Raw genomic sequence first — 57,671 nt, forward strand, 5'->3', positions numbered from 1 at the left:
AAAAACTCCAAAAAAAGAGTTTTTCTTAAAATAAATTTGCAATTGTGGTAAACCTAGAATACGACCGAAGCAACGCGGAGCGGAGAGATCTTTAAACTACTGATTTATGTAATAAATTAAAACTCAGGATGACAATGCTTTTTATTATAAGTAAAGCAGGGCTTAGTGTGCTTCGGTTCCTTTAGCCCCGCCATTCGCTACAATCATTTTGTGCTGTCTTCCTGAGTTTATCGAAGGAGCAACAAAAAGGATTTTCGCTACTGTCGGGTTTATTTCAATATAGCAACAGCATTTTGCCACGGAAACACGGATTGACACGGAAGATGTTGTAACACAAAGTTATATCATCCTACTTTGCAACGAGGACGGAGGAGAAACGCGATTTTATCGCCATTTTTTTTCTTATCCGCATTACAAATGCAGATCTCGATAATCCTCGTTACAAACGAGGACTATTTAAGGCAGACGGCACGAAAAGTCTAATCCTCAATCTTGGAGTGATGCTTCGTATCTTTCATAGTAGTATATAAAATCAGCGAGATTAAAATACATCCGGTTACATACCAGTAGAAATAATTTTCGTGACCGATATTCTTAAACCATAATGCAAAATATTCTGCCGTTCCACCGAAAATGGCAACGGTTAAAGCATAAGGTAAACCCACACCCAAAGCCCTGATTTCGGCAGGGAACAGTTCTGCCTTAACTACGGCATTAATGCTCGTATAACCGCTAACAATAATTAAGGCGCCAATCATCAGCAAGAATATGATAGTCGTATTGGTTTCTCCAGCCAAACCAGTTAAAATGGGATAGGTACATAAAGTACCAAGCACACCAAAACCAATTAATAAAGGTTTACGCCCAATTTTATCAGATAATAGGCCGAACAGCGGCTGCATAACGGCAAAAACCAACAATGAAACGAATGATAAGGTTGTAGAGGTTTCTTTACTCAGGTGAACCGTATTAACCAAAAATTTCTGCATATAAGTGCTAAACGTATAAAAGGCAATCGTTCCGCCTAAAGTTAAGCCTACTACAGTAAAAACTTCCTTTGGATATTTCATCAGTACGGCAATGCCACCTTTTTTATCAGCTGAATTTTTGCTTTTAAAAGCGTTGGTTTCATCGATATGTCTCCTTAAATACAAAGCGATGAAAGAAAGTATTGCCCCGATAAAAAATGGAATCCGCCAGCCCCATTCGTGCAGTTCGGCAGGCGTAAGCATCCAGTTTTGTAAAATTAATTGAATGCCCAGAGCCAATAGCTGTCCGCCGATTAAGGTTACATACTGAAAGCTTGAATAAAATCCACGGTGTTTTTTGGTAGCCATTTCGCTGAGGTAAGTAGCAGAAGTTCCATATTCGCCGCCAGTACTCAGGCCCTGGATCAGCCTTGCAAAGATCAGTAATAAGGGAGCTGCTATGCCGATCTGTTTATAACCTGGCGTTAATCCGATAATTAACGACCCTATCGCCATAATGAGTACAGAAAGTGTCATCGACCTTTTTCGTCCTAGCTTATCGGCAATGCTACCAAACAGCCAGCCACCGATAGGCCGCATTAAAAAGCCTACTGCAAAAATCCCTGCGGTATCTAATAACTGTGCAGTTGGATTACTATTGGGGAAAAAAGCAGGAGAAAAATAAAGTGCAAAAGCAGAGTAAGTATACCAATCGTACCACTCCACAAGATTACCCACCGAACCACCAAATATAGATTTTAACCGATATTCTACATCTTTAATTTCGTTCTGGCGGATAGTATCAGCGCTTTTATCCATGTTATTAAATTATTGATTGAATGAGAGAATTTTGGATGATTGAATTAAACTTAAATCAACCCCACTTGTTAATCAAAAATATGATAATTTTATAAAGAAAGCGCGGAGTTGTTTTCATTCTGACAGCATTCGCTCCTGCTCTCATTCAACACTCAACCATTAATAAAATGAAAGATAATTTTTCTACCCAATCTGCCGATTACGCTATTTATCGGCCAACTTATCCGCAGGAACTGTACGATTATCTGTTTAGCCTAATAAAAAACAAAGAAATCGCCTGGGATTGCGCCACGGGGAATGGTCAGGTTGCGCGTGTATTGGCCCAGCATTTCGATGCCGTTTATGCAACGGATATCAGCGAGAATCAATTAAAAAATGCATTGCAGCTGCCTAATATTACTTACAAAGTGGAACCAGCGGAGCAAACATCGGTGGGTAATGCCAGTTTCGATTTAATTACCGTAGCCCAGGCCATCCATTGGTTTAATTTCGAGGCATTTTATGCCGAGGTAAAAAGAACACTAAAACCCGATGGACTTTTCGCGGTGATTGGTTATGGCTTAATGTTTATCGATAAAAAAGTAGATAAAGCTGTACATAAACTTTACGAAGATATTTTGGGTAAATATTGGGACAGTGAACGCCGTTACATTGAAGAAGGTTATAAAACCATCCCCTTTCCTTTTGAAGAAATCATTGCTCCTCATTTTCAGATTAAAACCACCTGGAATTTTAACCAACTGATTGGCTATTTAAATACCTGGTCTTCTTTGCAGCATTATAAAAAGGCGAATGAACGCAACCCATTAGAGTATATGTTTACCGAGCTAAAAGAAGCCTGGGGAGATGATGCTGAGAAAGCTGTTCATTTCCCGGTTTTATTGCGGACTGGGAGATTAGCTTAACCGCAAAGGTAAAGAAGGCAAGCGCAAAGTACACAAAGCCAGTTACCTAACCGAACCTCTGCATTTCTTTGCGAAAACCTTTGTGTACTTTGCGGCGAAAACCGACGTTATTTCAGTAATTCCAGAATACCTAAAACAGTCAGTTTTTTCTGCTCACCGCTTTGCATATCTTTTAATGTAAGTTCTCCGCTAGCAATTTCATCCCCACCGATTAAAATGACGTAAGGGATGTTCTTGGCATCAGCATAGGCCATTTGTTTTTTAAGTTTCGCCGAACTTGGATATAACTCTGCGGAAATACCTGCATTTCTGAATTGCTGAACAATTGGCAAAGCATATTTTTCAGCTTCTGCATCAAAATTGCTGATCAACACTTTTGTACCAACTTCTGCTGAGGCAGGGAAAAGGTTCAGCTCTTCCAATACGTCGTAAATGCGATCGGCACCAAAAGAAACACCAACTCCGGTTAAATCTTTTAAACCGAACATGCCAGTTAAGTCGTCGTAACGCCCCCCGCCACCAATGCTCCCCATGGCCACTTCGTTGGTTTTAACTTCGAAAATACAGCCGGTATAATAATTTAATCCACGGGCTAAAGTAATATCCAACTCTAATTTGGCCGTTAATGGTAAACCATAAGCAACCAGGCTTTCTACATATTCAAAAACCTGTTCAATTTCTGTAATACCTTTTAAACCTGTTTCTGACTGCGCTAAAACATCTTTCAAGCTAGCCAGTTTTTCCTCGTTGGTGCCTTCCAACAAAATTACCGGGCGAAGTTTTTCTAAATCAGCTTCGGTAAAACCACGTTCTAACAATTCTTTACTTACACCATCTAATCCGATTTTGTCCAATTTATCGATGGCTACGGTCATATCTATAATTAAATCTGGTTTACCGATAATCTCGGCAATACCCGATAAAATTTTTCTGTTGTTGATTTTTACGCTGAAATCTTTCAAACCCAGTTTGCTCAACGCTTCATTGTAGATTAAAATAAATTCAGCTTCGTTCAATAAACTTTCAGATCCCACCACATCCACATCACACTGATAAAACTCACGGTACCTGCCTTTTTGTGGCTTGTCTGCACGCCAAACGGGTTGAACCTGAAAACGTTTAAAAGGCAAGGTGATCTCGTGCTGGTGCATCACTACATAACGCGCAAATGGCACTGTTAAATCGTAACGCAAGGCTTTTTCAGAGATTAGCGGAATTAGTTTATTGCTATTATCTTCATCTGCAAAATCGAAAGATTTCTTTTTTGGATCTTTAAGAAATTCACCACTGTTTAAGATTTTAAAAATCAGTTTATCGCCTTCATCGCCATACTTTCCGGTTAAAGTAGAAAGATTTTCGAAACTTGGTGTCTGGATTTCGGCATAACCATATTTCCTAAAAACGGTTTTAATGGTATCGTAAATAAAGTTGCGTTTTACCATTTCAACCGGCGAAAAATCGCGGGTACCTTTTGCTAATGAGGGTTTAATAACTGACATAGCCGCAAAAGTACAAAAATGTAAGGTTTAAAAATAAAATTTCGTCATTGCGAGAAGGAACGACGAAGCAATCTTACGATCGTTATTTTCGTGTGCATTAGGATTGCTTCGTACCTCAGCATTGACGATCATCGCACCCATTACTTCCCCAACACCTCTTTCACCAATTCCCGATTTGGTTTACTCACCGGAATTTTATCGCCACTATCCATCAAAAGTGTTCCACCATCTTCCTTGAGCCAGCTTTTTACAAATTTCGGGTTAACCAGATGGCTTTGGTGTGCCCGCACAAAACCGTGGGGTTTGAGCAGATCGGAATATTCCTTTAATGATTTCGAAATCAGCAGCTGATCGCCGTCGCTAAAAAAGAAGTTGGTATAATTGTTATCCGCTTCGCATCTGATGATTTCTTCGGTATTTACATACCTGATTTCATTCTGCTGTGGCAGCGCTATCCTGATATTTCCTTTAACCACTTCCTTTTTGTCGATTCTTTCCTCAATTGTAGCGTTTTGGTAAGCTAGTGGAGGGGCAAAGTTTATGGCGACTGTATTCGGAGCAGCGTTTGATGAAGTACTTCGGTTTTTTTTAATCAAAAAGTAGACCAGCATAAAAATGCCACCAAAAAACCCGAAAAAGATAAGGCCTGCTACCAAGAGCATAATTATTTCTGCACTACCCATATTTAGAAAATCGGCATAGGCAATATGAATACCATAAGCGAGGATAAAAACCAACCCAAAGATTATCTTATTTTTCATTTTTAGCTGGCTTAATACTTCTAATTAAGTATAAACATAAAAAAATAAAACCTATAACGAAGGTCACAGCAAAAAAGCCCACGACCAAAAGTATTATTATCTCTGCCGCACCAAGATTTAAAAATTCTGCATGCGCCACTCGTAAGCCAAAAGCGATGATAAAAAAGAGTAAAAATAATAACTGTTTCATGTTGATTGATTTAAATGTTCAACGAAGGTAGTCTCGCGTTATCCATTTAAAAATCAACATTGAGTATACACTGGTATACAATTAGTATTAGTGGGTAGAATTTTAGTATTTTACGAGAGTCTAGCCCCCGGCCTTTTTTACTTTATAGCCATCTTTCTGCAGGATACCCATTACTTTATCGCGCACATCGCCCTGGATCATGATTTCGCCATCTTTAACAGAGCCGCCTACACCACATTTGGTTTTAAGCATTTTGCCTAGTACATCTAAATCTTCAGAGCGGCCTCTAAAGCCTGTAATTAACGTTACCGCTTTGCCACCACGATTCTTTTTATCGAGCATTACCCTTAAATCCTGCTGGTTATTTGGCGAAGTAACGGTATCATCAACTTCTTCTTCGTATTCGAATTCTGGATTGGTAGAATACATAATTCCGCCAAGATCACTTAAACTATTTTTCTTTGGTTTCATGTTTTATAAAAGTTCATTGGCCATTGGTTCATTAGTCAATAGTCCATGGTCGATAGTTTGATGGTTCATGGTCTAATCACCTTCAACAGTCAACGCTTAGCGCCACACTCAAGGAACAATTACTTTGAGCGAGAGCGGATTTACTATTGCGTGGATTTCTGTTCCCATTTGTAAAGGCTCGCCATCTACATGCACGGCACCCGCTTTTTCTCTGGCAATTTTAATGTTTTTGCCTTTAATAATTTCAATCATGTCTGATGTTTCGGCCTTCCCTCTTAACATTATATAACCCAATAATGGCAATTTTATTATCGGAAAAGGTTTAATAATGCAAACATCAAGCAAGCCGTCTTTTACCGATGCATTAGGTGCGATATAAACATCGTTGCCATACTGCGATGAATTGGCTATGCTAATGGCAAAAGCTTTTCTGGTATATGCGACGCCATCAATGTTTAGCAAATAAGTTTGTGCTTTATAGTTAAAAACTTCTTTAAAGCCAAGTTTTACATAGCCTGATAGGCCCCGCTTTTTATCTTTCGAAAAAACAGCGCTCAAATGGGCATCGAACCCCATACCGGCCAGATTAAAAAAACATTTGTTATTAAACTCGGCCGTATCAATCTCATCAACATTAAAGTTATTGATCAGGGAAAGTGCATACCTCAAATTTTTCGATATTCTTAAAAATCTGGCGAGCCCGTTTCCTGATCCAAGCGGTAAAATCCCCAAAATCTTTTTGTGTTTTAACACCTTACTGGCCACCTCGTTAATAGTGCCATCGCCCCCTGCCGCAACAATGACATCGAAATTTTTAGTCGCGGCTTCGTCTGCTAATTCGCCGGCATGACCAACATATTCGCTAAAAACAAAGTTCGGGCTAAACTTTTCCTTATCCAGATATTGGTCAATAAAATCAGGGATGCGTAACTTCCCTCGCCCACCGGAGATAGGGTTTATAATAAAGAGGATATTGATCTTTGTGTGCAAAGTGTAAGAATGAATGCACAAAATAATCTATAATTTTTGAAATAAAGAAAATATGCTAATTTTGCACCAGTAAAAAAGTGGATTGATTTGCTATCCCGACACCTCGGGACCGGATTGCAACCACTTAAAAAAATTGCTAATGCCTCCTTTCAATCATTTAAACACCTGTTTCCAAGGGGTTTGGCAAGTATTAATTTGTTTATTTACCATTAATTTATTTAATAAATGTCATATTTATTTACATCAGAATCTGTTTCTGAAGGCCACCCAGATAAAATCGCCGATCAAATTTCGGATGCATTAATTGATAACTTCTTAGCGTTCGATCCAGAATCAAAGGTTGCTTGCGAAACTTTGGTTACTACTGGTCAGGTTATTTTAGCTGGTGAGGTAAAATCTAAAACATATTTAGATGTACAACAGATTGCCCGTGATGTAATCAAGAAAATTGGTTACACCAAAAGCGAGTATATGTTTGAGGCCAACTCTTGCGGAATTTTATCAGCAATACATGAGCAATCTCAAGACATTAATCAAGGTGTAGATAGAAGCAACAAAGAAGAACAAGGTGCCGGCGATCAGGGTATGATGTTTGGTTACGCAACAAACGAAACCGAAGATTATATGCCTTTGGCATTAAACCTTTCTCATAAATTATTACAGGAACTTGCTGTTCTGCGCCGCGAAAATAACGAAATCACTTATTTACGTCCAGATGCAAAAAGCCAGGTTACTTTAGAGTACGACGATAACAATAAACCAGTACGTATTGATGCGATTGTAATTTCTACACAACATGACGATTTTGATGAAGAGGCCACCATGTTGGCTAAAATCAAAACGGATTTAGTGAATATCCTAATCCCAAGAATTATCAAAAGTAATCCTGCTTACGCACATTTATTTAATGATAAAATTGAATACCACATTAACCCAACCGGTAAATTTGTAATTGGTGGCCCTCATGGTGATACTGGTTTAACCGGAAGAAAAATTATTGTTGATACTTACGGGGGTAAAGGTGCGCATGGTGGTGGTGCTTTCTCTGGTAAAGATCCAAGTAAAGTAGATAGAAGTGCGGCTTATGCAACACGCCATATCGCTAAAAATTTAGTAGCCGCCGGTGTGGCAGACGAAATTTTGGTTCAGGTATCATATGCTATCGGTGTTGCAAAACCAATGGGTATTTACATCAATACTTATGGCACTGGTAAAGTAGGAAAAACCGATGGCGAGATTGCTAAAATTGTAGAATCGATTTTCGATATGCGTCCTTACTTTATTGAGCAACGTTTGAAATTAAGAAACCCAATTTATAGCGAAACGGCTGCCTATGGGCACATGGGCCGCACGCCAGAAACAGTTACCAAAACTTTCAGAACACCGAACGGTGAAGAAAAAACAGTTACGGTTGATCTGTTTACCTGGGAGAAATTAGATTACGTAGACCAGGTTAAAGCTGCTTTCGGCATTTAATTCTTCAAATAAATTTATAGAAAAGGCGTTTTGCAGATATGCAGAACGCCTTTTTTGTTGTCGTGCAGTCAGATGTTACCATCTGACTGAATAGATTTGTGTCAGGTGGTAACACCTGACACCACCAAAAAAAATCATTGATCACTTTTTAGGAAAGCAGGGTTCTGAGTGCATCGGTTTCGAAAGCCCTGCCATACGCTTTACCGCTCTGCGTTCGGTGCTCGCTCCTGTCAGGTTTAGTTAACCTGGGCTGGTGGTTCTTGGGAAAGGTAATGCGCTTAAAAATAAATATTTTGGAACTGTGCAGGATTCGTTAATAGTAGCAAATGCCTAACCTATCCAAACCTGATTGAAATGGAAAGCCCGTAAGCCCGATCTTTCATCGGATGCGGACTTGTAATGAAAAGCAGGGAGAACATTAAAAAAAGCTACTGCAATTGCTTTACAAAAAACAATATAAAATATTTAGGCTTTCTCCCTCCGCTAAACTTACGAAGTTTGCACACAGTCGAACCCTAATAAACTTCGTGAGTCTAGGCCAAATGGTACTTCAGTTCCTGGTGGCTGCCCTGTTCAACCACTAAACCTTTATCTAATACAATAATTTTATCAGCATTGTTCAGCGTACTCGATCGGTGCGTAATTACAATTACGGTTTTCTGTTCGGCTTTTAAAAGCTCGATCATGCGTTGTACATGTTGTTCCGAAACCGAATCGAGCGATGAAGTAGCTTCATCTAAGATCAGAATTTCCGGATCGCGGTATAAAGCCCTTGCAATGGCAATCCGTTGCCTTTGACCGCCTGATAAAGATGTACCATTTTCACCCAGATAAGTCTGAAAGCCCTTAGGCAAAGCCTCAATAAAGCCAATTAACCCCAGCTTAGTGGCAATATCAATAATCCTCTGCATATCAGGCTCTTCTTCGCCAATGGCAATATTGTCGATCACATTACCAGCAAATAAATCAATCTGTTGGGGCACAACCGATACCATTCTACGGAGCGACGAATTGGTAATGTATTTGAGATCATATTTACCGATGCGTACATTACCCGCCTGTATCGGATAAATATTCTGCAGGATAGACATTAAGGTCGATTTTCCTGAACCACTCTCGCCCACGATGGCCGTAAATTTCCCTTGCGGAATGGTTAAATTCAGGTTATCGAAAACGGGCAGCCTTGCCCCATAGCGGAAAGAAACATTTTCGAAATGAATATCTCCAATTTTATCGGCACTTAATTCAATTTGATTTTCATCACTTTCGCGCTCCAGATCCATAATTTCAAATAACCTATCTGCTGCAATAACAGCATCCTGTACAGTTTTATTCATTCCGATTAAAGAGGACACTGGCCCTGTAAAATAACCGATCAACGTATAAAACGATAATAATTCTCCAGGGGTAATCGAATTGCTTAACACATAACCTGCCCCCACCCAAAGCAATACAATGGTAATCATGCGTGAAATAAACTCGGTAGACGTTCCTGATACAACGGCATTTATATTCGATTTAAAGCCTGCCTGGAGCAACTTGATGAAACGGGTTTCGGTTTTATCATTAGCATGATCTTCTAAGCCAAAACGTTTAATGGTACCTACCGCGTTTAAGCTTTCTACCAATTGCGATTCGAGCTCTGCAGCATCTTCCATCAACCTGCGTTGTGTACGTTTGTTAAATTTATCGGTAATTACATAAATAATAAGATACAACGGGATAACGGTAAGCGTAATAAGTGCTAGTTTCCAGTAGTAGGTAAACATCATGATGAACGAGAAGAAAACAATAAAAATGTTGACTACAAAATTTACGCATACATCATTTAAAAACGTTCTGATTTTTACGGCGTCGTTAATCCTCGAAATAATTTCGCCTACCCGCATGGTATCAAAAAACTGCTGTGGCAAACGGAGCAAGTGTTTGTAGTAGCCTAAAATAAGCTGCGAATCGATTAACTGACCGGTTTTTAAGGTAAAAATTGTTTTTGCCGAGCCAATAAACAGCTGTACCAGAAGAATAACCATCATGGCAATACTCATCAGGTTTAGCAGATTGTGGTTACCATCTACCAGTACAAAATCCACTAACTTCTGAACAAAAATAGAGGTTGATAAACCCAGTACAGTATAAACTATAGCACCAAATAAAACTTGCGTCAGAATGCCTTTGTGCGGTTTAATCAAACTCCAAAATCTCCCCTGGATTGATTTTTTTTCATTGCCGATCTGGAAATTTTCTGACGGCAACAATAAGACTAAAGCACCAGTCCATTCCTTTTTGAATTCATCGTGCGTTTTACGGTGCACTTTCCCATCTATAGGGTCCATCACCTCTATAAACTTACTGTTTACTTTGTAAATCACAACATAATGCTGAAGGATATCATTCACAATGATATGTGCTATAGCGGGCGTAGGTATTTTAAACAAACTATCAAAAGGTGCCTTAACACCTTTCGCATCAAATCCTAATTTTTGGGCCGCTTCTACAAGTCCTAAAACGGTTGTACCTTTTTTATCGGTTCCGGCAAGCTGCCTGATGCGGGCAACCGCCAAATCTAATTTGTAATGAGCCGCAATTGAAGCCAGACAAGCCGCACCACAATCTGTTATATCTCGTTGCTTAACTTTTGTACTCATTGCTTTTATGTTTTTTGGATTAAGTTCGGATTAACCCAATCATCTACCTTATCGTAAAGTAGTTGATATAAACTACGGTCGGTTACTTTAAAGCGAGCTGTAAAATTCATTCCTTTTTTGAGGTATCCTTTGTAACCGTTCTTTAGCATCAGAAAATTTTTATCCATTAAACACTTTACCTTAAAAGCAGGCTGGTTACCATTTAAAATAACAATATCGTCCGAAATATCGATTACTTTACCTACTGCCAAACCCCATTGGTTATAATTATAGGCATTGATCTGAAAATGCACTTCCTGTCCTTTTCTGATCAGACCTATATCTGAAGGGTTGATATAACAGTAAGCGGCTAAACCGGCATCGGGCGAAACCTCCCCTACTTTTTGATTGGCAAATACATAAGCACCTTGTTGCAGCCCAACTAAGTTCTGAACCGAACCGTCTATTGGTGCCCGTAATACATATTGTTTTTTCTGTTCGTTAAGTTCTGCCTGCTGCCCAGAAAGCTGACGCAGTTCGTTGCGGTAACCATTGGCTTCGGTTTGCCATTGGGTTTTATATTTAGTACGCACCATTAAGTAAACCGATTCGGCCTGCTCTAGCTCGTATTTGTATTTTTCATATTCTGATTGTGTAAGCACTTTATTCTGATAGAGCTTACTGTAGCGCGCAAAATTGCTCGCAGCTTGTCTTTTTGCAATACCAGCATTTTTTGACTCCTGAACATATTGTTGCCAGGAAGCCACATACTGACCGCTTTGCAGATCAGATGAACCACCATTAAAAGAGAGCAGCGTACGGATATCCTGTAAAAATTGGGTAATCTGGGTTTTGCGCGTTTCTACCAACGCATCCTGCTGTTTGGGTAAACCGGCATCAATGGCCAAAAGCGTATCGCCTTGTTTAAGCCTTTTATTATCTGTGAGCCTGTATTGTATTAACCGCCCATTAACGGGTACAATAAGCTCTGTTTTTTCGATGGTAGATTGTAAAATGCCCGTCCCATTTATACTAATGGGAATTTTAACAAAAGGCAGGGCAATCAAAACAATTAAAATGGCTGCCACGGCAACAATATAGATTAACTGACTTGATTTACTAATTTGAGAACGGTAAACGAGAGCGGTATTCGAAATTCTTTCTGTAGAGTAGCTGGTTAGCGCCATAGTGGTCGAAATCGTAAAGCATCCGCTATTCTGAAAACCTGAATAGCGGATACAATAAATTGCTTATAGACTCCAAACAAGTTTCAAAACATTGGTTACTGTTTTGTTTAAAAATGTTGAAGTGTCTGCACCAACTGCATTTAAAGTTCCTGAAAGAGAAGCTAAAAGTTCGTTTAATGTATTGTTAACAATACCACCACCTTCAACTTGTGACATTTCAGTTGTGTTCATTTCTTTAACACCAAGATTTTTTAATTCTAAACTTTTCATACTAGATTTTTTTGAGTTTTAAGATCCCTACTCTTTTGAAGGCTTTTCGGGATGCGCCTGATGCTTGGCCAAACACTTCGACGAATGTAACATTATTAGCTATACGGATGTAGTATTAAACATCCAACACAAACCTATCGATTCGTTAATAATTCAAAAAAACTGCCCCCATCACACAAAAAACGCAATCACTACTAAAAAACTAGGGTATTAGTTTTCATATTCAATTTATTCATTAGCCTCAAATCGCATTATATTCTTTTTATTCGCTGTTTTTTAAGTAGTCTGCTTTAAAAAATAGCTTGATCAGATACCGTTCATTTTCATAAATACAGTCTCCTTTTCTGCAATATGATCATCGTCAATGGCATAGGACTTAATATTGGCAATTTTCATTTCATCAATTACATCAACAAAATTCTGGAAATTAGCTGTTTTAGCTGGCTTGATAATGACGATCATGTATTTGGAAGGGTTATGCTGATGGATTTCAGCAACCAGTTTTTCATTTGCAATGATCTCTTTCTGAATATTAGCTACCGAGGTAACCTTCATGTTTGCCTTTTCTATTGTACCCATGTAACAAACGGCCTTGTTGTTTTTGCCGAGCAGGATGGTCATTGTACGTGATTCGGGATATGGTTCAACATGTGCACCATCGTCTTTAATGGGTTTGGCAATATCTGCCGCATTTAAAGTACCTAATGAAGTGGTGAGCATAAAAAATGCAGTTAATAAAAACATCAGATCAACCATTGCGGTGAGATCTACCCTTGGAGTTGCTTTTTTAGTTCTTCCTTTTGCAGCCTTGCCGCTTTGAGATTCGTTTAATGTTGCCATAATAATTTAGGTTTTTAATGATGATGACAAAGCCGATCGAATTGCATAAAAAAAGCAGTTAAAAAATTTAACCGCTTAAGAAAAGTCGTCATTGCGAGGAGGAACGACGAAGCAATCTTATAACTGTGGGTTTATGAATACCGCATTAAGATTGCTTCGTCGGCTGAAAAGCCTTCTCGCAATGACGATCATATTAATATAATTACTTCACCGCTTCAATTACACCGCAACCTACCCGTGGGCCTGAGTTTCCAGTTGGTTGTGTAGTATAATCGTCGGTACCGCCATGCACAATAATTCCACGGCCGATAATGTTTTTAATATCGCCTTCTTTAATGCTCCACCTATCGGTAGTAACCGAAAGCGTGGCATGGCCTTTATTATCTAACATGATGTTGCCAATGTCGCCGCTGTGATAAGCGGCAGAACCCCATTTGCCATGAGCTTCTTTAGTTGGATTCCAGTGACCGTGTGTATTTTCGCCCATATTGCCACAATCGCCATGTTCATGAAAGTGGACTGCAACATTGCTGTCTGCACGCGCAGCAAAATTCATCTCAATGTCCATTTTAATTTTTCCATCGCTTAATTCGTAAAACTTTGCTGTTCCAATGGTTTTCGTATTATCTGCTGTTTCGGTCAATTTGGCCCGGGCAATTTCTTTGTCGGTTTTGGCACAAGCACTGATAAGTGCTATGCCTGCAATAGCTAAGCTTAAAAGATATTTTTTCATTTTATAAAAATTTAGTTTACATAAGAAACAGATTGACAATCATTTAGTTTGGCCTAAAATCGATGCTTGTAAAACCATTTCGGATACCACTTGTTTAATCAGTATAAAATCGTACAACTATGGAACAGCCAACAGCAATGAACACTTTGAGTCAGATTTTAGAGAAATTGAGGCTGAAAGGAAAAGATAACGAATTAAAAATGTCTGATCACGGTAAGATGCAAAGTAAATCGCTCGGAAAAATTTATAAACCTGAAGATTTAACCATTGTTAAAACTTATCGGTTTGAAGGAGATTCAGACCCTGCAGATAATTCTGTGCTTTACCTACTGGAAGATCAGGATAAAAATATTGGATATATATTAGACGCTTATGGCATTTATTCAGACAATGAAGGACCATCGTTTGATGATTTCCTAAAAAAAATTCCTACAGAAAATAGAGACGAGCAGGAATTGTTTTGTTAATAGCCTAAAACCTGATTGAAAAGGGAGAATTAGCGTAATCTAATTCTCCCTTTTTTTATTTTAAAATATTAGCAGGTTATAATTCCGTAATTTTGCGCCTCATTTACGAGCGCCAGATGAAAAGCAAAATCAATATCCCGCCCATACCAGCCGTTTTACTGTCTATTATCAGTGTGCAGTGTGGCGCAGCAATTGCAAAAGGGCTTTTCCCACAAATTGGCGCTGCTGCTACCGCATCGTTGCGAATCGGCTTATCTGCGGTTATCTTATTAATCGCTTTTAGGCCAAACCTATTTAAACTAAATGCCAAACAGTGGAAATATGTTATCCTGTATGGTGTTTGTTTAGGGGTAATGAATATGGTATTCTATATGGCTATAGCAAGAATTCCGATCGGTTTAGGCGTAACTTTAGAATTTGTTGGCCCCTTGGGCCTGGCTATTTTTGGATCTAAAAAACCTATTGATTTCCTTTGGGTAATACTGGCCGCAACAGGCATTGCACTAATTGCCCCCTGGACCAGTACTGGGCTAAATGTTTTTGGTGTATTATTAGCACTTTTAGCTGGCATTTTTTGGGCAGCCTATATTATACTGGGTGGCAGAATCTCAAAAATAATGAAAGGCGGCGATGCTGTGGCCATTGGCATGTTATTCGCTACCCTGGTCATCTTACCATTTGGCATTTTTAGCGGCGGTTTAAGTGGCCTGAATCCGAAATTACTGGGCTTAGGGGCAGCGCTTGCTCTACTATCAAGCGCCATCCCGTTTACCCTCGAAATGAGAGCCCTTAAGCAGCTCCCCGCACGGACTTTCAGTATTTTAATGAGCCTCGAACCCGCCATGGCTTCGTTAGCTGCACTCGTTTTTTTACAAGAATACCTCACTTTAAAAGAGTGTTTTGCCGTGGCTTTCGTTGTTATTGCATCTGCAGGTTCTTCGTTAACAGCCAGGCGTGCAAAACTGTAATCAGGCCAGTTTTTCGGTTTTATAGATTACAATATCATCCGTCAACGTATCCGCTTGCGCTACAAAGGCTAAAATATAAGACTGCTGATCGTGTAGATCCAAAGCTGCCTGATCTTTCCACTCCTCGTGAAAAACAAAAGTATTATCAACGGCAGATTCATGCAGATCGTACTGAATGCAGGCTTCCTCTTTACGGGAATTTACAACCATATCCAACAGCATAGTTCTTAATGCCGCCGTGGTTTCTTTTTTACTTTTAACAATTGCTGTTAGATAAATGCTCATATACTGCTGTATTTAAAAAATTTTGGGTTAAATGTTCCTCATGCAATTTAAGCGCACTCGTTATGTCTGCGTTCTTTTCTACATCGTGAAAATGGATGCCATTTATGCGTTCCATTCCTGTGAAAGCATTCATTCTATGAAAACCAAACAATACACCGTCATCTACACTGGTTTCCATAAAAAACTCTTCAGGTAAGGTAAATGCTTCTTTTGGTGCGTTCCACGATGATGTTACCATGTACTTACGGCCATGCAACATCCCGCCTGTACCGTAGTTTCTAGTCGGGTTATCCGCTTTGCGGCCATCACTTACATAGATTCCTTTTTTATGTCCTTCGGTAAACACAACATCGATATATTGTTTAAACCCATGTGGTAACTGAAACCACCAGATGGGTGTGTGGTAAATTACAACATCTGCCCAAACGTATTTTTCTACTTCCTCTTTTGGATCGTAATCATGATTGATATTGGTTGTTTTGACTTCGAAATCTGCTAACGAGGAAAAGAAACTGGCTGTTGCATCGGCTATTGTTTCGTTAAACCTACCGCCGGAGTGACCAAACTTTTGTCCTCCGTTAATGATGAATATTTTTGTCATTTCGTTTTTCTATTTTGATAAGACAAAATTACAGCGCCTAAACCTATTATTAAAACAAGTTAATTCATAGCTTTGTATCAGAATTATAATACCACTATTATGGTCAATTTAGAATGGTACAGAAGTTTTAAGGCAATTTATAAAACAGGAACCTTAACTGGTGCAGCAGAGAACCTGTTTATTTCGCAGCCTGGAGTAAGTTTGCATTTAAGTTCATTAGAAAGTTACGTCGGCTATAAACTGTTCGAGCGTACGGGCAGAAAGATGATCCCGACCGAAAAAGGGAAAGTACTTTATAATTTCATTGTAGAGCCGCTTACAAAACTGGAGGATGCCGAAAAACATTTTCAAAAAAGTACGGAGAAACATACACCAACCATTAGCGTAGGCATGTGTTTCGAAACTTTTCAGATTACACTCGAACAATATATTTCTACACTTCCTTTTAATGTGATTATCCGTTTCGGCGAATATCCTGAGATGTTAGATCAATTGGACAAGGGTATTCTAGACCTGATTATCACCCCACAAAAAGGCAATTCGGCCAATGTAGAACATGAGGCCTTTTCTTCCGAAACCATTGTTTTAGTAGGCGGAATAGAAACTGATGGGCAAACTTTTAATTCGTTGGTTAAAAAGAAAGATCTCTCAGGAATGGAGTCATGGTTAAAACAGCAAAAATGGTATGGAACAGCTGGCGATATGGAGCACCTTTTACGTTTCTGGCAGCTTAACTTTGGCAAGCACGCCGATTTCCGCCCAAACTACATTGTACCTAATCTCAATTCGATTGTGCGCTGCTTATCGGGAGGAAAAGGCTTGGCTATCATCCCCGATTTTCTTTGCAAAAAAGAAGTTGAAGAAGGGAAGGTAAAAGTAATTTGGGAAGGCACCTCAAAACTCACCAACACCCTATACTTTGGTTGCAGAAAAAATACGCAGTATGCAGCAGAAATTCACATCATTAAAAACCTTTTTAAGGAGGTTATGGTTAGTATATAGTTTATATTGAAAAAATCATGTTTAGGTTCGTGATTTAAATTTACTTTAAAACCTTAAAATATTTATTTTAGATTATTTCTTAAACATCCATATGAGTCAATCCAGCCTTCTTTTGAGCCATGAGCAGTTATTGGAAGTTTTTAATTTAACGCATACGGCAACCGCTGTACACGTTGGCGAAACGGCTATAATTCAGACAGCAAACGATGCAATGCTCAGAATATGGGGAAAAGACAGGAGTGTGATCGGAAAATCGCTAGAAGAGGCTCTACCTGAGCTTAAAGGACAGCCTTTTATCGATATGTTCAGAAAAGTTTGGTTAGAAGGCCTGGTTATTTCAGGAAAAGATACCGCAGCGGATTTGGTGATCGACGGTAAACTGCAAACATTTTATTTTGATTTTGAATACCGGGCTATAAAAAACGATGCAGGTAAAACCATCTGCATTTTACATACAGCAATTGATGTAAGCGAGCGGGTACTTAGGCAACAGGCTATGGAACAGGCGCTTGAAAGAGAAGAGGCACTACAACGCGAACAAACTTTAAATGAAGAACTGGCGGCAACAGTAGAAGAGCTTGCCACAACCAACGAAGAGCTTGTTGCCACCAATGAAGAACTCCAGGAAACACAAGAAACACTACACGTTTTAAATAACGAACTGGAACTAAGGGTTGTTGAACGCTTTAATCAACTTTCGGAAAGCGAAAAACGGTTCAAAACCATGGCCGAGGGAACCGACATCTTTATTGCTGTTGGGGATGAAAGTGGAAAAGCCATTTATTTTAATAAACCGTGGGTAAAACTTACTGGCCGGTCAATAAAAGACCTGCTCGACTTTGGCTGGGCAGATTTAATTCATCCTGAAGACCGGGACAGGTATGTAAATATTTACCTTTCGGCCCTTGCCGAACAAAAACCTTTTACCGGCGAATTTAGAATTCTCACTAAAAAAGGCGACTACAGATGGTTGCTTGCTAGCGGCCCTCCACGTTTTCATGCCGATGGCTCATTTGCCGGCTACATTAGCTCTTGCATTGACATTACAGAACGAAAGTTAATTGAAATAGAGCGATTAAATCTAAATAAACTCATAGAGGCGAGTTCAGAATTTATAGGTATTGCCGAATTGGATATGTCAATCCAGTATCTAAATCCCGCCGCATTACAAAAACTAGGTTGGTCTGGCATTTCGAACAGAACAATCTTAGATTGTGTTTTTCCTGAAGATCGATTAATGGCGGAGAAAATTCTGCCAGGGATTTTAAAGAATAATACCTTCAGACAGGAGATTCGATTCTGGAATGAAAAAACAGGGCATCCTTTTTGGATTGAATGGAATGGCTTTGCCATTCGAAATGAAGAAACGGATGAAATAGTTGCCATCGCTACGGTAAGTCCCGATATTACAGAACGAAAACTTTATCAGGAAGAGCTGCAAGGTATAAATATGGAAATGGCTGCAGCAAACGAAGAACTGGCCACTACCAATGAAGAGCTTGCTCAAACGCATGATGACCTGATCAAGTACACCAATAAACTATCAGATAGTGAGGAAAAACTCAGACAGGCGATAGAAACAGGCAGAATGGGCACCTGGAGCATCAATCCGAAAACACTTGAAGTTACCGTGTCGAGCTTTGTTAAGGACTTGCTTGGATTGCCTTTGGATAAACCTGCAGAAATGGATATGATTATGAAGGCCGTGAATCCAGATTACCATAACATGCTTTTTTCGGCGCTCGATAATGCCATGAAAAACCATTTACCCAGTGATATGGAATATCCCATTAACAATTTAATCAATGGTCAGGAAAAATGGGTTAGAGCAACCGGGCGTGTATTTTTAGACCAACATGGAAACCCAACGGAGTATTCTGGTCTTTTCATCGATATTACGGAGCAAAAATTAGATGAGCTTCGAAAAAACGACTTCATCGGAATGGTCAGTCACGAGTTAAAAACACCGCTAACAGCAATTAATGGTTTTGTGCAGGTTTTGCAGCGCAAAGCGAAAAAAGATGAAGATAATTATGCCATTATCGCTTTAGATAAAGCGCACAGCCAGATCAGGAAAATGACCGCCATGATTAATGGTTTCTTAAATGTGTCGCGTTTAGAATCTGGCAAGCTGCTTATTGAAAAAACAAACTTTAGCTTAGATGAACTGCTAAAAGAAACCATCGAAGAAACCTATGTGTCGCAATCTTCGCATCAAATTATATTAAACCCAACATGTGAGGTTAACATTAATGGCGATCGGAATAAAATCGGGAATGTAATTTCTAACCTAATCAGCAATGGCCTAAAATACTCAGACAATGGCACACGTATCGAGATTACCTGCAAATTGCACGATACTGAAGTTGAAATCCTGATTAAAGATGAGGGAATAGGCATAAAGCCAGAGGATATTGATAAACTTTTCGAACGTTATTACCGCGTACAGGGTAACCACACCATTTCGGGCTTTGGAATCGGGCTTTACTTAAGCGCCGAAATTATTGAAAGACACAACGGCAGGATTTGGGTAGAAAGCGAAGAAGGTAAGGGTTCCGTTTTTCATTTTACTTTGCCATTGAATTAATCGCATTTTTAACCGCAAAGAACACAAAGGTTTTAGCAATTGCGCTAAGGTTTTTCTGGAAAATTGTCGTTGCAGAACTTATACGATCTATTTGTTTGTCATTCTGAGTGAAACGAAGAATCTTTCACTTCGGTATGTGCTGTTACCTAAAAAGATTCTTCACTGCGTTCAGAATGACCAAAAAAGGCTTAATCTATCGCTAATTCCTCCAAAACCTCATCATCAACCAAATTTGGCAGTGTAATTTTTAAAGTACCCGTCCGTTCCATTTCGCGTTCGATAGCAAATCGGGCTTCTTTATTTCGTGCCCAGCTTCTTCTCGCAATGCCGTTGTTTACATCATAAAAAAGCATGTTCTGTAGTTTTTCAGCAGCTTGTTCGCTTCCATCTAATACCATTCCGAAACCACCGTTTATTACTTCTCCCCAACCAACACCACCACCATTGTGGATCGAAACCCATGTGGCGCCCCTAAAACTATCGCCAATTACATTATGAACAGCCATATCTGCGGTAAATCTGCTTCCATCGTAAATATTGCTGGTTTCTCTAAATGGAGAATCCGTTCCGCTTACATCATGATGATCTCTACCAAGGATAACTGGTGCTGATAATTCGCCGCTATTAATCGCCTCGTTAAACCTCCGCGCTATCTTGGCCCTTCCTTCAGCATCGGCATATAAAATCCGCGCTTTTGAGCCTACCACAAGTTTATTTTCCTTTGCCGCACTGATCCAATTGATATTATCCTGCAATTGTTGCTGTATTTCTACCGGGGCATTAAGCTTAATTTCTTCCATCACCTCCTTAGCCATTTGATCGGTTAAATCGAGATCCTTTTCGTTACCTGAAGCACAAACCCACCTAAACGGGCCAAAACCGTAATCGAAACACAATGGGCCCAAAATGTCTTCTACATAAGATGGATATCTAAAATCTATCCCATTTGGCAACATTACATCGGCACCCGCCCTACTACACTCCAACAAAAAGGCATTTCCATAATCGAAAAAATAAGTTCCTTTGGCAGTATGTTTATTAATGCTTGTTGCTTGCCTTTTTAACGAATCCTGAACCTGAAGCTTAAACTGATCAGCCGCGTTTACCATCATTTCATTTGCTTCAATAAAACTTAAACCTACCGGATAATAGCCTCCTGAATATGGATTATGTAACGAAGTTTGATCAGAACCAATGGCCACTTCAATATTTTCTTCATCAAACCGCTCCCAAACATCCACAATATTGCCAATGTATGCCAGAGACACCGTTTCTTTTCCTTTTTGGGCAAGTATTACACGGTTAACCAGTTCATCTAAATTATCGATCAGTTCATCTACCCAGCCTTGTTGATGCCTTTTGGTTGCAGCCTTGGGGTTTACCTCTGCACACACCGTTATACAACCCACAATATTGCCCGCCTTCGTTTGTGCGCCACTCATACCACCTAATCCTGCAGTAAGAAAAACTTTACCCGCAGTATCCTTTCCATAAAAACCCTTTTTGCGGAAAGCATTCATTAAGGTAATGGCCGTGCCATGAACAATGCCCTGTGGCCCTATATACATGTACGAACCTGCCGTCATCTGGCCGTATTGGGTTACCCCTAAAGCGTTAAACTTTTCAAGGTCCTCAGGTGAAGAATAGTTGGGGATCATCATACCATTGGTAACCACAACACGTGGTGCAGCGTTACTTGAAGGGAATAGGCCCTGAGGATGCCCACTATAAATATTCAGCGTTTGCTGATCGGTCATCGTGGCCAGGTATTGCATGGTTAAGAGATACTGTGCCCAATTTTGAAATACACTTCCGTTTCCGCCATAGGTAATCAGCTCTTCAGGATGCTGTGCAATTGCGGGATCTAAATTGTTCTGGATCATGAGCATAATTGCCGCAGCATGAACAGTACGATAGGGATATGCCGTTATATCTCTTGCATAAATGGCATAATCGGGCATAAAACGGTACATATAAATGTGTCCGTAGTTTTCCAGCTCAGCTAAAAATTCTTGCGCAAGTGTTTGGTGGCATTCTTTTGGGAAATAACGCAAAGCATTTTTAATGCTCAGTCTTTTTTCATCTGCATTTAAAACATCCTTCCTTACGGGGGCATGGCTTAGTGCTGTATTCCTGTTTTTGTGTGCAGGCAATGCTGAAGGAATACCTGCCAGTATCTGTGCTTTAAAATCCATGTTTTACAATTTAAACGCTTAATCCAATGTTGATTCTGCCTCGGTTGCAACGGCAACGATTTTACCTTGTTGTACCATTTGAATGGCATTCTCCATCCTATCGTACATAATCTGATCTTCCTCAAAATGATCAATTTCAGTACGCACAAACGCGTGCACCGCAGCCAATATTTTGCCTGGTTTTAATGGATGATGATAATCAATTGCCTGTGCCGCACAAAACAGCTCGATACCCAGGATTTTTTCTACGTTTTCGATCACCTGAAGGGCTTTACGTCCGCTGATGGAGCCCATGCTCACATGATCTTCCTGACCTAACGAAGTTGGGATACTATCGGCACTGGCCGGGAAACAAAGCCCTTTATTTTCGCTGGCCAAAGCCGCCGAGGTATATTGAACAATCATAAAACCAGAATTTAATCCAGTTTCTTTCATCAGGAGTTTGGGTACGCCAGGGGTATTTCCTTCCAGGGAAAGGTAAATCCTACGATCGCTGATGTTTCCGATTTCTGAAGCAGCTAAGCAGGCATAATCGAGCGGTAAGGCCAATGGCTGACCATGAAAATTACCGCCGCTGATCGTTAAATCGTCATTAAATATTACAGGGTTATCGGTTACCGAATTCAGCTCGATTTCTAAAGCTTCTTTTAAATGCATCCATGCCGTTCTGGAAGCGCCATGTACCTGCGGAATACACCTTAACGAATATGGATCCTGTACTTTGGCACAATCGGCGTGCGATTTCATAATTTCAGAACCTTGCAACAGTTTACGTACTTGCCCGGCAACTGCGATATTTGCGGGATAAGGCCTAAGCTGATGAAGCTGTGCATGAAACGGTTTTTCAGAGCCTTGTAATCCTTCAATCATCATCGCCGAAATGATATCAGCTGAAGCCAGCACATTTTCTAACCGCTGTACCACTTTAACGGCATGTGCAGCTATAAACTGGGTACCATTAATGAGGGCCAAGCCTTCTTTTGGCCCCAATTGCAGCGGACTCATCTGATATTCTTGTAAAAGCTGAGTTGTTGCAATAATTTCGTCCTTATAATGAACCTTTCCTAAGCCAATTAAAGGCAAAAAGAGGTGAGATAAAGGGGCAAGATCGCCAGAGGCACCAACAGAACCTTGTTTTGGAACTACTGGTGTAGCGCCGATTTCTAAAAACCAGATCATTCGATCGAGTGTTTCGATTTTAATACCTGAATATCCCTGAGCTAAAGCCTGTAGTTTTAAAACCAGCATCAGTTTTGATATTTCATGATCTATCGGCTCTCCAACACCAACAGCATGACTTTTCAAAATATTCTCTTGTAATTTACGGGTATCAATTGCCGAAATCATGGAGGTGCACAGTGGTCCGAAACCGGTATTAATGCCGTAAACGGCTTTACCTGAAACCGCTATCCGTTCAACTACCTTGCTGCTTTCCAGCACTTTATTGCGGGTATGCTCGCTCAGTATCCCTTTTATCTCGCCATTGCTAATGGCCAAGGCCAATTTAGCGGTTAAATGATCTGTCCCATAGTTAAAAATCTGTTGCTCGCTCATGTTAAAAAGGTTTTAAACAAAAATAAGCCCTATATTTGATACCTATAAATACCAATTACATCATCATGTAATAACCATGGGTTATCAGATAGAACTTAGACACTTAAAATATTTTCAGGTTTTGGCTGAGGAGCTGAAGTTTAGAAAGGCTGCAGACCGTCTTTTTATCTCTCAACCAGGGCTAAGCCGGCAGATTAAACAGATGGAGGAAATTTTTAACGCTCCATTGTTCGATCGTAATAAAAAAAAGGTAGCGCTTACCGAAGCAGGCCTGTACCTAAAAGATGAGGTAGATTTTCTGTTCAGCCATATCGAAAACATCAAGAAACAGATCAGCAATATTAATGAGGGCAAACAGGGCGAACTTCGCATTGGTTTTTTAGGTTCAGCAGCACAGAAAATCGTGCCCGAAGTTATTTTTAAACTCAACAAAGATTTTCCAGAAATCAGAACCAATCTGGACGAAATGCCTAATAAGCTACAGATCGAACTATTGGAAAAAGACATGCTCGACATGGGCTTTGTGAGGATGCAACAGTTTAAACCGGGTATTTCTAAACACATGATCCATCAGGATACTTTTTCGCTGGTATTACCTAAAAGCCATCCAATGAAAAAAGCATCATTTGAAGCGGTGGAAAAATTGGGCAATGAACCCTTTATCTTTTTCTCGAGTGACGACAGTCCATTCTATTATGACCTGATGATGAGTATTTGCGAGGATCATGGCTTTAAACCCAAAACCTACCATAAATCGGTTAATGCGCTCACCATTTACAAACTGGTAGAGGAAGGGCTCGGCATTGCCATTGTACCCACAGCCTTGCAATATGGCTATCAGGAAAACGTTAAGTTTGTTGAGCTTACGCATATTCCGCAACGAACAGAGCTTTACATGATCTGGAAAGAATCTAACCGGAACCCAGCTTTAAAAAATGTGATCAAACTGTTATTAAAGGATAGGGTTTAGGCTGTGATATCTCAGGATCATAATATAATATCTAAACCCACTATAATACAGCCTGGTTTTATCTCCCCGAACGGGTCCCGATGCCTAAACGGGCAAAAATTCGCGATCACCGCTAAGGTTACGTATTTCCATTTCGCAATCCCAAACTTTCTTACCTGCACCACCATAAGCCCATACAGTGTACCAAAATAATTGCTAATAATGGTTTGTACAGGCCATTAGCGATTGTTGGCGATTGAGGTAAATTTATACTGATGGTATTACCCGATCGGAAATCAAAAGTATCTATAGGGGTATTTCAAATAGAAATCATTACTAATTTTTTCTAAACTATCGACAAATAATTCCTGAATTTCTACTGGCAGATTATCGTCATAATCATCTAATTGTTCTTCAAGCTCACGGTACAAAAAAGCAGCCTGAAGGAATACGAGAAAATTAATTTGAAAATCAAGAAAGTCGTCAATAGAACTATATTCCCCTTTATTGTGATCATAAAACAAAATGGTTGACTTTTCTATATGAATAAACCATTCATCTCCCTGCCCACTTCGTCCAATCATCCAAATTTTATCATATAGCGCTGGATAATTTTTCTCAATATACTTATTTTCATTTAAAGCACCTTCATAGCTAAATATTTCTATGTCAGGTGTGATTTCTAGGCCCTTGTATTCCGATAAAAATTTTAAATATACCGGGTCTGATACAGGCACCTTATTTAAATCCTTAATTTTTGTTGTTCTTTCCTGAAATTCTTCAAAAATCAGGGGCACATCTTTTTTTTCGAACATAATATTAAAATTAAATGCATTTTCCTTTTACAGCGTTTGCGTTGTATTTACTTATTCTCTCTTTCCTGGCAAGCTCCCTTAATCTGGCTTCAAGAAAAATTTTAGCATCAGCTTTTGATAAATTCATCCGTTCTGTACTTTTTAAAATTCCATCCCATGTTTTATTCCAATTTTGACCAGTTCTCGAGCTATTAGTATGTATTCCCGGCTTTTTGGTATGGCTTTCTTTTGGTAGATTATAGTAGTATTTAGGATTATTTACATCGATATCACCAATTTCTTTAAATTTATTTGCAAATTCTTCAGGAAAACCATGATGTATATCAGGATTGACGTGTTTAGAACCTACATGCTTCAACCAATTCTTTTGTAATGTCCTGGTTGGTGTTTTTGATAAGCCAAAAACATCCAAACATTCATTTGTATCTTGCACGTAACCATAAAGTGCGGATCCCCCTTCTAATTTAATGGGATCCTTACTCACATAATTACCACTTTCTGGATCATAATACCTAAACCGATTATAATACAATCCCGTTTCTACATCCTCATATTGTCCCTGATACCTAAATGGCACAAATCCGCTATCACCACTAAGTTTACGTATTTTTCCATAAATATCAAGTTCACAATCCCAAACTTTTTTACCGGCATCATCATAAGCTTGAACAGGTGTACCCAAATAATCGCTAATAATGGAATAGTACTGGCCATCGATGATTTTGGCGCTTGGGGTAAATTTATGCTGATCGTACACCCAGGTAATTAAATCGTTGCCCAGCGGTTCTGTTTTATCGTAGCTGAGGAGACCGTCCTCGTTAATCACCAAATTTGGCCTTTTGCTTAAAGGGTAATTCCATTCGTGAAGTAATAAATTGCCATCCCACACATAGCGGTAAACCGTATTTTTAACAATTTTGGCTTTCCTCCTGCCTAAGGTATCGTATTCGAAACTGATGATCTCGCCATGAGGATTCTTGACCGCTTTCATCATGCCATTGGCGGCCCAGGCATAAGCCCAATCTCCTTCTTTCCACTCTGGCAAATCGGGTTCGGCGTCGGCTAAAATATCCAGCGTTTCAGCATTAGGGTTATCGGGATTGGCCATTCCCCAGTTTAATTTTTTGCCAAATAAGCCATCGTCTTCCGGTTTAGCAATTTCTTCCTTTGAAAGACCGATAATATTACGTTTACTTTTTTGTACCAGGTTGCCTTTCGCATCGTATCGGTAATACCATTGGTCATCTTTAAGCAGTTTACCGCCCTTATCGTAACGTCTGTCGCTGCGATCGGCTGTTTTGTATAAATCCCCTATTTCATCGGGATTCTTGTAAATCACTTTACCATCGCTATAACTTGCTGAAGAAAGACTACCAAAAGTGTCATATCTGTAATTGATGCTGCCGCCAGTAATGCTATTTAAGCAGCTATTCAGTTTATCGTTTGGCCCCCAGGCATATTGTTTAAATGCTGTGATGGAACGGCTGGCTTCAACTTTTTGACTAATTGGATGGCCCTCGTGGTCGTAATCGAATGTCGCCTTAACCCCACCACTTAAACTGCGGCTGGTTTCTTGTCCGTTTTTATTACGGCCAATGCTTGCCATCCATTCTGCTGATCCGCCACTTTTAGCTGCGATGCCATTCAGATAACCCGTTTCATCATAATCATATTTAATGTCGGCACCCAATGAACTTTTTAAATTGATCAGATTACCAAAAACATCATATTGGTAATTAATCTGGTAGCCATCCTGTATTTCCTGGGTAATCATACCCAATGGGTTCCGGTTAAAATTAACCGAAGAAAGTTCGTTCTCAGCGGCAATTAGCAAACCGAGTTTATTGTACTGAAAGGCTTCGTAGGTACCATCTTCATAACTACTGTATACCAAACGGCCGCTCAGATCATAATTATGGTAAATGGCTTTACCATCAGCCTGTATCGTTTTAATAACCTGTCCATCCTGGTTACGAATATATTGTTGCTCTTGTCCATCAAAGCCAATTTCTTTCGTCACATTATCGTTCGCATCCCTTAAAAAGACATACTCTTCGCCTCTTTCGTTGGTAACGGCTTTTAAATTTTCCCAATTATCATAGGTAAAATGGAGGGTCTGGCTATTTTGTTTTGATAAATAATTACTTCTGATCTGTGTTTTAAGGCTACCCATGGGCGTGTAAGCCATACGCCATTCTTCACGACCATCTGTGGCATACACCGGCAGATCGTAAGCGTCATATTCGAAACGTAACGCTTCTTCTCCAAAATCTTTTACAAGGGTTACGCGGCCCAAATCGTCGCGCTCCCAGATCGTAGTTTGATCACTATCAGGGCTGAAAAGGATCAGTCGACCGTAGTCATCATAAGTCCAACGACGGATATTGCCTTCGCTCGAAACCGATTCGATCAATTGGTTTAAGGCATTGTAAGTCCAGCGGATTTCGTAACCATCATTATCGCGGCAAAACACCGGTAATTTCTGTCCGTCAGTATAATAAAAATCGACTATACGGTCATCTTTTTGCACATGTTTAAGCAATTGGTTCTGCTCGTTGTACAACCAGGTTTCGTTTGCTCCTGCAGGATCGCTACGCAAAATCAGGTTATTGTTTTCATCGTATGCATACTGGTATTGTTCACCATCTGCAGTATGGTAAGTGGTAATATTGCCCCTTTCATCGTATTCATAGCCAATTACCCTACCCTCGGGGCTGGAAACCATCTTCTCTTCATTATAGCGATCGTGTTCATACCAGGTTTCGCCACCCATAGCATCTACTTTTTTGTATACCAGATCGTTTTCATCATAATAATAGCGTTCTACTTTACCATCGCGATAATATACTTCGTTATATCCTTCTTCAGGGAAATAGCTTATTGATCCACTCATAAAACCATCCCTGCCTTCGGTATGGATTACACGGCCTTCTTCATCATAACGCCAGAAATAAGCCATCCCATTACGGTTTGTTCTTTTCATTATACGATCGTGATCATCGTACTCAAAACTAATGGCTTTACCCGCCTGATCGTATACTTTGATCATGTTGCCACGTTGATCATAATCGTAACTCACCAACAGATCGCTGGTGTTCTTATATTGATAATAAACCGCTTTAATTGCTGTGCCTGCGTCATTATGCTGCATTTCGAGCACACGGCCAGAATTTTCTACAATGCGTGATAAAAGTTGTTTCTGATAATAAAAGGTAAGGTTGTTACCGCTGGTGTATTCAATCTGGTTAATCCGATAGATATTTCCATTGGCACCACTGCTAAAAAGTAAATAGGTATAAATATTCTGATTGATGGTAAGTATCCAGGTATTTTCATCAGGCCGTTCCATCCAGATTTTTTGTGCTCGATCGTATTGTTTACCTGAATACGGTTCGATATAGGGTAAAGGCATCACCATATTTTCCGTTGGATGGCTAAAACCTACAATTCCAGCGTCAGGATCGGGGTAAATATAGAGGTCATAATTATTATACACCTGATTGCCCAACATACCCGCAAATGGCTTATCGCTGCGCCACACATTGTTCCAGGCCAGTGTTTGGCCACCAGGCAGTTCGAAATCTGTCCATTCGAAAAACATGGCACCCGTAACAAAATTAACAGGTTCCAACCCCCAATGGCAAAGTTTTTTCGACAGTGGGTTTGTTTTACCCAACATCCGCTGGAGAAGCTTATTCACACCCTTCAAAGCCCCTTTAGCTAAAGCTCCGCCCAATTTGGTGAGCCCCCTCATAATACCAATGGCCGCAAAACGCATTAAATACTCTTTCAATGTATAATTATGGGGCGCGAATGTACCACCAACCAACACGGGTTTACCGGTATTAATCTGTACATACATACTCAATAAATCGCTGTAAAAAGCGAAATAAGCCAATGGATTTTTCTTCAATTTACCAGGCACCGTAGGAAGGGGTTTTAAACCCATCGGTGGGCACCAGCAGGTAAGCACCTGGCCAGGGTTAGAACCACTCATTTCCGAACCTTGCCCTTTTACTGTGGTAGAACCCCAATATACTTCACCTTCATGTGGAGAACCCGGAATATTCACAATAAAATAAACGGGAATGGAACTGATGTGTCTAAAAGGAAGCAAAACACCCATTACTGTAGTGGTAGTAGTGGCTTTATGCCGGCCATGTACATAAATTGAGCCCCCCATCGGGATACTGGCCGTACCGATTAAACCTTGTGCAAATTTTGGAATGGGAATACTGAAATGCAGGTAATCCATCGGATCGAACACCATCCCAATAAAAGGATGTGGCAAGGGCAACGGAATAAATCCAAAAGATGGTGGAATAGGAATGGTTGTCCAGTGAAAATCGATGGCCAGCACCACGTCAAAATGCTTGCTAACATGTTGTACCGCGGTATTGGCCATTGCAGGCTTTTTAGCTTTTACAAGCTTTAAGGTGCTTTTTGCGGCAGGGGGATTACTTCCGGGGGCAACAGCTCCACCACCGCCAACTGCTTTTGGTTCGGCTTTGGTTAAGCTTGCAGATAGGCTAACTGACCTATCAGTAGACATATTCGGTTTACTCACTTTTATTTTTTTCATCCGTATATTTTTTTATGATAATGGATTGGCGTGATTTTTTGGTACCTCGGCCATTGATTTCCAGTCTTCTCCGTAATCCTGCCGCATATTCATATCTAATTTTTTGCCTTCAGGGCTTTCTTCTCCATATTTTTTTAATATGATCGATGCGGTATAAGCCATCGAACTCTGTCGCCGTTTTTCAATCGGCATTTTTCTGGCAATTTCTAAACACTTTAAATAATAACCCATGGCTTTTGCAGAGCCGCTTATTTTGCTTTCCGAAAGCTGCCCGAGTAACCTTGTACATTCCATTGCTATAAAATCGTTCTCTATAAATTCTGCGATTTTAATTGCCTTTTCAAAATACTTTTTAGCTTCATCTTTGCCCGAATGTGCCAGTAAGAAACTGCCATAGCTCATGTGGATATGTGCACTCAACAGTGTGTTTTCTCCTGCACGGGCCAGTGCCAGTTCGTATTGCTGGCGTGCCTCATTTTTTTTATTTTTTATCGCTAAACTCTGTGCCAGCATAATCCTTGCGGCTACTACGGCTTCATGCAATCCTTGTTTCTGGGCGATTACAATTGCCCGTTCTAAAACTGCATTGGCCTGCTCATGTTTGCCTTTACTTAAATAATTACTCGCAATCAGTATCTGCTGCTGGTAATCACTTTCGGGATCGTTCTTCTCCCGGTTGGTATGTGCTGCCGCATTTTGCATCAGCTGGCTCACATCTATATTGATCCTGAATTCGGTACCCTGTTTTAATTTTTTTAAAGTACGGTGTGTATGGTGCTCGGTATAAACCAGTTTAATATTGTGGTTATCGAATACTTTAACACTACTGCACCACTCGTTAATCCATTCGGATAACCCAGCTATATCATGGATGGCAGTTGGTGCCAACTGAACATATATCTTCTTTAATTTTAAATCGGGATAAAGGTTGCACAACTGTACTAAAGCCTTAACGGGGAAGTAAGCATCGGTGTTATAATTTTTATCGCCCCCGCCTGTTTCAACATTCCAAATAACACCCGCCTTTGTATCCTTCTGCCATAAATCAAAAATCTCTTTCCATTCTTTAACCAAACTTTTACCATAATCATTTTTGTTCTGGAACTCCTGATAATGGAGCAGGAATATATCGTTGGTCCTGCTTTCTTCTGTTAATTGGTATTTAAAATAAGCTTCGAATAAATTTACTTCGTGCCGCTCCCCCAAACAGAGAAACAGGGTTTCTGATGGATGTTGCCTTACTACCTGTTGCCATTGTTTATCTATCTTAAATAATTCCAGTTGTATCGGGTTCATTGAGCTTAAGTGTCGAAAATTAGTTTAGATTGATGGTACCGCTACTGATATTCGTTTCGCTCTCGCCGCCCACATTAATCTTTTTCGAAGCCAGGTTGGCCTCTGTTTCGCCACTCATCGAAAGCGTTTTAGTGCCAATATCTAAGGTTTGTGATTCTATTCCTATTCCGGAGGTTGGTGTTCCATCTTCAGGTCCTACACCTATACCAATACTGATTGAGGCAGAATTCCCGATGTTTTCTCCTAGTGTTAAAATGTCCTTCCCCTTAATGATGATTTTTCCCGTTTTATCCATAAAAATGCTGCTCTCCCCGCATTTAATCAGGATTGATTCTTTAGTTTCGAAAACGGCTTTACCGGCTCCATCCAGCTCGATAAAATTGCTGTCTTTATCCCGCATAATCATACCTGCGCCGTCATCCATGGTTAAAGTATGTCCGCTTTTAGATGTCAAACTTTTGCTGTTATTGCTGGCACTACCGCCGCTCCCGCTTTTGCCATGAAATACCGAACCCAGTACGATTGGCCTGGCAATATTGCCTTCTTCGAAGGTTAAAGCTACCTGATCGCCAATTTCGGGGATGAATACAAAACCCCTGTTTTTGCTCACTTTATCGCTGCTTCCTGCATCTGGCGTAATTACACGCAGCCACTCCGTTACATCGTTGGTTTTACACGCCCATTTAAATTTCACCTTAATACGACCTTGCCCTTGCGGATCCGCATTGTCTATCACATCTGCCAGTTGCATATCGGGGCTTGGTTTACTGTAGTTTTTTACCAAAATGCGCTCTGTTGTCGCTACCACACCTTCGAAAGTATTGTAATATTTACCCGTACCATCAATCTCATGGTTAATACTGGTGATCAGAAATTTACCCAGGCTTTCTGTAGAAAAAGATAGTTCTTTTCTCACACTCATCGTAATTTCGGCAATACTGCCAATGCTCAAAGCAGCATTGTCTCCACTTGCATTTACCTTCAACAAATTGCTGATGTGTGCCTTTTCTTCGTTCTGAACATGGTTTTTAATGTCATTGTTATTATCTACCCGGATAAGCGATGGTTGATTAAAGGTTTTGCTATACATCGCGTTAGACACTTGTATGGCGTGTGCAAGATCTGGCGATCCGTCGCTCTGTCCGCTACTTTCGCTCTGCAACATTTCGTCCTGTTTGGGGTTATAAGCAAACCGTTTATTCTTAATTGGCGCAATTTCCATGGCATACTGCAGATTTTGTACATCGCGCCCATAAATCAGGGCAACTTCTTTCTGATCATCTGGTTTACCAAAATTTAGTTGTTTGCCATCATAGTAAAACCATTCATGGTATTCGCCCGAAAGTCTGTTCAGGAAATCAAAGTCACTCTCCCGATATTGAATCAAATAATCGATAGGATCTTTTCTAGCGGCATTTGATACAATTTTAATATCGTTTGAAGGTACATCCGAGGTAGCAAGATTTACAATCGTATTTAAATCCTTATCGAGGTAGGAACCTAAATCCGGACCCCGATCGATCAAAATGGTTGGACTGAAACCACTCACAATCAGCACGCCATGATAACCATGGCTTTGTGCCAGTTCTACTTTGGTTACCAGGCCGGCAAATTCCTGTAAACTACCAGGATCATAGCCAAAAGAAGCGGTAAGGGTTTTACCCACAAAACCGCGACTGTCATTCAGACTGATCATCCCTGGCGAACCCATCTGATCGTGGTTAAACCGCAGCTCGAAATAATGATGTGCATTAAAAGCTTGCTTTAAGCTAAATGAAGCAAAATGGGTAATTGCCTTATTTTCTATGTTAATTTCGGTGATTAATTTCTTTTCCATGCGGATTAAATAATAGTTTATTATTACTTGAACACTCCATCCCGAAAGGTTAAAACATTTCTTTTTCCATTGAAAACAGATCCGTTTTTAGTTTCGCTAACCTCTGGATAGCTAATGGTTTTATCTTGCGGATTATAAATCATGGCCAATTGTGCCGTCAGTTTTTCCTTGCTTTGACCTTCTTTGAGGTCTGCAGAAGCAAATAACTGAGTTTTGGCTGCCTTCGCTAATTTAAATAAGGGCTTGTTAATGCTAAATTCTGAATGGTTAATGATCAGCGTATGACTTACACTATACGGCTCGGTGCCGCTCATTTGTCCATAACCTGTAAGCAAATAGGTTTTTTGTGGCGATGTGTTTAAGCTATAAATGTGCTGAAAAAAAGGCGTAGGACTACCTTCATCATCTTTATTCTCATAAAGATGATTAAATGAAACCGCGGTTACCATGTTATTTTCACCTTTGTATTGAACAATATTCTGCACATGCCACATGGTTCCAGAATAGGGAGAAAGCCAATAAAACACCCTAAGTTTATGGTCATCAGCATTTAAAACGTTAATCTCGTACTTCTTTAGGTTCGCAAAGTCGGCCTCAAAAGTCTTTGATTGTTTTAACGTGTCAATAAATGCTTTTATAAATACTTCTTCGGCCGCTGTTTTTCCATCATTCAGATAACTTTCCCTGGAGGCTAACATTTTAGCAGCTAACGTCTCGAGCGAGCTTGCCTCGACGGAAACTGCTTTTATCTTCCCTGCCACAGTATCAACATTGCCAGTTTTATCCAGTTGCTGGTCATTATGCTTCGCTTCGCAAGAAAAAAGCAAGAATATCAGAAAAAAATATGGAATACCTGATGTTTTCATATTATTGCCTTGGGATATTGATTAAACCTCTGCTTTCCATAACTTTCAAAATAACGGCAGTTCCAATTTGCTTATTTACATAATCGAGGCTAAAAAAATGATCTCGAGGAAAACCGCCTTTAGTATAAAGGTTAGAACCGCCCCACAGATAAGGCGAATTGATATTATTATTCTGATAAGCCTTTGCTATACCATTATATTGCTCCAAACGCAGCAAAACTTTTGGCAAAGACCAAACTGTTTCTTTATCCAGTCCACGTAATTTTAAGGCATCAACGGCACTTTCTTCAAAAGTAAACGGTGGTCCATGGTTAATTTTTGGCCTGTTAGCAGGATGCTGTTTGGTAAAACCGCTAAGTGGATCGCCGTTATGCAGGTGTTTGGTAAAATCAGCATTACTTTCCCTATAATGTACACAGGCAATAAAATACCAGGGAATGCCTGTATTTTCGGAGAAAACACTATGATCTAAAAATGACCTGCTAAAAAAACTATTTCCGATTTTAGGGTTCCTTTTAAGGAATAAATCATCGGGTTCGGTTACAAAACAGGTATTGCGATAGGTATATTCTTTTAAGTTAAGCAATTTATTCCTTACTGCCTGATATCTTGATTTATTACTTATGATTTTATCATCAATAATTCGATTAATCTCAACCGATTTTATCGGAGATACTATGCAGGAATTAAATAACTTAATATATTCTAAATCAGTAGCCATAATTAGCGCCTTATATCACACCTCTAAAGCCAAAAAACCGTTACCATCACCAGCGCTTTTTAGCCAGCGATTAGTAACGGTTTTTATTGGGACTAAGCTTTAGGCCAATCGTTTTCGTGTTCTGCATTGCCCAGCTTTAGCTTACGGGCCGATACGACAAAACTTAATGTCATAGGTGTATTGTCGTTTACCGCAATACCCTCGTTATACTGGATGATGTAACCGTCTTCGAAAGACAGTTCTTTCATTTTTGCATCTTCTTCGCCTTTCTTGAAAACCAATGTTCCTGAAAGCGGCTTGTACTGGTTGTTAACCATCGATTCGATCACTGAAGTATCTTCGGTTGATTCGATTTCGATGTGGATGGTACCACCATAAACACCTGAAGATGGACGCCCTTTTGCATCAACATCTCTATTTAATGAAAAGCTGCACTGTAGTACATCAAATTCTTTTGATCCTAAGTTTAAACGGGTTTTAAATGCCATTGTAGTAAGTTTAAATGTTTTGAAATGAATGAATTGCGGTTGGCGGTTGGCGTGGAGCGCATGGCGTTTGGCATTTAATTTACCTCATGCCCTAAACCTTACACCCTCTACCTTTTTACCTTCAACCTTTCTCTAGGCTTTTGGCCAGTCGTTAAGGTGCTCAGCGTTGCCTAATTTAAGCTTTCTTGCTGAAATCTGGAATTTGAGCGTCATCGGGTGATCGCCCACAATGTTTATCCCTTCGGAATATTTAACAATGTAGCCATCCTCGAAATTAACTTCTTTCATTTTGGCATCTTCTTCTGTTTTTTTGATCAGAAGCGTTCCTGTAATAGGTTTGTACTGGTTGTTTACCATCGCCTCGATTATTGAGGTGTCTTCGGTTGATTCGATCTCAATGTCGATGGTACCGCCGTAAACTCCGGAAGAGGGTCTTCCCTTAGCATCTACATCACGGTTTAACGCATAGGCACAATGAAGCACATCGTACTCCTTGCCTGAAAAATTTAATCTAGCTTTGAAAGCCATAGTTTTAAAATTTAAAGGTTAAAAATTTGATTTATTATAGCCTCCGCTACATCATATATAAACCAAAAATTAAGCCAATTATTGTATATGTAGCTCATCTATAACGGATAACACCCATGCTTATTTCAAAAATATTACCCTACGGCTAACAGAATGCAGATTTTTGCCAAGAAAAAAAATGTATTTTTTTTGAAATCATGAAACGTATCATTTTTACTACATACAATAGCTTAAAATACTGTAGCATTTTAGGGCATGGTATTACTTTTTGAAACGTAATTTCGGACAATTACTAATTTTTATACCCTTCGAAAGCACGGAAAGCGATCCAGTTTTTAGCTGCTTCATTTCTCCCGTTTAAGGCCGTTAACTCAACAAACATCGCTTTACCTGTAAGGGTCTCAATCCAGAAATAAGAAATACCGGTTTTACATTTTTCAATATATGCCCAGGTTTTAAGATTTTTCATATAACTCGACCAATTTCCAGTGATTTTTTTCTTGATCTTTAGTTTGAGCACTACAGCTTAAAAAATACAATTGCGACTATAAACATATAAACAGTATTCCGCTCATAATTTTTATTCCTGGCAATTGTGCGTCTAGCGGATAATTTCAAACCCATTATTGCCTTTCGGCAGGTGTATGTAAAAAGGGAAACCAAATTCTTCGTTCTCTTCCGTTTTTAAATAAGAAATAATCGGAGATTTATTCTCCCTGATTAAGTTTACCACCCTATTTTTTGCGTAAAACTCTACCCTTGGCACTTCCGGAAAATCCTGTATCACATAACCCTCAGCATCAAGCATTTTGAAAATACTGTTCAGTCCGGCAATATTATCTTCTTCCAGGTACATAGATGCATCTGTTTCTTCGTACCTTTTTTTTAAGAGCGATGCAAGCACATTTACATCCCGATCTTTAAAAAGTGTATAAATCCGACGGTAATAGTTGTGTACCTTCTCGATGGCAGCTTCATTTTCAACATCGATAATACCAGCATTGGTCCAGCCTATTAATTGATAAGGTACCTCTGCCTTAAATTCTCCGATAGACTCTAAAAGGGGCAATTTACCATCTTTAGCCTGCTGCATTTTATATTCATATACAGTTTTAAGCTGCTCCTTATCCATTGTTGAAGCGTCAAGATATTGTATTTTAATAATAGCTTCGGCATCCTGATGTATCGTTTTCGAATCTGCCAAGGGCTTAAACCTCACTTTAACCTGCTGCGCCCCACTGTTCAGTATAAAATGATTTATGGGGTAATTTGAGTAAATGCTCCCCCCGCTATCATATGAAAAGGCCAGCACATCATTGATCAATATATCGAAATTTGCAAGAGAGACATTGAAGTCAACTAAATAATAGGGTTCTTTTATCATGCCTTACTCGGTTATTTAAAAGGATTGTCAATATTTTTATGATACCCCATAATTACGGCGTCTTCAAATGCTTTTTTAGTAACAATATCGAGTTTAAAGTTTAAACTATTATTTACCGGATCTAGTGTTAACCGATATAGGATATCATTTTTCACCCATGAAGTTACCTGTGGATAATCAACAACCATACTATTGAAATCATTTTTATACTCTTTATAATATTCGGGAAAGCTTTCTTTAAGCATTGCCTTGGTTTTGGCACTTAGCGCTTCGGCCATGATATTGTTTACCGAGGCACTATCAGGTTTACCGAATTTTTTCTTGAGATATTGTATACTGCCAGCGGTCTGCTCTGCATTAACGGTAAATGTTGCAAACGATAATAGGTTGTTATAGGTGGTAATAACTGCCCCAAATGAAGGGCTAATTGCTGCACCGTCGAATTTAAGATTGGCGCTTTCCTTTTCATCGAAAGAATATTTAACAACTTTTTCGCCCTTATCAACTGTTTTAAAACCACCATCTGAAACTTCGATATGTCCATTCTGGTTTTCCACCCGAGAAGCATAACTGTTTAAATCAATATCCAATGGTTTATTGAAAGTTAACTGCGCAATATCTATAACCTCTTTTTTACAGGCAGATGTTAAAATCACTAGTAATAAAGTGAATGACAATAATTTTATTTTCATAGTATTAAATATAATTTTTTTCGAATTTTATCTCATCTGGTTTTACTATAACAGACTCGCCTTCGTAGCTGAATGTTCTTTTAATAAAACCGAATTTTACTGTTGTAGCCGCAACAAATTTAGCCTTAATACCGGCAAATGACGCGATTGGACTGGCATAGATCCCGGTTTTATCGGCACCTACCTCAATACCGCCGGTTACGCTTGTTTTAACATCGGCTGTTAACACACCTTCAACACCCATATTCGCCGTGCCGGCTTTAGCCAATGCCTTAAACTCTACAGAAACCTTTATTTCACCTGTAACTTTAACATTGCCAGTGGTTTCTTTGGGAAAGAGAACATTTATTTTGGTTTGGCCATTAATATTGATTGCCCCACCAAAAGTTACTAAAAATGTAATCTGAACATTTTTTTCAAGTTTTTCGAGTACCCAGTTAATTACTGTTCCGGCACCGGGACAAATGGCATTTCCACCATACTCCACAAAAATCTTGAACAGATCGATAAAAGTATTGGCTTCAACAAGCGGTTTAGTATCAGCGCCGATCTCTACAATTTCACCAACCCTACCATTTGTTTTTTGGAGGTACCATTGTGCCGAAAAAGCAATAACAGGTGGTTTTACCTCAAAGCTCCATTTCCCTTTTGCCACTGGCGATTGAACCACATCATCGGCCAGCTGCTTGATTTTATTAAAAATACGCAGGGTTTTAGCAATACGTTCTTCCCATTCCTTACCAAACTCTACTTTTTGTTTACTGCCATTTGCCGCGGTCCACTCTCCGGTTAATGAAAGCTCGAACTTTTGTGCCATTTCACCGTACTTTTTAGACCATTCTGCATCTACTACCGCACCAATAGCTTTATTTTGGGCATTTTTTAATTCGTAACCGTATAATTTATTGCCATAAGAATACGCGAAAGCCTGCGTGTGCGACCATTTAAATTCTACCGTCCATTTGATATCGGAATAAACATGGATGGCAAGGGTAGGATTATTTGGAACTGAAAAGTATCTACAGGTATGAATGTGGATCAAGTAATTATTCATTAAACCATTACGCCTGGGCCAAATGTAATTTAATGGAATAACATTAAATTTACTCATTGTTGATACTGCCGGAACTGTAATTTTGCCCTCATGCTCAGCTTTTACATCAATGTTGATTAATTTGATGGTTTTATTGTGCTTTTTACGGTCAAAACAAGCTTTGGTCTCGAATTTTACGGGTTCTACGGTAATATCTTTTAGTTTATTGCCAACTATAGTCTCATAAATAATGGTTTGTGCATTATGCCCGTAATATTCAAAAGCAACGTCTACCCTACGGTTATTCTGATAGTCTGCCTCATTTCTATATTTAATATTATCACGCCCTTTTTTATCGTCTGTGGGATTTACCTCTCCGTGTCCGACTGTTTTGATCCGATTGGGATCTAATTTTCCTTTGATAAAAAATTCTCTTACTGTTTTTGCCCTGTTTTCTGATAATACATTGTTATGGTTCTGCTTACCGATTACACAAGCAAAACCGTCAAGTTGAATAGTGCTGTATCGATGTTCGAGCAAGAACCGTAATATATTATTAAGCTGCTTAAGGCTTTCGGGCAAAAGTTCCGTACTATCAAATTTAAAAATAATAGACTCTAAGGTTTTTTCCCGTTTATCGATAACATTTTTAACTCCACTTCCATTATCGAAAACGAGTTCGGGTTTACCTCCTTCTTCTGTTATATTAATTTGTTCAAACTTGCACAGCTCAAATCTTGCCTCGTTTTTATCGGGCTGGTAAATGGTAACAGGTGTTCTGTTTTCGGGTATATCTACTACCTGCGATTTAAGTTTATCTTTTATCCTTAAAAACCTAGCATGGGCAGTATCACCCTTACCACCTGTATCTTCAATGTATTTACCCGTTACGGGATGCACCACACGCACATAAAATTCTTCAACATCAGCTCTATCATTCATAGATTGGTACCATGAATACGTATTGGGAATTTTTAGGTTAATTTCGCCATTAATTACACTTACCCGATAAATTTTGCGGGTTTCTTCATCATCTTTTGGCCATAGCCCTAATGCTGATCTCAATTTTCTGAATACCCTCACCTCCACATTATCATAACCATTTAATCCTTCGGTAAAGAGCCTGAGCCAGATGAGTTCTCCGTACGAAAACTGGTAAGTTTTGCGCACATCTGCGCCTCCTTCATTTTGAGTCCACCTGCTGTCTACTATTTTTGCAGGCGATTCGCCCCTGATCTTTAAGCCTGATTTACTATCAAAATTCCCGCTCCATGTTGCTTCAATGTACCACAGGTATGGTCCACATAATTTTTTGGGTATGCGGTAACCATAGCTAAAATTGCTGGGTATTGTTTTCTGAAGATCTATGACGCTTTTCTCGTTAAAAACGGCCCATTTTATATCTTTCTTTCTATCTTGTTCGGTAGTACCAGGCTGCCATTCTCCTATTTTAAACCAAACATATTGATCGGGAGCTACTACCACTAACTGACCGGGTATAGATCCTTTATTGGCATTGTATACTTTACCTTCGCCGGTCCAAACAATTTTCTTTATTCCCTTTGCCATACGTTATGCTTTAACACTCGCTTCCACACCGTTAAAATTATTTGCAGATTCCTCTAAAGATTCTGACATGGGATTAAGCTGTGATTGTACGTCTTTATTTGCGTTATTAAAGTTTTGTTTTGAGGCTTCTGCTTTTTGACCATGTTGAACAATCTCAATGCAATCAGTGCCTCCGATAGGGCAGGTAGCTTTGCTATCTTCGAGCAAAATTTTACCTCCGTTTGTAAGGATGGTATCTTCATAAAAACCCGACCATTTGGTTACCACTGCATTACAGGGTTTATTGTACATTTTTGAGCAGGATCCAAACATGTTCTTTTCAAAAGTTGGGCCGATATCCATCGTGGTTGCTATGGATTTTTGGCTTCCATCTTTATCGTTTGCATATTCTTTGGTATGCGTTAGCACTTTGAGTTTATCGGGCGCCGATCCAAATTTGCACATACACTGTGCCCCCTGAACTACAATATGTTTCTCTGCCATTGCCTTAATTATTTAGTAAACGATCCCAAAATCCTTTTTTTGACGGGCCATCAAGTACCACCATTTCTGTTACAGGCAAAACTTTAACATTGGTATCTAATTCGAAATCATGATCAAACTCCTGGTCATTTTCGGGAATCAATGCAATTTTAACCTTCACTTTTGCCTTTTCCTGTGCTCCGTAACTGAAATCAGAAACTATAGATATGATCCGCTTAAATTTCGGATGTAAAAGATAATATCCCTCATAATTACCAGTAGCCCTGTTTGTGATATATAATTCATCTTCCAAAGGCATAATAGTACCATCATGAATCAATTCTACTGCTCCAAAACTATTGGATTGGGCAGCTAATTTCTCCTGCGTTACATAACCCTCTACGTTAAAGCCTCTGGCAATCGGAAATTTGTATATGGATTCCGTTTCATGGTTCTGCCCGTATTCTTTATAAACCGGTTTAAAAAAAGTATGGATAAACCAATCGTTATTTAAAAATGCCAGGTTTATACTATCCGCGTTGGCTAGCTGTTTTTCCATCCGCGCTATATAACTTTCTACAAGGTCGCCTTCAAAATTATCCTGCACCTTCTTTTTAACAGATTGCCATCTTTTTAATATTTCCTGGTGATTGTAAATACTTTGAAAACCACCATTCTGATCAACAGTAATTACCAAAGGATAAAATACTTTTCCTGCAGCATAAGCCAGACGATCTGCAACCAGATCAGGCAAGATTTCATTAACAAAAACATCACTGATCCGCTCAATTTGAAATAGAGGTTGTCCCTCTTTACCTGGCTTTAACCTGGTAACACGCACTTCGTATTTCACTTCGTTGCTATCTTCTTCACCCTCATTAAAAATAATTAAAACACCATATTTTACAGATAGTTCTGCGGGCCAATCTAAACGAAGAGCGTTTAAGCCTGAATAATATATTGTTTTATTTGAAATGTCCATTTTAACTGTTTCAATCTATTTTATAAGGAATTACCGAACCTACTTTAATATACATTTAGCTTTGAAAAACATCATAATACCAATCACCTCCGTATCTGAATAATACAGAAACTATTAACAGCATAAAGAAATAGAGTAGCAATTGTTTAAGGTATTTATAGTCTTTCTTTTCACCCAATTTCAAATAATAGTTACCAATTAAAAATAAAATGCCCGAGATGAGACCTGAAGGAATCCCGCCCCAAATAACTGCAATTGATGCGCCCCATCCACCCCGTTCAAACAAAAACCAGAAGAGCATGCTTATTAAAATACTTCCTAATAAGAAGCCTATAACTTTTAAAAAATTCGCCCCTGATATTGCGTAAATGATTACCAATAGTCCAATTAGTAAGGTTGAAAAAGTATAAACCAAATCATCTAAAAAGTCTGTTTTTTCAATAGGAAAAATAACGCCAACTGCAATAACAATGAGTGCAATACCTACCCAAAGACTCTTCTTTTTAACTTCCATATTATTTCCCTTTATAACCCGGATTTATTCCTGAACCAAATGCACTTTTTAATCCATTTTTTGCTTTATCCCAAAATTGACTATGACTTAAACTATGGGATATGGTGGCTAAATAAGGTATGCCACCGGGTCTTTCCATTAGGCCGGTATTTAAATCTTGAGGAGCAACCAGATCTGCATGATACCTGGTTACCAAATTGCGATAAATTTGAAGATGTGTTTTCCTAAGTAACTTTAACTGGGTATCACTTTCTCCAGAAACAACATATTCTAGCTTACCGATTTTGTCTTGAATATCTTTAACCTGATTGCCCGTTATAAACTGGCTCAATAAACGCATCAAAACTTCTCTTAATTTCTTGGCTTGCAATGCTGATTGGAGGGGTGTTAAAAAAGCATCAAAATTTGCTTTTTTCTTTCTGCTGTTGTATTTATCGGAATCAGTAATAGGAACATCAATTATTTCAAGACCTTTAGTCTGCTTTTTGGGGTTCCAACCAGTTTGCTCAATACTATCTGTTATTCCGGTATTTTCTTTAAATAAAGTTTCTAAAATGCCAAGTAAATAGCTGTCACTCTCACCTGTTTTTATCGCTAAAATTTCGTTAAAAAGTCTCAGCCCTACCAATAAATTTAAATCGGTAAAAAATTCAGATCTTCCATAGCCACCTCTTCTTCTACTTTGATTTGTTGAAAATACTGTTTGGGCTGTTGTAGCCCAATTTAAAATCCTATTCAATAAGTCTAAAAACTGTTTCTTTTCAACTTTGAATCTTTCAGTTTTGATACTTAAAATATAATCTATTACTGCACTTATCAACAATTTAATCCCATCTAAAAGGATGGCCATATTTCTCCACAAACTAGGCCCTTCAGTGTCATCCTTAATATATAAATCGCTTAATACATCAAAGGTTGTAAAATCTACAGCTTTTATCCTTTTTAATGCTTTATCAAAATTACCTTTATTCAAATTCCGGATCAGAACTTCGAGATTGATTAATGAAAAATCCGCGACAAACTGTTGTGTTAAATCATACCCGTTATGTACATTGATAATTTTGCAGGCAGGATGTAGTTTAGCATGGTTTAACTGGTGCTTATTTTGAAAAAAGGGGGTAGAAAGATAAGTAATGCTTTTTATTTTCCACAACTCTGGAAATGCTTTACCCTTTTCTGTTGTAATTAAATTAGTAAACTGATTAATAACATTGCCACCGTGCGAATGCCCAATTAAATGTAGGTGTACTTCCTTTCTTTTAAAACCCGGATATTCTCTTTTGATCAAATCCAGTAAACGATCTGCAGCTAAGTTTCGCTCCTGGGTATCATTATCGCCAGACCAGCTAAAAAATTTTCCTTCTATGTGTAAGTTGTGGAATTGAGGTTTTAATTCTTTTACTTTTGCCCAAAAATTTACAAGACTGGCATTGCCGTCTTTATCTTTGCCATCCCAATAGGTTGTATTTGCCTCGTGTTTTAATCCTTTAGTATTTATAGGGTCGGTGGTACCTGCAACCATCATCACCAAATCAACTATAGTTTTATCTTTTGTAGCCTCTGGTACTACAAACCTCGGCTTCTTAAACACTACATTTGCCATAGCCTGCTTATTTACCGGTGATATTAATTTTTTTGTTGGAAGCTAAAACCAAATTTTCTCCTAAGGCAACAATCTCTACCTTTTCAGCAGTTTCAAATGCTGTTTGCGAAGTGGAAACATATTGATCAGTAATCGTAATGATCAGGTTTTTAGCAGTTTTCTTAATGGCCATATCAAAAAAGATTTGATTTTTCTGCACTGTTAATCTCTACCGTTTTTTCAGAACTCTCCAACAGCATGTTTTCTTTAGTGCTAAAAATAGTTACCTTTTCAGCATACTGAGTAGATTCCTGCGCACTTCTCATGTATGCTTTTTCTACCATTTCAGTTTTATTATTTGCTGATTCTTTCATATCTCCGGTGGCGCTGATATTGATATCTTTTCCGGCGGTTTGTGTAATGTCTTCGTTGGCACTTGTGGTAATGTTCTCACCAGCACTTTCTGAAATGTTTTTACCCACCTTTACGTCCATATTTTCCTCTACATTAATCTGCATGTTCTTACAGTTTAAAGTCATGTTCTCCAAAGCGGTAATGGTGATATTATTGCCTTTGGTATCGATATGGATGATATTGCTGTGGATATCGGTAATTTTAATGCCCTGTGTATCCTGATTATCATCAAATTCTATTAAATGTCCGCTTCTGGTAATAATACTTTTAAGGTGGTTTTTAATTAAAGGGCTACTATCCACACTAGCGCTGTGGTAAACACTTCCCATTACTACCGGCCTTGCTATATTACCTTCTTCAAACGCAATCATCACCTGATCATCGATTTCTGGTATGGCGAAATATCCACGGTTATTACCCCTATCGCCAACACCGGCACTTGGCGTAACTACACGTAGCCATTCGGTAACGTCGTTTGTTAAACACTCCCACTTAAATTTAACCTTAATACGCCCCTGACCTTGTGGATCGTTATTATCAATCACATCTGCCAGTTGCATATCCGGTTGTGGTTTTTCGAAGTTCTTTACCAGTAAACGTTCGGTTGTGGATACTTTTCCTTCAAAAGTATTGTGGTATTTGCCGTTTTCGTCGATATGATGTGTAATACTGGTAATAAGAAATTTACCCAGACTTTCGGATGTAAAAGCAAGTTCTTTACGAAGGCTCATTGTAATTTCGGCAATACTGCCTATGCTTAAACCTGCATTATCACCCCTGGCTGTTACTTTTAAAAGCTCACTTGTATTGGCTTTCTCTTCATTTTCTACCAGGTTTTTAATGTCGTTATTATTATCTACCCTGATTAATGAAGGTTGGTTGAAGGTTTTACTAAAAGTAAGGTTAGAAGCTTTTACAGCATGAGATAAGTCGGGTGTACCATCTACCTTACCTGTACTCTCGCTCAGCAGCATTTCGTTCTGCTTCGGATTATAGGAGAACCGTTTATTTTTTATCGGTGCAATTTCCATTGCATACTGCATTTCCTGAACATCTCTGCCATAAAACAGGGCTATTTCCTTTTGTGTATTGGGTTTTCCAAAATTAAGCTGTTTGCCATCGTAAAAAAGCCATTCGTGGTACTCGGCCGAAAGGCGGTTCAAAAAAGCAAAATCGCTTTCACGGTATTGGATTATATAATCGATTGATGTATTTCTTGCGGCATTGGCCACCACTTTTAAATCATTGGCAGGCGTATCCTTAGTTGCCAATTTCACGATCTCATTCAGGTCTTTATCTAAGTATGAACCCAAATCAGGTCCACGATCGATTAAAATAGTTGGGCTATACCCACTTACAATTAAAACACCATGGTAACCATGACTTTGTGATAGTTCAACTTTAGAAACCAGGCCTACAAAATTCTGCATACCTTCTGCCGAATGGCCAAAAGAAGCAGTTAAGGTTTTACCCACAAAATCGCGGCTATCATCTAAACTGATCAGCCCCGGCGCACCCATCTGGTCGTGGTTAAAGCGCAGTTCAAAATAGTGATGTTCGTTAAAAGCCTGTTGAAGGATAAAAGAAGCAAAATGTGTAATTTCCTTATCCTCTATATTGATTTCAGCAATGAGTTTCTTTTCCATATTAATTTATCTTGATCACAACAATTACCCTAAGCCAAATGCGGGGTATGCATATGCCCTTATATTAAAAATGGATCCATTTTCTGCAAACCGTATGTTCAGATGAATATTGTGTGTTGATGCCGAACCAAACATTTTACCTGAATAGTAATCGTTTTTTACTGCAACATGTTTGGAATGGTTAGACATAATTGAGCATTAATTTTTGAGCTGGCTTTGTAAATTAATATATGCATCAAAAAGCCATGTTATTTTTTTGGATGATTGGATGATAGGTAAATGTAGGGTGATGAAAATAGCAAAGGATTAAAGCGTCCCGGAAAATCGGGACACTTTAATTACTATATGTTTAGTAATGACTAAGCTTTAGGCCAATCGTTTTCGTGTTCTGCGTTGCCCAGCTTTAGCTTACGGGCCGATACAACAAAACTTAACGTCATAGGTGTATTGTCGTTTACCGCAATACCCTCGTTATACTGGATGATGTAACCGTCTTCGAAAGACAGTTCTTTCATTTTTGCATCTTCTTCGCCTTTCTTGAAAACCAATGTTCCAGAAAGCGGCTTGTACTGGTTGTTAACCATCGATTCGATCACTGAAGTATCTTCGGTTGATTCGATTTCGATGTGGATGGTACCACCATAAACACCTGAAGATGGACGCCCTTTTGCATCAACATCTCTATTTAATGAAAAGCTGCACTGTAGTACATCAAATTCTTTTGATCCTAAGTTTAAACGGGTTTTAAATGCCATTGTAGTAAAATTTTAATGTTTTGAAATGAATGAATTGCGGTTGGCGGTTGGCGTGGAGCGCATGGCGTTTGGCATTTAATTTACCTCATGCCCTAAACCTTACACCCTCTACCTTTTTACCTTCAACCTTTCTCTAGGCTTTTGGCCAGTCGTTAAGGTGCTCGGCGTTGCCTAATTTAAGCTTTCTTGCTGAAATCTGGAATTTGAGCGTCATCGGGTGATCGCCCACAATGTTTATCCCTTCGGAATATTTAACAATGTAGCCATCCTCGAAATTAACTTCTTTCATTTTGGCATCTTCTTCTGTTTTTTTGATCAGAAGCGTTCCTGTAATAGGTTTATACTGGTTGTTTACCATCGCCTCGATTATTGAGGTGTCTTCGGTTGACTCGATCTCAATGTCGATGGTACCGCCGTAAACTCCGGAAGAGGGTCTTCCCTTAGCATCTACATCACGGTTTAACGCATAGGCACAATGAAGCACATCGTACTCCTTGCCTGAAAAATTTAATCTAGCTTTGAAAGCCATAGTTTTAAAATTTAAAGGTTAAAAATTTGATTTACGTAGCCTCCGCTACTGTGCCAAGACTCCCAAATATCAGGCCAAACATGATCTATATAGCTTATTGATAGGCGATAACCGCCATTCAAAAAAAACGACAATTGTATCTACCGCCTAAAAACGCAGTTATACAACGTCTTTTTGTGGAAAAAATGTGGAAAAGCAGATCTATCTTTAGTGTTACAAATACATTACAGTAAGTGGCTACACTACAAAATCGTAGCGATTGTACACAAGGTGTTGTGTTTTAGGACAAGTGAACTGATAAAGTAAATATAATGGTCTGCTAAGACACACACCACGGAGAAATAAATATTAACCACAGATTGAAAGGATGTACACAGCTAAAAAAATCCGTGTTTATCTGTGGCTAAAAAGAAGTTATGGCTCAGACAGAAAGAGATAAACCGGTTTATGATAATTGTAAAAAAATAATCTGATGGTTTGTGTGACACAGACCATGGCGACATAAATGATGAAATTTTAGATGAGCTGTGAGCCGAATTTTTCCATTTTGGCCAGCCATTTTTGGCTATAATGGTTCTCGAGCGAATGCAGTTCGCCAATGGTATTGGTTAATACAGGGCTCATCTTACATTTTTCGAACACTATTTTTTTAATGGATAAATAAGTGGTTTTCTTATTGGCTTTCCACTCTTTAAAAGTGGCCTCATCCAAGATTGATACAATCCTGGCCGACCGACCGCTAAAATTGTTGTTTACATTCTGCTGCTGGGTCGTAAAGATCTGATCGGGCATAAAAAGACGATCGAAAAAACCTTTAACTTTTGCCGGGATATGATCAACATATACCGGGCAAAAAAGCACCACATGGTTACTCTGCCTAATGGCAGTTAACGCTTTCTGCAGGTCGGGCTCCAAATCGGCAATCTGTCTGTTGTTAAACAGCTTGTTCGAATTAAATATCAGATCGATAATGGCCAACTCTCTAACGGTAGCGCCAACACTTTCTGCCCCTTGCTTGTAGGCATTAATCAGGAAATTTGTAGATGCGTTTTTTTCAATATCCCCATTGAGGAGAAGTACTTGCTTCATTTTTTTTGATTAATCTGATCTGGCCGATGCATTACAAAATTATAAAGAATTTGTTAAGTGTTATGCATAACCCGTAAAAAAACCCAACGCTGGGGTTGGGTTTTTATTTTCAGCTATCAAAAACTATTGCTGATTATATTCTGAACTCCATGTGGTATTTTCATCTTCACCTTTGTGTCCATCCAGTTTTACCACAAAACTTTTAGCCGGGAAATATGGTGTGATATGGATATCCAGGTGGATCCTGTCTTTTTGTTGTTCATCTCTTTCGAAACGCATAATTTTAAATCGTTCGATTAGGCGGTCGGCACCCTGGATACCATCCAAGAATTTAACAATCTGGCCACGAAGGTCCTGTTCCGTTTTAGAAGTCCAGTTTTCGAAAGCCCTTCTGTTCAGGAAATCGAATAATACTTTGGTAATATAATCGAATACACGTACAACCGAATAAGTTTGTAAACCAATGTTATCGCCATTAAATAAGGTTTTGGCAGAGAAAGCCATTACTTTACCGTATTCGTTAACCATTGGCACCAAACCTACTCTTTCTAAATGGGAGATTTCACTTTTCTTTAAATCGAATTTTACACCATCTACCTCGTTTATAGCGCCATGTTTTTTACCTGCAGTAACCTGCGACATTAAGGTGTAATACATTTTACCTGCAAGTGCTGCTGATCCGGGCACGGTTAAATCGTCTTCCTCGCCCACTTCTGCAACTTTACCCCGGCCAACCAACCAGTTACAGGTCATGATTACGTTCGATCTGAATGCATCGCCTCCGGTAAAGTTTGCTGCGGTAAATAAATCAAGTACATCATCCGGCTGATCAAGATCGGCAAAATCGGTTACCAGCATGGCTTTGTTGTTATGCGCAATTTTACCCCATCTCTCCAACACTTTATTGGAGCCCATATAGCCAGGCACAACCATCAGCGAGTAGTTATTGCGGAGATCCAAACGGTCATAATTCTGTTTTAGCTCATCATCTACATATTCGATAAAACGTGGATTATCGAGATCTTTGATCTGATCCATTGATGCATTTAACAGCACCACATTTTTAAGTTTGTCAGATTCGGTATTTTTATAAAATAAATGTACCGAACGGTATGCCTGCTCCAGTTCTCTTGTACTTTCTAATGCGGTACCAATGTTTTTATTCAGGTTTTCTTCTGCCGCATTTAGCTTTTGGGTACTTTTTTCTACCATATCGGCAACTGAAGTAGAAGATTCAAGTACATCGATCCAAAGCTGGATTTTCTTTTTCAGCTCTTCGCGTTCTTTCTTTTTCTCATCACCTGTTAAGAAGATCTGTTTACGGGCTTTACGTTCAGGGTTTAAATTCTGCAGGCCATCAACAGTGGCTTCCAACAGATCGAAACCGCCAACACGGGCCAGTTTTTCGAGGTTATCTTTAAGTGATGTTTTTTCTATGGTTTTGGCTTCAGCTGGTTTAAAGCCTGCCTGGCCTGTATTTTCGTCGGTTTTTAATTCTTGAGGGTTTGACATGTTTTCCTGGCGTTAAGATTATTTATTTTGCTCCAATTCGTCAACAAAGTTTTTCAAGGCGTTAATGAAGGCCGACTTTGTTTCTTCGTCATCAAGTGTAGCTTTTAAGGTTTTGTTCGATTTTAACTGTTTGATCACGTTAAGTGACATTTCTTTTTCGATGTTCACATTAGTGAGGTAGTTACTTTGGTTGATGATGTTTTTCACACCAAAATCGCCCAGATCGTTGAAATTTATCGTTTCGCTAACGGTAGATCCATCCTGTTTCTCGAAAGCTACCTTCACATTTGGTTTATAATGTTCGAATACATCTTTCACCGTTTTTAATCCCTCTACTTTTTCGGGCTTTATCGGATCGTTATCGGTAAGTTTCTGTACAAAAAGTGTTTTGTTGTGGGCAATTTCAGCGAAGGCTTCTGAGGTGTCAATTTTTCGCTCGTTACCACCAATTTCATAATTAAACATAGTATGTTGATTTAGGTTTACGATTATTTTTTTCTAATAATATAATAGTTAACGTTTTAACTCAATTTTTGTTCCAATGTTATCGTTTCAGGCTGAATAATATTCCATTCGAGTTTATCTTCCGCTGCATGTTTGCTTACTACAACCTTCGATCCTTTTTTTAGTTCACCAGAAATGATGTATTTCGAGATTGGCCTGCGTAAAAGATTTCTGATAACGGCCGATAGCTGCCTTGCACCATATTTGGGTGTAAAACCATCTAAAGCGATCATTTTTTTGGCGTCTTCCGCAATTTCAAACTCGATACCCATTTTATTGAGCGATTGTACCAAACTGTTTAACTGGATTTCGAAAATACGCACCACATTACTTTCATTTATCGGCGCAAAAGGAACAATTTCGGAGATCCTGGCTAAAAACTCGGGGCGGAAATGCCCGGCCATTACTTCCATTAACTGATTAGAAGCAGGGATTACACCTTTACCGATCTGTTCGGCAATCCATTCGCTACCAATGTTCGAGGTAAAAAGAATCAGTGAGTTACTAAAATCGCCCTCTTTTCCTAAACGATCGTGCATATGGCCTTCGTCCAGGATCTGTAAAAAAGTATCGAAAACGGAAGGGTGTGCTTTTTCAATTTCATCAAAAAGCAGTACAGAATAAGGCTGTTGTCTGATTTTATTCACCAATAAACCGCCTTCTTCATAACCTACATAACCTGGAGGCGCGCCATAAAGTAAGGCTGCACTATGCTCTTCTTTAAACTCAGACATATCGAAGCGGATCATCGCTTTTTCGTCGTTAAACAAAAATTCGGCTATTGATTTGGCCAGCTCTGTTTTACCGGTTCCGGTTGGCCCCAGTAAAAAGAAGGATCCTATTGGCTGTCCTTTTTTATTCAATCCGCTGCGCGATTCGAGTATAGCATCAGAAACAGCTTTTAAAGCCTGATCCTGTCCTACCACGCGTTTTTTAAGATACTGCTCCATATTGAGCAATTTCTCCTTTTCACCAGCTTGCAGTTTACCCATAGGGATACCCGTTTTGTAGGCCACTATAGAAGCAATATCCTGTTTGCTGATGCGATCGCTTTTTTCAGCGGCATATTTTTTTAATTCCTGTAGGCTTTTGGTAATATAACCCTGGTATTCATCGGCGGTTTCGAAAGCATCGGTTTGTGTTTCATCTGTTAAACGCCCCAGTAAAACCGGACTTAATTTATTCTGAAGCAAGGAGAAAAGCCATTTGTAATCAGCAAATTTCTCTGCTTCCGGTTCTTCGGTATTGGCATTTAAAGCTTCCAGATCGGTTTCCAAACTTTCGATTACCTGATCGGAGGTATCGTTCATCATTTTCATGGCGGCCATTGTACGGTCGAGCAGATCGAATGCAGAATCAGGGAGCCTCCTATCTTTCATGTAACGTTTGGCCAGGCGCACACATTCGCCCAAAGCATCGGGTTCGATGGTTAAGGTATGGTGCTCTTCGTATTTTACGGCCAGTTTCTGCAGCATTTTAATGGTGCTTTCTTCGTTTGGCTCATTTACCTGCAACACTTCAAAACGCCTGCTGAAAGCCTGCTCAGGCTCGATAATTTTGCGGTACTCATCAATGGTTGTGGCACCGATTACCGTAATTTCGCCACGGGCCAGTTCTGGTTTCAGCAAATTCCCTATACCCGCTCCCAAAGGGCCCTTACTATCCAATAAAGTGTGGATTTCATCAATAAACAGCACAGCCTTTTCAAACTGCTTGATTTCTTTGATGATGTTTTTTAAACGGTCTTCTATTTCTCCCTTGTAAGAGGCCCCTGCAATTAACGAACCTAAATCGAGCTCAAAAAGCTGCACGGGTTTTAAATTCTCGGGTACATTCTGGTTTACGATATCAATGGCAAAACCATCAACCAAAGCCGTTTTACCTACGCCGGCATCACCGGTTAGGATTACATTTGGTTTAGTGCGGCGGCAAAGGATTTCCATCATCTGCCTGGTTTCTTTATCACGGCCGATAATCGGGTCGGTTTTACCATCGCGCACCATCTGCAACCGATCTATACAGTATTTATACAGGGCGTTACCTGTACTTTTACTTTCGGCACCAGCGCTTGTTTTATCAGGCGAAACCACCCGCGAAATTTCATCATCTTTTACATACAGATCCAGGATCTCACGTTCTTTAATGGGGAACGATTTTAACTGATCGGGCTGAAAACCGATACCCGGTTTTGCCAATGCGGTTAACACACATACCGGGGTAATTAAATCCAATCCCAGTTTAATGCGTACATTATCGGCCTCTTCAAAAATCACTGCAATTTCTGGCGCACCGCTTACGGTATCGGTAAAACTCGCTGATTTTGCCTGTTCATCAATCCGCACTTCAGCCCATTCGCTAATGTATTCTTCATCTTTACCAATAGAAGTAATGAACGAGCGCAGGCCAACATCTTTATGCATCAATCCTTTGAGCAGGTGAGCTGCAGTAAACACTTCGTTTCTGTACTCTTTAGCCAAAGACTGTGCAATGTGCAAGGCTGTTTTAACCGATTCGCTTAAATTTGTAACTGCCATATCCCTTAGTTGGTTGTAGGCAATACTGCCGGGTTAAAATTATTTTCGGTGATGTAGTAGTATATTTTGCCGTTCGAGATAAACTGCTGCTCAATCTGAGTAGCCCTTTTAATCTGTTGAACCGATTGATTTAATAATTTAATGTACGTTTCGAACGCTTCGAGTGGCATTTTAGAAGTGTTCTTTAAATCGCCAACGGTATATTCCTCTAAAAATTTGTTGTTTAAAGGCAAACCTGTTACCAATTTAATATAGTTGGCCAAGGTTAAACGCTTTATGTTGCCCGATGACTCTTTAATACCCAGCATCTGTTTTGGCATTTTCACATAATTTTTAACAAGTTTACTCCTAAAAGAAGACTGATCGGCCTGTAAATTCTGCCCCAACATAATCGAAAACACATCTACAATCTGCTTGTACTCCATGTTGTTTAAAACGATCGCGTATTGTAATGTTGAGGGGTTGTTTTTTACCGCATCAACCGACAGGTTTGCGGTGCTATAATATTTAAACGCATTGTGTGGCATACGGTCTGCAACTTCAGGGCCAACGGGCTCTGGCAATAAACCTTCTACATCGGCAGTCAGGTTTTTACGCGATATGCCTGTTAAACGGAAAGCACTATCCAACGAACTGATCTGGTTATAGATATCGGAGTTGGTTTCTTTTACAAAACGGCGCAAAGCAATCGTCATGCTCTGGTTGGAGTTTACAGAACCTTTTGTTGGGAAAACGACCCCGCCCTGGATTAAACTGTTTTTAGGATAATCTAAATAGTAAGAGATAGAATCCTGTAAACTGGTATTATAAGGCTGGAAGCTTTTTAAACCCTCACCCTTTACCATGGTGTTTTTTCTGTATTCGGCCGAGCGGATAGCCGATTCGGAAACGAGTTTACGCGACTGGATTACAAAATCGTTAAATGATTGATTAAAATCACTATACACCTGTAAGGCCAAAATACGCGCATCTGCCTGCGCAACCTGCTCACTCAATTCATTAATGAGGTAATTGTTGGTTCCCCCGGTATTTCCGGTACTGCCAACTAAAACAATTAAATTGGTTTCGTTCTTTTTTGCTTTAAATAAGTCTAACCCAGCTTTTATTGCCTGAAAAACAGGTTCCTCACTTATTTCTCCATTACACCTAACGGTATTTTTAGCCTGATTTGAAAGGAAAGTCATCAACTGCCTGTAATCGTTCTGGATTGGGCTTACGAAAATACCTTTCAAAGCGCAACCACTTTCGCCGCGGTATACTACACCACCAAAGTTTACTTTTGTTCCTTTACCAAAATCGCCCATAATATTTTCGAAAGAAGCAATGGTATTGGTCATTCCGGAAAAATACTTGGTCATTGGGCTGCCACCGTCCACTACAAAAACAACATTTACCTTGCTTTTATTTTTACGGAGGTTCAGGTAGTCCTGATAAGAAAGTGCAGAACCGTTAATGGTTAATATTTTATTGTCTTTTTTATTGAAAACATCTGCAGCGATACCTACCGTGTTACCTCCTTCATCGTTTGAAACAACAGGTACACTACGCAGGATCAGGTTTTCCCTTGGCAATAAGGGATCTACAGCGAAAGTTGTTCCCTTATTAATTCCGTTTTTGATGGCTACCGAGGTAGAATCATCCCTGTCGTAATCGCCAGGTTTAACCGAGGTAATATACAAACGATCGCCCCAGCTGTGTACGGCTTCGGCAGAAACCCAACCGTAAATACTTTTTAAAGCGGTATCTGCAACCAGCTGGTCATCAGAACCGATCAGGTATTTCTTACCATCTTCTGATTTTTTGTAGATATAGGCAATTTCGTGCAACCTTACTTTTGTACGCCGGTCTTTAAGTTCGGGTGTATTGTAAACCAGAATAGAATCGGTGGTATCGAAATAGAACTTTGGTTCGGTTAAGGCATTTTTCCCGTTTACGATCCCAATGGCTTTTTCTGCATAACCTGTTTTTTGGTTAGAGAAAGCGCGTTGCCATAAAAGCAGTTTAGATTTTGCGATCCAACCATAACTAATGGCACTTTTTTTATCGTTTATTTTTCTGCCCCTGATCATTCCGGCCTTATATTTAATCAGTTTCAGGTAGCCGTTTTCTTCTTTTGAAACATAGAAAGGTTCCATAAAGCTGATTTTTTTCATAATCAGGCTTCCACCCGGTGCAGTAGTGGTATAATTATCTTCACGGTCTGAAAAAACAATCCATGGCAAACTGCTGCTACTGGTATTGTCCATTACGTTTATATTTTCTGAAGGCCTTTCGTAAGATTTAGGCATGTATTTTACTCTTTTGCCAAAGGATGCCGGCGATTGTGCGTAGGCAAACGATATTCCTATAAAAAGGAGGGTTAAGGCATAGTATTTTTTCATAATCTGTAGATGAGCTTTAAAATTAGGTGAGCGGTTAATTTATCTTGTTTTGGCCGGCGCATCAGCAGTTGTTGCCGCAGGCTGGGCCGTTCCCGAATGTTGTTTAATATTTACCAAGCTGGCACAGGTAGAATTTGGCTTGATGGTTAGCTGCGCTTCATCAACGGCTATTTCTCCCCCAAAGGTGAGTCCCATGCAGTATGAATAAATATCGGTCTGTTTTTTCTTACCGTTCATTTCAACATTTACCGTTACTTTTTCGTTACCGCACATGTACTTGTTAACGAGATAGTAATAGTTGGAATTAAAATCAGCACCATTGGCGATGGCCTGTAAACGTGCCCTGATATCATCAATGGTTTTACGTTCGCCATCGCCAGGGGCAACAATATCTTCAACGATTTCGGCATTTGGATCAGTGATCAAAATGTTTAGAAAAGCGGGTTTACGGCTTTTATCCGAACGCAGGCGTACCACATATTTCCCTGGGGCCCGGTAGGTGTATAAAGCGGTTTTTCCTTTAACATCTACGCGCCCAGTTTCGCCGAACGACCATTCGAAATCTTTTCCTTCCCCATCTCCTTCGAGCCTGATTTCTTCGTTAACCAAACCTGCAGTTGGGCCGCTAATGGTTAGTACGCTATCTACAACCGGTGTATGAACGGTATCGCGTACGGTAACCGGAAATTCCTGACGGAGTTCGCCATCAACGGTTAAGCGCACAATATAAGTGTCGGGCTTTGTGTAGTGATAAGAACCGGTTTTTGTGGTGGCTTTTTCTCCGTTTCCGAATTCCCATAACCATTTGGTAGCTTTTGGGGTATTATCGGTAAAAACCAGACTTTCGTTTAAATAAATTTCATCTTTTAAGATCCGCGCATCAATTGTTCTCTTTTCGAACAATGAACTTTTAAATAGGAAAATGAGACCTGTTAAGAGCAATACAGCTAATAGGATGTAGAGAATAACATAGCCCTGCGAATTTGAATTAACTTGCTTGGTGTTTGTGTCAGACATAGGTAGCGTTTTTTATAGGTTGTTTTTGAGGTATTTATCTAGCAGATATGGTTTGCTGCAATTGTCGCCTGTTGAGAATACAATCGTCCAATTGCCGTTTATGCAATTCGATATCTGTAATGTTTCTATTTTGTTCCTGCCTATCGTAAAATAGCCTGTCGTACAGCTGTGCCGTTTGAACAAATATTTTATAACGCTGGTCTGATGCTTTACGGTCAAACGCAGCCCTGATAGCGCCTAATGAATTCTGTATATCGTTTTTCAAGAAAACCGCCTGTACATTTGGGTTGTAGCGGGTAATCTGTTTGTAAGTGGTATCAATGGTAGGCGAAGTTTCTTTTACCATATTTTCGAATGTTTCGTTCTCGCTGATTTTTACCTCAAGCTCTTCTTTGGAGATTTCGTAGCGCGATTTATCGCTATAAAAAATACCAAAACTTAAAAGCCCTACGGTAAAAACAAACAGCGCTATAAAAAACAAGAATTGTTCGCGTCTTTCTTTTATACTTAATTTTATCATAATCGTTTAATTATCGGCCGAAGCGTCCGTTTCTGATTTTAGTTGCCGTAGCCTGGTTTGCGCGGTGGCAATCGTTTATCTGTTCTTTATACCTTTGGATATCGCCCCTTGATTTAATAAGCGAATCCTGCAGATCGGCCATTGCACCAACATTATTGTTTATTTTGGTGTAGAGATCAAAACTCGGACTGGCCTGCGTTTTTTTAGAAATAAGGTCTTTAATCCTGTTGTTGGCACTTTGGATATCGCCCAAAAGGATGCTCTGTTTGCTCATTTCGTTGGCATTGTAATCGCGGTATTGGGCAAGTTCTTTAAAACGGACAAGGATAAGATCGAAATTGGTATTGATATCTTTTCTCAGATAAGATAGTTTTTCGGTTTCCTTCACCTTTCTATCGAGCAGGGTATACTCATAATCGGATGCAGCAAAAAAGAGATAAATACAAAGGATAGAGAAAAGCGTTAGGAATACAAAGTTTAAGATAAACCTCGTGTAAGCGGTCCTGATTTCGATGGCATTAATGGGTTTCATAGAGCATTAATAGTTTCACATAGCATTGGTTATCATATTAATCTTACATCTCGCTCACATAAAATCACTCAAAATTTTCAAATTAACACTATACTATAACATTTTTTAATATTTGTTGTTTGGTTATTAAAACGATATTATTTCTTTTACTTTTAACAAACTTTAAGCCAAACCGTGTATGTCTGAAAATTTTTACAACAAACCCTTCAGATTTAAGTCGGTTTTCTCAGGTGTTGGCCTTCAGCCAGCTGACCTCGGAAAATCGATTTCGAACCACATAGAACTGATTATTTTTAGTCGTTTTGGTGAGCATCGGTTCCATAACGATTTTGGATGTGAAATATGGGATCTCGACTTTGAGCTAATCGTGAGCGAGAGCATTTGGGAGGAAAAATTCCGCAAATCGTTGCTAAAATCCATAACCGACTATGAATTTAGGATATATAATACCGAGGTAGAAGTACGCATTACTGAGGTAGAAAATGTATACCCGTTACGTAAGATAACAGAGATTAAAAAAAAGGTAGATATTAGCGTTAGTGCACT

General features: G+C 39.3%; 51 protein-coding genes (1 of these 51 running past the window's edge). 8 read left to right on the top strand and 43 right to left on the bottom strand.

Annotation, left to right across the window (positions count from 1 at the left end; genetic code table 11):
- Positions 1–479: 479 nt before the first annotated feature.
- Entirely contained in the window at positions 480–1,787 is a 1,308-nt protein-coding gene (locus AC1RJ8_RS23180) for an MFS transporter (protein ID WP_492956227.1), read from the bottom strand.
- Positions 1,788–1,954: 167 nt separating this feature from the next.
- On the opposite strand from AC1RJ8_RS23180, the gene AC1RJ8_RS23185 reads away from it, so the two are divergent.
- The gene (locus AC1RJ8_RS23185) at positions 1,955–2,692 is read left to right on the top strand and encodes a class I SAM-dependent methyltransferase (RefSeq protein ID WP_492956226.1); all 738 of its coding nucleotides are present in this window, start codon (positions 1,955–1,957) and stop codon (positions 2,690–2,692) included.
- A gap of 107 nt (positions 2,693–2,799) precedes the next feature.
- On the opposite strand, the gene hisS is transcribed toward AC1RJ8_RS23185, so the two are convergent.
- From hisS to AC1RJ8_RS23210, 5 genes are all read right to left on the bottom strand, one after another.
- Positions 2,800–4,191, bottom strand: coding sequence for a histidine--tRNA ligase (gene hisS / locus AC1RJ8_RS23190; RefSeq protein WP_492956225.1), 1,392 nt, complete (start codon positions 4,189–4,191; stop codon positions 2,800–2,802).
- A gap of 140 nt (positions 4,192–4,331) precedes the next feature.
- Complete coding sequence (locus AC1RJ8_RS23195; RefSeq protein WP_492956224.1) at positions 4,332–4,952, bottom strand: LytR/AlgR family response regulator transcription factor; 621 nt, start codon at positions 4,950–4,952, stop codon at positions 4,332–4,334.
- Positions 4,942–5,142 (bottom strand): hypothetical protein, encoded by a 201-nt coding sequence (locus AC1RJ8_RS23200; protein ID WP_492956223.1) that lies wholly within the window; start codon positions 5,140–5,142, stop codon positions 4,942–4,944. Before AC1RJ8_RS23200 ends, AC1RJ8_RS23195 begins: the two co-directional genes overlap by 11 nt.
- A 120-nt stretch (positions 5,143–5,262) precedes the next feature.
- Positions 5,263–5,613 carry a translation initiation factor gene (locus tag AC1RJ8_RS23205; RefSeq protein WP_492956222.1) on the bottom strand — a complete coding sequence of 117 codons (351 nt, stop codon included), beginning with the start codon at positions 5,611–5,613 and terminating at the stop codon, positions 5,263–5,265.
- A 108-nt stretch (positions 5,614–5,721) separates the two neighbouring features.
- Positions 5,722–6,603, bottom strand: coding sequence for a diacylglycerol/lipid kinase family protein (locus tag AC1RJ8_RS23210; RefSeq protein ID WP_492956221.1), 882 nt, complete (start codon positions 6,601–6,603; stop codon positions 5,722–5,724).
- A 225-nt stretch (positions 6,604–6,828) separates the two neighbouring features.
- Here AC1RJ8_RS23210 and metK point away from each other — a divergent pair, with 225 nt between their 5' ends.
- Positions 6,829–8,079: a methionine adenosyltransferase gene (gene metK, locus AC1RJ8_RS23215; protein WP_029277640.1), complete on the top strand. Its 1,251-nt coding sequence runs from the start codon at positions 6,829–6,831 to the stop codon at positions 8,077–8,079.
- A 533-nt stretch (positions 8,080–8,612) separates the two neighbouring features.
- Here the strand turns inward: metK and AC1RJ8_RS23220 are convergent.
- The 5 genes from AC1RJ8_RS23220 to AC1RJ8_RS23240 form a co-directional block, all read right to left on the bottom strand.
- Positions 8,613–10,724, bottom strand: a complete 2,112-nt coding sequence (locus AC1RJ8_RS23220; RefSeq protein WP_492956220.1) for a peptidase domain-containing ABC transporter — start codon at positions 10,722–10,724, stop codon at positions 8,613–8,615.
- A gap of 5 nt (positions 10,725–10,729) precedes the next feature.
- Positions 10,730–11,890 (bottom strand): HlyD family secretion protein, encoded by a 1,161-nt coding sequence (locus AC1RJ8_RS23225; protein ID WP_492956219.1) that lies wholly within the window; start codon positions 11,888–11,890, stop codon positions 10,730–10,732.
- Between the two features lie 63 nt (positions 11,891–11,953).
- Entirely contained in the window at positions 11,954–12,160 is a 207-nt protein-coding gene (locus AC1RJ8_RS23230; protein WP_492956218.1) for a bacteriocin, read from the bottom strand.
- A 306-nt stretch (positions 12,161–12,466) separates the two neighbouring features.
- Positions 12,467–13,000, bottom strand: a complete 534-nt coding sequence (locus AC1RJ8_RS23235; protein ID WP_492956217.1) for an ExbD/TolR family protein — start codon at positions 12,998–13,000, stop codon at positions 12,467–12,469.
- Between the two features lie 202 nt (positions 13,001–13,202).
- A complete protein-coding gene (locus AC1RJ8_RS23240) occupies positions 13,203–13,733 on the bottom strand; it encodes a superoxide dismutase family protein (protein ID WP_492956216.1) in 531 nt (176 codons plus the stop codon).
- Between the two features lie 119 nt (positions 13,734–13,852).
- On the opposite strand from AC1RJ8_RS23240, the gene AC1RJ8_RS23245 reads away from it, so the two are divergent.
- Together AC1RJ8_RS23245 and AC1RJ8_RS23250 are read left to right on the top strand one after the other, a co-directional pair.
- Positions 13,853–14,200: a hypothetical protein gene (locus AC1RJ8_RS23245; RefSeq protein WP_057931635.1), complete on the top strand. Its 348-nt coding sequence runs from the start codon at positions 13,853–13,855 to the stop codon at positions 14,198–14,200.
- A gap of 116 nt (positions 14,201–14,316) precedes the next feature.
- Positions 14,317–15,168, top strand: a complete 852-nt coding sequence (locus AC1RJ8_RS23250; protein WP_492956215.1) for an EamA family transporter — start codon at positions 14,317–14,319, stop codon at positions 15,166–15,168.
- On the opposite strand, the gene AC1RJ8_RS23255 is transcribed toward AC1RJ8_RS23250, so the two are convergent.
- Together AC1RJ8_RS23255 and AC1RJ8_RS23260 are read right to left on the bottom strand one after the other, a co-directional pair.
- Positions 15,169–15,453, bottom strand: a complete 285-nt coding sequence (locus AC1RJ8_RS23255; protein WP_492956214.1) for a putative quinol monooxygenase — start codon at positions 15,451–15,453, stop codon at positions 15,169–15,171.
- Complete coding sequence (locus AC1RJ8_RS23260; protein WP_492956213.1) at positions 15,425–16,054, bottom strand: NAD(P)H-dependent oxidoreductase; 630 nt, start codon at positions 16,052–16,054, stop codon at positions 15,425–15,427. The genes AC1RJ8_RS23255 and AC1RJ8_RS23260 overlap by 29 nt, the downstream gene beginning before the upstream one ends.
- Positions 16,055–16,153: 99 nt before the next feature.
- Here AC1RJ8_RS23260 and AC1RJ8_RS23265 point away from each other — a divergent pair, with 99 nt between their 5' ends.
- Positions 16,154–17,056: a LysR family transcriptional regulator gene (locus tag AC1RJ8_RS23265; protein WP_492956212.1), complete on the top strand. Its 903-nt coding sequence runs from the start codon at positions 16,154–16,156 to the stop codon at positions 17,054–17,056.
- Between the two features lie 91 nt (positions 17,057–17,147).
- Complete coding sequence (locus tag AC1RJ8_RS23270) at positions 17,148–19,643, top strand: PAS domain S-box protein (RefSeq protein ID WP_492956211.1); 2,496 nt, start codon at positions 17,148–17,150, stop codon at positions 19,641–19,643.
- Between the two features lie 188 nt (positions 19,644–19,831).
- Here the strand turns inward: AC1RJ8_RS23270 and hutU are convergent, their stop codons facing one another.
- Both hutU and hutH read right to left on the bottom strand, forming a co-directional pair.
- Positions 19,832–21,838, bottom strand: coding sequence for a urocanate hydratase (gene hutU, locus AC1RJ8_RS23275; protein ID WP_492956210.1), 2,007 nt, complete (start codon positions 21,836–21,838; stop codon positions 19,832–19,834).
- Between the two features lie 18 nt (positions 21,839–21,856).
- Positions 21,857–23,392, bottom strand: a complete 1,536-nt coding sequence (gene hutH / locus AC1RJ8_RS23280; RefSeq protein ID WP_492956209.1) for a histidine ammonia-lyase — start codon at positions 23,390–23,392, stop codon at positions 21,857–21,859.
- A 76-nt stretch (positions 23,393–23,468) separates the two neighbouring features.
- On the opposite strand from hutH, the gene AC1RJ8_RS23285 reads away from it, so the two are divergent.
- On the top strand, positions 23,469–24,362 hold the full coding sequence (locus AC1RJ8_RS23285; protein ID WP_492956208.1) for a LysR family transcriptional regulator: 894 nt from the start codon (positions 23,469–23,471) through the stop codon (positions 24,360–24,362).
- 275 nt (positions 24,363–24,637) lie between these two features.
- Here the strand turns inward: AC1RJ8_RS23285 and AC1RJ8_RS23290 are convergent, their stop codons facing one another.
- From AC1RJ8_RS23290 to AC1RJ8_RS23425, 28 genes are all read right to left on the bottom strand, one after another.
- Positions 24,638–25,156, bottom strand: coding sequence for a hypothetical protein (locus tag AC1RJ8_RS23290; protein ID WP_492956207.1), 519 nt, complete (start codon positions 25,154–25,156; stop codon positions 24,638–24,640).
- A gap of 10 nt (positions 25,157–25,166) precedes the next feature.
- Positions 25,167–29,738 carry an RHS repeat-associated core domain-containing protein gene (locus tag AC1RJ8_RS23295; RefSeq protein WP_492956206.1) on the bottom strand — a complete coding sequence of 1,524 codons (4,572 nt, stop codon included), beginning with the start codon at positions 29,736–29,738 and terminating at the stop codon, positions 25,167–25,169.
- A gap of 12 nt (positions 29,739–29,750) precedes the next feature.
- A complete protein-coding gene (locus AC1RJ8_RS23300; protein ID WP_492956205.1) occupies positions 29,751–31,034 on the bottom strand; it encodes a tetratricopeptide repeat protein in 1,284 nt (427 codons plus the stop codon).
- Positions 31,035–31,053: 19 nt separating this feature from the next.
- A complete protein-coding gene (locus tag AC1RJ8_RS23305) occupies positions 31,054–32,871 on the bottom strand; it encodes a type VI secretion system Vgr family protein (RefSeq protein WP_492956204.1) in 1,818 nt (605 codons plus the stop codon).
- 23 nt (positions 32,872–32,894) lie between these two features.
- Positions 32,895–33,737: a hypothetical protein gene (locus AC1RJ8_RS23310; protein ID WP_492956203.1), complete on the bottom strand. Its 843-nt coding sequence runs from the start codon at positions 33,735–33,737 to the stop codon at positions 32,895–32,897.
- Position 33,738: 1 nt separating this feature from the next.
- Positions 33,739–34,458, bottom strand: coding sequence for a hypothetical protein (locus AC1RJ8_RS23315; RefSeq protein ID WP_492956202.1), 720 nt, complete (start codon positions 34,456–34,458; stop codon positions 33,739–33,741).
- 92 nt (positions 34,459–34,550) lie between these two features.
- Complete coding sequence (tssD, locus tag AC1RJ8_RS23320) at positions 34,551–34,946, bottom strand: type VI secretion system tube protein TssD (protein ID WP_025141860.1); 396 nt, start codon at positions 34,944–34,946, stop codon at positions 34,551–34,553.
- A 132-nt stretch (positions 34,947–35,078) separates the two neighbouring features.
- A complete protein-coding gene (tssD, locus tag AC1RJ8_RS23325; protein WP_025141859.1) occupies positions 35,079–35,474 on the bottom strand; it encodes a type VI secretion system tube protein TssD in 396 nt (131 codons plus the stop codon).
- 292 nt (positions 35,475–35,766) lie between these two features.
- On the bottom strand, positions 35,767–35,943 hold the full coding sequence (locus tag AC1RJ8_RS23330) for a hypothetical protein (protein ID WP_492956201.1): 177 nt from the start codon (positions 35,941–35,943) through the stop codon (positions 35,767–35,769).
- 132 nt (positions 35,944–36,075) lie between these two features.
- Positions 36,076–36,858 carry a hypothetical protein gene (locus AC1RJ8_RS23335; RefSeq protein WP_492956200.1) on the bottom strand — a complete coding sequence of 261 codons (783 nt, stop codon included), beginning with the start codon at positions 36,856–36,858 and terminating at the stop codon, positions 36,076–36,078.
- Positions 36,859–36,869: 11 nt separating this feature from the next.
- Entirely contained in the window at positions 36,870–37,550 is a 681-nt protein-coding gene (locus AC1RJ8_RS23340; protein WP_492956199.1) for a hypothetical protein, read from the bottom strand.
- Between the two features lie 4 nt (positions 37,551–37,554).
- Positions 37,555–40,152: an OmpA family protein gene (locus tag AC1RJ8_RS23345; RefSeq protein WP_492956198.1), complete on the bottom strand. Its 2,598-nt coding sequence runs from the start codon at positions 40,150–40,152 to the stop codon at positions 37,555–37,557.
- A 3-nt stretch (positions 40,153–40,155) separates the two neighbouring features.
- The gene (locus tag AC1RJ8_RS23350) at positions 40,156–40,635 is read right to left on the bottom strand and encodes a DUF4280 domain-containing protein (protein ID WP_492956197.1); all 480 of its coding nucleotides are present in this window, start codon (positions 40,633–40,635) and stop codon (positions 40,156–40,158) included.
- Positions 40,636–40,639: 4 nt separating this feature from the next.
- Positions 40,640–41,596, bottom strand: coding sequence for a hypothetical protein (locus AC1RJ8_RS23355; protein ID WP_492956196.1), 957 nt, complete (start codon positions 41,594–41,596; stop codon positions 40,640–40,642).
- Between the two features lie 55 nt (positions 41,597–41,651).
- Positions 41,652–42,110 (bottom strand): hypothetical protein, encoded by a 459-nt coding sequence (locus tag AC1RJ8_RS23360; RefSeq protein ID WP_492956195.1) that lies wholly within the window; start codon positions 42,108–42,110, stop codon positions 41,652–41,654.
- Position 42,111: 1 nt separating this feature from the next.
- Positions 42,112–43,713: a lipase family protein gene (locus AC1RJ8_RS23365; protein WP_492956194.1), complete on the bottom strand. Its 1,602-nt coding sequence runs from the start codon at positions 43,711–43,713 to the stop codon at positions 42,112–42,114.
- Positions 43,714–43,720: 7 nt separating this feature from the next.
- Positions 43,721–43,885: a hypothetical protein gene (locus AC1RJ8_RS23370; protein WP_492956193.1), complete on the bottom strand. Its 165-nt coding sequence runs from the start codon at positions 43,883–43,885 to the stop codon at positions 43,721–43,723.
- Position 43,886: 1 nt separating this feature from the next.
- Positions 43,887–45,752 carry a type VI secretion system Vgr family protein gene (locus AC1RJ8_RS23375; RefSeq protein WP_492956192.1) on the bottom strand — a complete coding sequence of 622 codons (1,866 nt, stop codon included), beginning with the start codon at positions 45,750–45,752 and terminating at the stop codon, positions 43,887–43,889.
- 359 nt (positions 45,753–46,111) lie between these two features.
- On the bottom strand, positions 46,112–46,507 hold the full coding sequence (tssD, locus tag AC1RJ8_RS23380) for a type VI secretion system tube protein TssD (RefSeq protein ID WP_025141860.1): 396 nt from the start codon (positions 46,505–46,507) through the stop codon (positions 46,112–46,114).
- 133 nt (positions 46,508–46,640) lie between these two features.
- Positions 46,641–47,036 (bottom strand): type VI secretion system tube protein TssD, encoded by a 396-nt coding sequence (tssD, locus tag AC1RJ8_RS23385; RefSeq protein ID WP_025141859.1) that lies wholly within the window; start codon positions 47,034–47,036, stop codon positions 46,641–46,643.
- A 516-nt stretch (positions 47,037–47,552) separates the two neighbouring features.
- The gene (locus AC1RJ8_RS23390) at positions 47,553–48,125 is read right to left on the bottom strand and encodes an NAD(P)H-dependent oxidoreductase (RefSeq protein ID WP_492956051.1); all 573 of its coding nucleotides are present in this window, start codon (positions 48,123–48,125) and stop codon (positions 47,553–47,555) included.
- A gap of 123 nt (positions 48,126–48,248) precedes the next feature.
- A complete protein-coding gene (locus AC1RJ8_RS23395; RefSeq protein WP_492956050.1) occupies positions 48,249–49,637 on the bottom strand; it encodes a DUF5458 family protein in 1,389 nt (462 codons plus the stop codon).
- 18 nt (positions 49,638–49,655) lie between these two features.
- On the bottom strand, positions 49,656–50,102 hold the full coding sequence (locus AC1RJ8_RS23400; protein WP_492956049.1) for a hypothetical protein: 447 nt from the start codon (positions 50,100–50,102) through the stop codon (positions 49,656–49,658).
- A 56-nt stretch (positions 50,103–50,158) separates the two neighbouring features.
- Positions 50,159–52,675 carry an ATP-dependent Clp protease ATP-binding subunit gene (locus AC1RJ8_RS23405; protein ID WP_492956048.1) on the bottom strand — a complete coding sequence of 839 codons (2,517 nt, stop codon included), beginning with the start codon at positions 52,673–52,675 and terminating at the stop codon, positions 50,159–50,161.
- Between the two features lie 5 nt (positions 52,676–52,680).
- Positions 52,681–55,056: a type VI secretion system protein TssR domain-containing protein gene (gene tssR / locus AC1RJ8_RS23410; protein WP_492956047.1), complete on the bottom strand. Its 2,376-nt coding sequence runs from the start codon at positions 55,054–55,056 to the stop codon at positions 52,681–52,683.
- A 39-nt stretch (positions 55,057–55,095) separates the two neighbouring features.
- Positions 55,096–56,073 carry a PKD domain-containing protein gene (locus AC1RJ8_RS23415; RefSeq protein WP_215124637.1) on the bottom strand — a complete coding sequence of 326 codons (978 nt, stop codon included), beginning with the start codon at positions 56,071–56,073 and terminating at the stop codon, positions 55,096–55,098.
- A gap of 34 nt (positions 56,074–56,107) precedes the next feature.
- Positions 56,108–56,593, bottom strand: coding sequence for a type VI secretion system transmembrane protein TssO (locus tag AC1RJ8_RS23420; protein ID WP_492956046.1), 486 nt, complete (start codon positions 56,591–56,593; stop codon positions 56,108–56,110).
- Positions 56,594–56,603: 10 nt separating this feature from the next.
- Positions 56,604–57,125, bottom strand: coding sequence for a hypothetical protein (locus AC1RJ8_RS23425; RefSeq protein WP_492956045.1), 522 nt, complete (start codon positions 57,123–57,125; stop codon positions 56,604–56,606).
- A 178-nt stretch (positions 57,126–57,303) separates the two neighbouring features.
- Here AC1RJ8_RS23425 and AC1RJ8_RS23430 point away from each other — a divergent pair, with 178 nt between their 5' ends.
- On the top strand, positions 57,304–57,671 hold the 5' portion of the coding sequence (locus tag AC1RJ8_RS23430) for a GPW/gp25 family protein (protein ID WP_492956044.1). It continues 67 nt past the right edge of the window; 368 of the gene's 435 nt are visible here — the first part of the coding sequence; its start codon is at positions 57,304–57,306; its stop codon lies beyond the right edge, outside the window.

This window comes from Pedobacter sp. GW822-FHT03F06 (assembly GCF_058801365.1).

Coding starts and splice junctions, on each gene's coding strand:
- AC1RJ8_RS23350 (WP_492956197.1), bottom strand. CDS start 40,635: ATGGCAGAGAAACATATTGTAGTTCAGGGGGCACAGTGTATGTGCAAA.
- tssD (WP_025141859.1), bottom strand. CDS start 35,474: ATGGCTTTCAAAGCTAGATTAAATTTTTCAGGCAAGGAGTACGATGTG.
- AC1RJ8_RS23185 (WP_492956226.1), top strand. CDS start 1,955: ATGAAAGATAATTTTTCTACCCAATCTGCCGATTACGCTATTTATCGG.
- AC1RJ8_RS23395 (WP_492956050.1), bottom strand. CDS start 49,637: ATGTCAAACCCTCAAGAATTAAAAACCGACGAAAATACAGGCCAGGCA.
- hutH (WP_492956209.1), bottom strand. CDS start 23,392: ATGAGCGAGCAACAGATTTTTAACTATGGGACAGATCATTTAACCGCT.
- AC1RJ8_RS23290 (WP_492956207.1), bottom strand. CDS start 25,156: ATGTTCGAAAAAAAAGATGTGCCCCTGATTTTTGAAGAATTTCAGGAA.
- AC1RJ8_RS23295 (WP_492956206.1), bottom strand. CDS start 29,738: ATGAAAAAAATAAAAGTGAGTAAACCGAATATGTCTACTGATAGGTCA.
- AC1RJ8_RS23400 (WP_492956049.1), bottom strand. CDS start 50,102: ATGTTTAATTATGAAATTGGTGGTAACGAGCGAAAAATTGACACCTCA.
- AC1RJ8_RS23230 (WP_492956218.1), bottom strand. CDS start 12,160: ATGAAAAGTTTAGAATTAAAAAATCTTGGTGTTAAAGAAATGAACACA.
- AC1RJ8_RS23365 (WP_492956194.1), bottom strand. CDS start 43,713: ATGGCAAATGTAGTGTTTAAGAAGCCGAGGTTTGTAGTACCAGAGGCT.
- AC1RJ8_RS23370 (WP_492956193.1), bottom strand. CDS start 43,885: ATGGCCATTAAGAAAACTGCTAAAAACCTGATCATTACGATTACTGAT.
- AC1RJ8_RS23200 (WP_492956223.1), bottom strand. CDS start 5,142: ATGAAACAGTTATTATTTTTACTCTTTTTTATCATCGCTTTTGGCTTA.
- AC1RJ8_RS23250 (WP_492956215.1), top strand. CDS start 14,317: ATGAAAAGCAAAATCAATATCCCGCCCATACCAGCCGTTTTACTGTCT.
- metK (WP_029277640.1), top strand. CDS start 6,829: ATGTCATATTTATTTACATCAGAATCTGTTTCTGAAGGCCACCCAGAT.
- AC1RJ8_RS23205 (WP_492956222.1), bottom strand. CDS start 5,613: ATGAAACCAAAGAAAAATAGTTTAAGTGATCTTGGCGGAATTATGTAT.
- AC1RJ8_RS23255 (WP_492956214.1), bottom strand. CDS start 15,453: ATGAGCATTTATCTAACAGCAATTGTTAAAAGTAAAAAAGAAACCACG.
- AC1RJ8_RS23390 (WP_492956051.1), bottom strand. CDS start 48,125: ATGAAGCAAGTACTTCTCCTCAATGGGGATATTGAAAAAAACGCATCT.
- AC1RJ8_RS23225 (WP_492956219.1), bottom strand. CDS start 11,890: ATGGCGCTAACCAGCTACTCTACAGAAAGAATTTCGAATACCGCTCTC.
- tssD (WP_025141859.1), bottom strand. CDS start 47,036: ATGGCTTTCAAAGCTAGATTAAATTTTTCAGGCAAGGAGTACGATGTG.
- AC1RJ8_RS23340 (WP_492956199.1), bottom strand. CDS start 37,550: ATGAAAATAAAATTATTGTCATTCACTTTATTACTAGTGATTTTAACA.
- AC1RJ8_RS23180 (WP_492956227.1), bottom strand. CDS start 1,787: ATGGATAAAAGCGCTGATACTATCCGCCAGAACGAAATTAAAGATGTA.
- tssR (WP_492956047.1), bottom strand. CDS start 55,056: ATGAAAAAATACTATGCCTTAACCCTCCTTTTTATAGGAATATCGTTT.
- AC1RJ8_RS23305 (WP_492956204.1), bottom strand. CDS start 32,871: ATGGAAAAGAAATTAATCACCGAAATTAACATAGAAAATAAGGCAATT.
- hisS (WP_492956225.1), bottom strand. CDS start 4,191: ATGTCAGTTATTAAACCCTCATTAGCAAAAGGTACCCGCGATTTTTCG.
- AC1RJ8_RS23235 (WP_492956217.1), bottom strand. CDS start 13,000: ATGGCAACATTAAACGAATCTCAAAGCGGCAAGGCTGCAAAAGGAAGA.
- AC1RJ8_RS23195 (WP_492956224.1), bottom strand. CDS start 4,952: ATGAAAAATAAGATAATCTTTGGGTTGGTTTTTATCCTCGCTTATGGT.
- hutU (WP_492956210.1), bottom strand. CDS start 21,838: ATGGATTTTAAAGCACAGATACTGGCAGGTATTCCTTCAGCATTGCCT.
- AC1RJ8_RS23300 (WP_492956205.1), bottom strand. CDS start 31,034: ATGAACCCGATACAACTGGAATTATTTAAGATAGATAAACAATGGCAA.
- AC1RJ8_RS23345 (WP_492956198.1), bottom strand. CDS start 40,152: ATGGCAAAGGGAATAAAGAAAATTGTTTGGACCGGCGAAGGTAAAGTA.
- AC1RJ8_RS23355 (WP_492956196.1), bottom strand. CDS start 41,596: ATGGACATTTCAAATAAAACAATATATTATTCAGGCTTAAACGCTCTT.
- AC1RJ8_RS23415 (WP_215124637.1), bottom strand. CDS start 56,073: ATGTCTGACACAAACACCAAGCAAGTTAATTCAAATTCGCAGGGCTAT.
- AC1RJ8_RS23425 (WP_492956045.1), bottom strand. CDS start 57,125: ATGAAACCCATTAATGCCATCGAAATCAGGACCGCTTACACGAGGTTT.
- AC1RJ8_RS23420 (WP_492956046.1), bottom strand. CDS start 56,593: ATGATAAAATTAAGTATAAAAGAAAGACGCGAACAATTCTTGTTTTTT.
- AC1RJ8_RS23335 (WP_492956200.1), bottom strand. CDS start 36,858: ATGATAAAAGAACCCTATTATTTAGTTGACTTCAATGTCTCTCTTGCA.
- AC1RJ8_RS23315 (WP_492956202.1), bottom strand. CDS start 34,458: ATGGCTACTGATTTAGAATATATTAAGTTATTTAATTCCTGCATAGTA.
- AC1RJ8_RS23285 (WP_492956208.1), top strand. CDS start 23,469: ATGGGTTATCAGATAGAACTTAGACACTTAAAATATTTTCAGGTTTTG.
- AC1RJ8_RS23220 (WP_492956220.1), bottom strand. CDS start 10,724: ATGAGTACAAAAGTTAAGCAACGAGATATAACAGATTGTGGTGCGGCT.
- AC1RJ8_RS23240 (WP_492956216.1), bottom strand. CDS start 13,733: ATGAAAAAATATCTTTTAAGCTTAGCTATTGCAGGCATAGCACTTATC.
- tssD (WP_025141860.1), bottom strand. CDS start 34,946: ATGGCATTTAAAACCCGTTTAAACTTAGGATCAAAAGAATTTGATGTA.
- AC1RJ8_RS23360 (WP_492956195.1), bottom strand. CDS start 42,110: ATGGAAGTTAAAAAGAAGAGTCTTTGGGTAGGTATTGCACTCATTGTT.
- AC1RJ8_RS23375 (WP_492956192.1), bottom strand. CDS start 45,752: ATGGAAAAGAAACTCATTGCTGAAATCAATATAGAGGATAAGGAAATT.
- AC1RJ8_RS23405 (WP_492956048.1), bottom strand. CDS start 52,675: ATGGCAGTTACAAATTTAAGCGAATCGGTTAAAACAGCCTTGCACATT.
- AC1RJ8_RS23245 (WP_057931635.1), top strand. CDS start 13,853: ATGGAACAGCCAACAGCAATGAACACTTTGAGTCAGATTTTAGAGAAA.
- AC1RJ8_RS23260 (WP_492956213.1), bottom strand. CDS start 16,054: ATGACAAAAATATTCATCATTAACGGAGGACAAAAGTTTGGTCACTCC.
- AC1RJ8_RS23310 (WP_492956203.1), bottom strand. CDS start 33,737: ATGAAAACATCAGGTATTCCATATTTTTTTCTGATATTCTTGCTTTTT.
- tssD (WP_025141860.1), bottom strand. CDS start 46,507: ATGGCATTTAAAACCCGTTTAAACTTAGGATCAAAAGAATTTGATGTA.
- AC1RJ8_RS23265 (WP_492956212.1), top strand. CDS start 16,154: ATGGTCAATTTAGAATGGTACAGAAGTTTTAAGGCAATTTATAAAACA.
- AC1RJ8_RS23330 (WP_492956201.1), bottom strand. CDS start 35,943: ATGAAAAATCTTAAAACCTGGGCATATATTGAAAAATGTAAAACCGGT.
- AC1RJ8_RS23270 (WP_492956211.1), top strand. CDS start 17,148: ATGAGTCAATCCAGCCTTCTTTTGAGCCATGAGCAGTTATTGGAAGTT.